The 44,763-nt window shown below is 72.0% G+C and carries 31 protein-coding genes and 1 pseudogene (1 of these 32 running past the window's edge); 21 read left to right on the top strand and 11 right to left on the bottom strand.

What is annotated here, in order from left to right:
* Positions 1–135: 135 nt before the first annotated feature.
* From ABH937_RS03335 to ABH937_RS03325, 3 genes and pseudogenes are all read left to right on the top strand, one after another.
* Positions 136–961: pseudogene (locus ABH937_RS03335) on the top strand (serine/threonine-protein kinase); the annotation flags it as partial.
* A 102-nt stretch (positions 962–1,063) separates the two neighbouring features.
* Positions 1,064–1,579: a hypothetical protein gene (locus tag ABH937_RS03330; protein WP_370217124.1), complete on the top strand. Its 516-nt coding sequence runs from the start codon at positions 1,064–1,066 to the stop codon at positions 1,577–1,579.
* Between the two features lie 187 nt (positions 1,580–1,766).
* The gene (locus ABH937_RS03325) at positions 1,767–2,540 is read left to right on the top strand and encodes a DUF1266 domain-containing protein (RefSeq protein WP_370217123.1); all 774 of its coding nucleotides are present in this window, start codon (positions 1,767–1,769) and stop codon (positions 2,538–2,540) included.
* A gap of 25 nt (positions 2,541–2,565) precedes the next feature.
* Here the strand turns inward: ABH937_RS03325 and ABH937_RS03320 are convergent, their stop codons facing one another.
* The 3 genes from ABH937_RS03320 to ABH937_RS03310 form a co-directional block, all read right to left on the bottom strand.
* Positions 2,566–5,133 carry a LuxR C-terminal-related transcriptional regulator gene (locus tag ABH937_RS03320; protein WP_370217121.1) on the bottom strand — a complete coding sequence of 856 codons (2,568 nt, stop codon included), beginning with the start codon at positions 5,131–5,133 and terminating at the stop codon, positions 2,566–2,568.
* A gap of 670 nt (positions 5,134–5,803) precedes the next feature.
* Complete coding sequence (locus ABH937_RS03315; protein WP_370217120.1) at positions 5,804–6,814, bottom strand: hypothetical protein; 1,011 nt, start codon at positions 6,812–6,814, stop codon at positions 5,804–5,806.
* Complete coding sequence (locus ABH937_RS03310) at positions 6,811–7,167, bottom strand: PadR family transcriptional regulator (RefSeq protein ID WP_370217119.1); 357 nt, start codon at positions 7,165–7,167, stop codon at positions 6,811–6,813. Before ABH937_RS03310 ends, ABH937_RS03315 begins: the two co-directional genes overlap by 4 nt.
* A 620-nt stretch (positions 7,168–7,787) precedes the next feature.
* Between ABH937_RS03310 and ABH937_RS03305 the strand changes: the two genes are divergently transcribed.
* On the top strand, positions 7,788–9,053 hold the full coding sequence (locus ABH937_RS03305) for a family 2 encapsulin nanocompartment cargo protein terpene cyclase (RefSeq protein WP_370217117.1): 1,266 nt from the start codon (positions 7,788–7,790) through the stop codon (positions 9,051–9,053).
* Between the two features lie 18 nt (positions 9,054–9,071).
* Positions 9,072–9,956, top strand: a complete 885-nt coding sequence (locus ABH937_RS03300) for a geranyl diphosphate 2-C-methyltransferase (RefSeq protein ID WP_280689242.1) — start codon at positions 9,072–9,074, stop codon at positions 9,954–9,956.
* A 27-nt stretch (positions 9,957–9,983) separates the two neighbouring features.
* Here the strand turns inward: ABH937_RS03300 and ABH937_RS03295 are convergent, their stop codons facing one another.
* A complete protein-coding gene (locus ABH937_RS03295) occupies positions 9,984–10,487 on the bottom strand; it encodes a hypothetical protein (protein ID WP_280689243.1) in 504 nt (167 codons plus the stop codon).
* Positions 10,488–10,621: 134 nt separating this feature from the next.
* Entirely contained in the window at positions 10,622–12,043 is a 1,422-nt protein-coding gene (locus tag ABH937_RS03290) for a DUF2252 domain-containing protein (protein WP_280689244.1), read from the bottom strand.
* Between the two features lie 235 nt (positions 12,044–12,278).
* On the opposite strand from ABH937_RS03290, the gene ABH937_RS03285 reads away from it, so the two are divergent.
* The gene (locus tag ABH937_RS03285; RefSeq protein WP_280689245.1) at positions 12,279–12,788 is read left to right on the top strand and encodes a universal stress protein; all 510 of its coding nucleotides are present in this window, start codon (positions 12,279–12,281) and stop codon (positions 12,786–12,788) included.
* Positions 12,789–12,811: 23 nt separating this feature from the next.
* Here ABH937_RS03285 and ABH937_RS03280 read toward each other — a convergent pair whose 3' ends face one another.
* A complete protein-coding gene (locus ABH937_RS03280) occupies positions 12,812–14,611 on the bottom strand; it encodes an FAD-dependent oxidoreductase (protein WP_280689246.1) in 1,800 nt (599 codons plus the stop codon).
* 291 nt (positions 14,612–14,902) lie between these two features.
* Here ABH937_RS03280 and ABH937_RS03275 point away from each other — a divergent pair, with 291 nt between their 5' ends.
* A complete protein-coding gene (locus tag ABH937_RS03275; RefSeq protein ID WP_280689247.1) occupies positions 14,903–16,555 on the top strand; it encodes a beta-1,3-glucanase family protein in 1,653 nt (550 codons plus the stop codon).
* Positions 16,556–16,592: 37 nt separating this feature from the next.
* Here ABH937_RS03275 and ABH937_RS03270 read toward each other — a convergent pair whose 3' ends face one another.
* On the bottom strand, positions 16,593–17,456 hold the full coding sequence (locus ABH937_RS03270; protein ID WP_280689248.1) for a GNAT family N-acetyltransferase: 864 nt from the start codon (positions 17,454–17,456) through the stop codon (positions 16,593–16,595).
* Between the two features lie 80 nt (positions 17,457–17,536).
* Positions 17,537–18,184: a response regulator transcription factor gene (locus ABH937_RS03265; RefSeq protein WP_280689249.1), complete on the bottom strand. Its 648-nt coding sequence runs from the start codon at positions 18,182–18,184 to the stop codon at positions 17,537–17,539.
* Between the two features lie 666 nt (positions 18,185–18,850).
* Between ABH937_RS03265 and ABH937_RS03260 the strand changes: the two genes are divergently transcribed.
* The 13 genes from ABH937_RS03260 to ABH937_RS03200 all read left to right on the top strand — a co-directional run bounded on the left by ABH937_RS03260 (position 18,851) and on the right by ABH937_RS03200 (position 37,950).
* On the top strand, positions 18,851–19,171 hold the full coding sequence (locus ABH937_RS03260; RefSeq protein ID WP_280689250.1) for a phosphopantetheine-binding protein: 321 nt from the start codon (positions 18,851–18,853) through the stop codon (positions 19,169–19,171).
* Complete coding sequence (locus tag ABH937_RS03255) at positions 19,161–22,535, top strand: amino acid adenylation domain-containing protein (RefSeq protein ID WP_280689251.1); 3,375 nt, start codon at positions 19,161–19,163, stop codon at positions 22,533–22,535. The genes ABH937_RS03260 and ABH937_RS03255 overlap by 11 nt, the downstream gene beginning before the upstream one ends.
* Entirely contained in the window at positions 22,532–24,679 is a 2,148-nt protein-coding gene (locus ABH937_RS03250; protein ID WP_370217115.1) for a beta-ketoacyl synthase N-terminal-like domain-containing protein, read from the top strand. The genes ABH937_RS03255 and ABH937_RS03250 overlap by 4 nt, the downstream gene beginning before the upstream one ends.
* Entirely contained in the window at positions 24,676–28,017 is a 3,342-nt protein-coding gene (locus ABH937_RS03245) for an amino acid adenylation domain-containing protein (RefSeq protein ID WP_370217113.1), read from the top strand. The genes ABH937_RS03250 and ABH937_RS03245 overlap by 4 nt, the downstream gene beginning before the upstream one ends.
* Positions 28,014–28,769: a thioesterase II family protein gene (locus ABH937_RS03240; protein ID WP_370217111.1), complete on the top strand. Its 756-nt coding sequence runs from the start codon at positions 28,014–28,016 to the stop codon at positions 28,767–28,769. Before ABH937_RS03245 ends, ABH937_RS03240 begins: the two co-directional genes overlap by 4 nt.
* Before the next feature lie 52 nt (positions 28,770–28,821).
* A complete protein-coding gene (locus ABH937_RS03235; RefSeq protein ID WP_370217109.1) occupies positions 28,822–29,010 on the top strand; it encodes an MbtH family protein in 189 nt (62 codons plus the stop codon).
* Between the two features lie 31 nt (positions 29,011–29,041).
* Entirely contained in the window at positions 29,042–30,610 is a 1,569-nt protein-coding gene (locus tag ABH937_RS03230) for an amino acid adenylation domain-containing protein (RefSeq protein ID WP_370217107.1), read from the top strand.
* 22 nt (positions 30,611–30,632) lie between these two features.
* On the top strand, positions 30,633–33,701 hold the full coding sequence (locus tag ABH937_RS03225; protein WP_370217106.1) for a condensation domain-containing protein: 3,069 nt from the start codon (positions 30,633–30,635) through the stop codon (positions 33,699–33,701).
* A 6-nt stretch (positions 33,702–33,707) separates the two neighbouring features.
* Complete coding sequence (locus ABH937_RS03220) at positions 33,708–34,595, top strand: TIGR03621 family F420-dependent LLM class oxidoreductase (protein WP_280689258.1); 888 nt, start codon at positions 33,708–33,710, stop codon at positions 34,593–34,595.
* A gap of 106 nt (positions 34,596–34,701) precedes the next feature.
* Positions 34,702–35,679, top strand: coding sequence for an aldo/keto reductase (locus ABH937_RS03215; RefSeq protein WP_280689259.1), 978 nt, complete (start codon positions 34,702–34,704; stop codon positions 35,677–35,679).
* Between the two features lie 638 nt (positions 35,680–36,317).
* Positions 36,318–37,034, top strand: a complete 717-nt coding sequence (locus tag ABH937_RS03210) for a hypothetical protein (protein WP_370217103.1) — start codon at positions 36,318–36,320, stop codon at positions 37,032–37,034.
* Between the two features lie 71 nt (positions 37,035–37,105).
* Positions 37,106–37,648, top strand: coding sequence for a hypothetical protein (locus tag ABH937_RS03205; protein WP_280689261.1), 543 nt, complete (start codon positions 37,106–37,108; stop codon positions 37,646–37,648).
* Positions 37,540–37,950, top strand: a complete 411-nt coding sequence (locus ABH937_RS03200; RefSeq protein ID WP_370146303.1) for a DUF397 domain-containing protein — start codon at positions 37,540–37,542, stop codon at positions 37,948–37,950. The genes ABH937_RS03205 and ABH937_RS03200 overlap by 109 nt, the downstream gene beginning before the upstream one ends.
* Positions 37,951–38,571: 621 nt before the next feature.
* Here ABH937_RS03200 and ABH937_RS03195 read toward each other — a convergent pair.
* The 3 genes from ABH937_RS03195 to ABH937_RS03185 all read right to left on the bottom strand — a co-directional run bounded on the left by ABH937_RS03195 (position 38,572) and on the right by ABH937_RS03185 (position 44,179).
* The gene (locus ABH937_RS03195; protein ID WP_370217101.1) at positions 38,572–39,729 is read right to left on the bottom strand and encodes an XRE family transcriptional regulator; all 1,158 of its coding nucleotides are present in this window, start codon (positions 39,727–39,729) and stop codon (positions 38,572–38,574) included.
* A 195-nt stretch (positions 39,730–39,924) separates the two neighbouring features.
* Positions 39,925–42,897, bottom strand: coding sequence for a CBM35 domain-containing protein (locus tag ABH937_RS03190; RefSeq protein WP_370217100.1), 2,973 nt, complete (start codon positions 42,895–42,897; stop codon positions 39,925–39,927).
* A 268-nt stretch (positions 42,898–43,165) separates the two neighbouring features.
* Positions 43,166–44,179: a LacI family DNA-binding transcriptional regulator gene (locus tag ABH937_RS03185; RefSeq protein ID WP_280693918.1), complete on the bottom strand. Its 1,014-nt coding sequence runs from the start codon at positions 44,177–44,179 to the stop codon at positions 43,166–43,168.
* A gap of 292 nt (positions 44,180–44,471) precedes the next feature.
* Here ABH937_RS03185 and ABH937_RS03180 point away from each other — a divergent pair, with 292 nt between their 5' ends.
* Positions 44,472–44,763 carry the 5' end (the start) of an extracellular solute-binding protein gene (locus ABH937_RS03180; RefSeq protein WP_280693917.1) on the top strand. Its footprint extends 1,091 nt past the window's final position, so the window shows 292 of its 1,383 coding nt (coding positions 1–292); the start codon lies at positions 44,472–44,474; its stop codon lies off the right edge, out of view.

Here is a 44,763-nt window from a genome sequence, read left to right as displayed (position 1 = left end):
TCGTACTGGACGTACTTGGGCGATTCGGGCGTGCGTCCAGCCGGGATGCCCGGCGTCGCGGGCCCGGAAAGATCCGCCGTACAGGCCCTAGGGCCGCGCCGGACCTGACGGTGCCACAGCCATACGATGACCGCCATGAACACAGGGGGACCGCACACCCGGCTCATCGATGGTCGCTTCGAACTCCGTGAGCGGCTCGGCGGCGGCATGGGGCTGGTCTGGCAGGCTCGCGACACCGTGTTGCACCGCGAAGTCGCCATGAAGGAGGTGCGTCCGCCCGGCCCGGCGCTGCTCGACGACGACCCGAAGGCCGCGCGTGCTGCGCGAGCGGGTGCTGCGCGAGGCCCGTTCGCTGGCTCGGCTCAACAATCCGCACGTGGTGACGATCTATCACATCGTGGATGTGCCCGAATTCCCCCATCCGTGGCTGGTCATGGAGCTGGTGACCGGTGGCTCGCTGCACGACCGGCTGGCGCGGGGCCCGCTGTCGCCGGCCCAAGCGGCCCGGCTCGGCCGAGGGGTACTGTCCGCGCTGAGCACCGCACACGCGGCCGGCATTCAGCATCGCGGCGTGAAGCCCGGCAACGTTCTGCTGCGCGCTGACGGCACACCGGTGCTCACCGACTTCGGCATCGCCTCGCTTCGGGATTCGACCAGTCTGACCACGACCGGGGGGCTGATCGGCTCACCCGAGTACATCGCTCCCGAGCGGATCCGCGGTGAGGAAGGCAACCCGGCCTCCGACCTCTGGTCGTTGGGGATGTTGCTCTACGTCGCCGTCGAGGGCCACCACCCGCTGCGGCGCGCCACCAGCATCGCCACGCTCGCCGCCGTGCTCGACGAGCCGATCCCGCCGCCCGTGCGATCGGGACCGCTGGGCCTCGTACTCTCCGCCCTCCTGGTCCGGGACACCACGGCCCGCCCGAACGCCGAGCAACTCGACCGGCTGCTCGCTGCGGCCTAAGCAGGGGCCAAAGCAGAGGCCGACGCTGCGGCCGAAGCAGGGGCCCGAACAGCGCAGCCGACGGCCGAGACCGTGCGCGCCTCGATAGCCCCCCTGCGGTTGACCACGCGACCGGGCACGTCCTCCCCAACGCGCCTGGAGGACAGCCGCCCTGAGCCGGTCACGACCTCCCGCCCGGCGCGGAGCCGCTCCAGGCGCAGGGCGATCTGGTCCAGCTGGTCCGGCGCCGCGGTGCTGGCCGCCGCCGGGCTCTGGACGGTGAACTACGGCTACGGGCAGGACAACCCGTCGAACGACGGACCGGTCACCGCCTCCCCCGAGCACCCGGGCCTGATCACCCCGCAGGGCGCACGCTCGGTGGTCCAGGCGATGAGCCCGCGGATGGGAGGCAGCCGGGTCGTGGAGTTCTGGCTCTCCGCGGACAGCGCGTACGCTCGTGCGCCCGTCCCGGGGAACCCGGGACTCTACGACAGGTTCGACTACCGAGGCGGCAGGACCACCCGCGATCCGAGCGGTAGCGGCACCATGTCCGGCGAAGGCGTGGTGCTCGACCTCGACGCCGTCGCATGGGACGAGCTGCCCGGGCTCCTGCAGCAGACCAACCCGCGCGGCTGACCCGGTGCGGCCGGGTCCGGGGAAGGTTACGTAGTTCTACCGATGTCCCCGTCCGTGATCTCCGGGAGCATCGACGTGCGGCGTCGAGGCGAGATCCACTCAAGCGCCCCGCCGTGACTGACGTGCCACCAACCGGTGTCCGGCCATCGCCGACCCCTGACAGATTGAACGCGGAGAAACACAACGCATGGGTATTTTCGGCTCGATCAAGGGCCTTTTCACGTTCAGCTACAACATCCTGGCCGATGCACCGGCGCTGACCGGCGAACAGGAACGCGGCCTCGCGCTCGGTGCGGTATACGCGCTCGAGGGCGATCTGCCGATCAACGCCCTGACGATGGAGGCCGACGCCAGGACCGCCGCCAAGGTGCTGCGGGGCCCGTGGGGCGTGGTGGACACCGAGTCGGCCCGGGAGACCTACCGCTACCTGATCAGCAGCGGACACCGGGGCATCTACCAGGTGGTGCGTCCGTACTTCGAGGAGCTCGGGAGCGCGAAGAAGCGCAGCGAGTACGTCGCCATCCAGAAGCGCGGGGCGCAGGAGCTGCCCGAGGTGGCGCGCCGGCACGAGCTCGCACCCGAGGACGTGCTGCGCTACTTCGGCGGCTACGCCAACACCATCCACGAGGTGAAGCGCAACCTTCCCGAGCAGTACCCGAAGTCGATCGCCGGCTGGGACGCGGCCCGCGTGGTCCACATCAGCCGGCTCTTCCTGGACGCCGGTTTCATCCAGCCGGACGAGGCATGGACGGCGATCGCACAGGCGGTGCAGTTCGCGCGCGCCGAGCACACGTCCTGGACCGAGTTCAACGGTGGCTTCATCTTCGGGCGCGCGTTCTGGCAGATGGGCATGGGAGGGGCGGACGCGGAGAAGATCGCGCGGGATGTCTCGATGTTCCAGCTCAACTCCGAACGCCTGCTCACCCGTGAGGACAGCCCCTGGGCCCGGCTCGCCTGGTAGCCGCCGGCCGTGCCGGTGCGCGCCGTCACGGTGGGTCCTGGGTCGCACCGAGCACGGCGTGGGTCAGGCTCGCCCGATTGGGCACGCCGAGCTTGCGATAGATCCGGCCCAGGTGACTGTCGATGGTGCGCACGCTGAGCACCAGGGCGCCGGCGATCTCGCCGCTGGTCATCCCGGTGCTGGCCAGGCCGGCGATCTCCCGTTCCCGCGCGGTGAGCACGGCCAGCGCACCACCGGGCGCCAGGGCCCTGGTCCCGGGGATGTGCGCGGCGAGCCGGCCGCGCTGGTGGGCGACTTCGTCGGCCAGACGCGCCGAGCCGCACTGGTGGGCCAGCAGCGCCGCCCGGTCCAGCCGGTCGGTCACCTGATCGGTGAGTCCCGCGTCCAGGGCCAGCTCGGCTGCCGTGACCAGGGTGCGGCCGACCTCGATGCGCTCACCGCCGGCGGCGAAGTGCGTGATCGCCTCCTGCGCGCTGACCAGGGCCCGCTCGGTCTTCCCGCGCATGGCGTGGGCCCGCATGCGCACGCGCATGGCGAAGCCGAGTCGGCTCGCGGAGGGCAGCTGTTCGACACAACTCGCCGCACGCCGCGCCCAGTGCTCGACCAAGGCCAAGTCGCCCTCGGCCAGGGCTACCTGTGCCAAGGTGTCGCAGAAGCGGGGTTGGCGCCAGCTGGTGAGGCGAGGCAGGTCGGTGCCACCCGCCGCATCCAGCAGCAGCCAGCCGGCGCGCGTCGGGTCGCCGGTGAGCAGGACGAGCCCGGCGACGAGGCAGCGGACGCCGACGGCCCACCCGGGTGTCTCTCCGTCGGCGATCGCGGCGGCCCGGTCGGCCAGCTCGAGGACCTCCCCCAGGTCGTCCGCGCTGCCCCGCCAGAGCAGCGCCTCGGCCCGGAACGTCGCCAGGCCGGCCCGAGTCGCGGGGTTGCCGGCGCGCTCGACGAGAGGGGTGGTCTCGTCGAGGGTCGCCAGTGCGCCGCGCAGGTTCCCCGCACGCAGCTGGGTGTTGGCCAGGCTCATCAGCATCATGGGCCGGGCATACGTCTGCCCGGTGCGCCGGGACAGGGCCGCGCCGCGGTCGAGGTGACGTTCGGAGTCGGCCAGCCGACCCAACATCCCCTCGGCCATGCCCAGTTGGTACGCGGCCTCCAGGTTGGTCAGCAGCGTGGCATCCGAGGTGGCGTCGACGAGCTCGGCCGCCCTGTGCACCGTCGTCAGGGCGGTGGCCAGGTCGGCGGTGAACAGATGGGCGAGGGATGCCTGGGCCAGGGCGTTGGCCTCACCGACTCGGTCATCGTGCCTGCGCGCGATCGCCGCGCCCGTCTCGGCATGCTGGAGGGAGGTCGCGAAGTCCTGGAGGTCGTAGCTGTAGTCGGCGAGTTCGGCGTGCAGGGCGGCGGCCGTCGCGGAGTCCTGGTCGGCCAGTGCCGCGAGCCCGGCGCGGGCGATGGCTCCGGCTTCGGTGAAGCGGCCGAGCCGTCGTTCGACCCGGCTGGCGTCGGCCAGCGCAGTCGGGGCGCTGCTCTGGTGCGGCGGCCGGCCCGGTCCGGCGGTTCGCAGGGCATCGAGGAGCGCGCGGCTTTCCGGCGCGTCTCCGGTCAGCAGCCGGGTCTGGGCGAGCAGGACGCGCGCCTCGTGCCAGTGCGGCTCGCCCTCGTGGAGCAGTGACAACGCGGCCTGCAGATACTCGGTCGCGGCGGCGGGCGAGCTGTGGAGCGAGTCGCGGGCGGCAGCGATCAAGGTCGTCAGGTGCTCCGGTTGGCTCGGGTCGGCGGCCCGCACGATGTGGTGAGCGCGTCGCGCGATCGGCGCGGCCCGCTCCGCAAGCGCGAGTTCGGCGCTGCGGTGCAGGGCGAGCCTGCGGCTGGGCTCGAGCCGCCGGTAGACGACCTCGCCGACCGCGCGGTGACGCAGCATCAGGTATGGCGCGGGGGCGGCCGCCCGGACCAGGTCGAGGCGGGAGAGGGCGTCCAAGGCCCGCATGGCCGCGGCCATCTCCAGGCCGGCGACCGCGGCGAGCAGTTCCGGGCGGCACGGCTCGCCGAGCACCGCCGCGGCCTGGACCACGGCGAGCGCGGGGTGATCCAGGTCGGCCAACTCGCCGAGGATTGCCAGGGCGGCGTCGGCGCCGGCTTCGCCCTCGGCGCCGAAGACCTTGAGGTACTGCGGATTGCCCAGGCACGCGCGGTGGACCTCCTCGGCCTCGGGGTGGTCGCCGAGCAGTGCGAGGGCCTGCTCGCGGGAGAGTGCTCCGAGGTGCCGCACCTCGAGCCGGCCCGTGGACGCGGCGCGGGAGAGCACGGCGGCCAGCGCGGGCGAGAGCTGGCGCTGCCGGTAGGCCAGCAGGCAGAACACCGGACCGGTGGCGGCCGTGTGGAGCAACCGCTCCACACCCGGGATCCGGTCGTTCGCCAGCTGATGCAGGTCGTCCATGGCAACCAGCGCGGGTATGCCCTGCTCCACCAGCTCGTGCAGATCGCAGCAGCCGTCCGCCGGCGGACGGACGTCGCGGGGCGTGGGGGCGAGCGCGGGCTGACCGTGTGCCGCGAGTACCCGGACTCCGGCGGCCAGGGCGTACGCGGTCGCTGCCAGCATCAGCGTGCTCTTGCCGATACCCGGCTCCCCGACCAGCGCGATTGCCCGTCCCCGACCCGATACCAGCTCACCCAGTGCCACCCGCACGTGCTCGACCTCGGCTTCCCTGCCAACCGATCGAGAAGCCGAGGCGACCAACGTATGCGGCAGCGGCGCCACCTCACGGACCGCAGGGAGTACGCAGCGGCCGGGAAGGAGGCCATCCGTCCGACCCGGCCACGCCGGTGAAACCTCGGGCAGTGAGGTGTGGCTCCACAGATCGTCAGACATGAACGGCACAGTAGTCGCCGCGACCGACGCCTGTGCGTGCCGAAAAAGCCGGTCACCTTATGCGACTTGCTCGTATTCATGGATGAGACCGCCAAGGCGGTCGCGGCGGATGACACGCGATTGGTCATCGGCGGCGGACGGTTCAGGTGTGTCGACAGCTGGTCCGGCGCCACCAGGGAGGGCTGGATCGCCTGCCTGGACGAGCTCGGTAGTGGCTCCAGCGGCGCTGAGACGCTCGGCGTACCGGCGGCCTTCATCGCGCAGCGGGTCGACCGCCCGCCGCCGGGCACGACTTCCAGGCCCGATAGGCCGCACCAGCCGAGGAGTTGGTCGGTAGCCCGATCCCGGAAAGGGCAGCGGCTGGGCCCGGTCCCCCGTGCCGGGCCCAGCCGTCGGGGTGTCAGCCGGCCGTGGGTGGCCGGCGGTCGGGGATGGTCGGCCGCCAGCGGCTCAGCGCCGCTGTGAGCAACGTGGCCACGCCGAGCAGTGCCACGGCCGCGTCGGGGCCGGCGGTCTTCCACAGGAAGCAACCGGCTATGAAGAGCATCAGGACGACGACGGGAGACCCGGCCAGCGCTGCGGCGGCCGGACCGTACCGGCCGCGCAGCAGGGCGGGCACGGCCGCCGCGAGCAGCGCGAGTTCCGTCGCACCGAGCACCAGCGCCACCACGCCGCCGGCGCCGTAGCCGAGCCACCTCACCGGCCCCATTCCGAGCGCCGTGTCGAGCAGGACACCGCCGGTCAGCGCTCCCGCCAGGGCGCTCCAGCTGCGCCGACGGGTGGCAGGTCCGAGCAGGTCGCGCGGTGCGGCCAGCGGGATCAGCGCCCACAGTACCTGCGGCCCGAACCAGGCGAACGCCCGGGCGATCAACTGGGCCCAGTGGCCTTCGGCCCAACTCGTGGAATCCGTCAGCTCCATCACGTCACCGCTCAGCGTCGCCAGCAGGCCGACCACGCCGGACGACCGGGCCGTCGTCCACCGACCGCACACGGCCGCGACGGCGGCCAGCAGCAAGAGCAGCAGGCCGGCCTGATCGAGCCAGTAGGAGGCGAGCTGGAGGCCGGTGGCGGACGGCCACAGGTCCAGCATCCCGAACTGCCGCCAGTGCCTCGGCCCCACGAGCATCAGCACCGACACGGGCCCGGGCTGCGACACGAGCCCCCAGGCCACCGCCGCCGTTGCCGCGAACGGTGCGGCCAGCGCGGCCAGTTGCGCGGGCAGCCCGTCGGAGCCCAGCCCGATCCGCAGCCGCAGCCCGTGCCCGGCCAGGTCGACCGCCTCCCGTGCGGTGGTCCAGCGGCCCGTGCCGGCGGTGGTGTCCGCGAACACCGCTGCCAACTCCTCGCCCCACTCCCGCCGGTAGGCGGCCGGGTGGAGCAGCAGCGCCAGCTTCAACCCGAGGCCGCTCATGAGGCGAACCCGGTGCGCAGCTTCGGGGCGCGGGTGGCGGCGGCGAGCCGGCGTTCGGCCTCGGCGGCGACCGCGCGCAGCCGTTCGGCCTCGGCGGTCAGCACCTCGCGCCCGGTGTCGGTGAGCGCGTAGGTGCGGCGGGCTCGCCCGTCCACCACCTCCTCGCTCTCGACGCGCACCAGCCCCTGCCCGAGCAGGCGGTCCAGCGCTCCGTAGAGCGTCCCCGTACGCAGTTTCACCCGGCCTCCGGAGATCACGGCGACCTCCTGGATCAGCGCGTACCCGTGCCGGGGCGCATCGGCCAGTGCGGTGAGGAGGAGCAGCGTGGGCTCCTGCATCGAACGATCCGTCATGGGACTACATATATCGGATACTGGCATATGCAGTCCAGGGGATCGCGTGACCTCGCAACGGCGGGCAGGTGCCCCGCCCGCCGTTGATCTGACGCTCGGTCACCCCACCCGGAGCCGGCGCGAAGGTCTGCCGAGACCGTGTCCACCGCTGGCCCGGACTCGTCGCCGAGCAAGCGAAAGTGCCAGGGGCAACAGCAAGTCGAGTAGCCGCTGATTATCCGCGCCACCTCGGCGAATTGCAGCGCATTGGTTTGAAAATGCTTGACCGTTAAGCATATCAACTACCTCGTTTCCTCTGGATGGCAGCTGGTCAATGAGTGGCACAACTCCTCCACTGACACTGCTAGTTGTCCGATACTCGCCGAAAACGTGGGTGAATTCTCGCACCTGAGCATGCGACAGCAGCCGTCTCCGACGGAGCGCCGGGTGAAGCCCCCGGTGATCGCACGCCGCTGGCGCGCGCGTATGCGCGGGGTGGGCGGGGATTGCGGATATCGCTGCTGGCTAAGTTAGATGAGCGAGACGACAACTCTGTTGTCTGCCAACCGGATCAAAGCCCCGATGCGCGTTCGGACCCTGGCTGTGTCGGGCCGGCCGGTCCGCACCAGTACGCACAAGGAGTGGTCAATGCCCCTGGCCGGGTTCACCGTCTTCACCCCCGACGTGCGGTCGCAAGTCTCCGGCCGGGCCGGGAAACCGTCTGCCGCGCATGCCCCAGCCAAGCCCGCGGCGGTGCGGCCGTGAACACCACAGCGAACGCCACGGCAGACGCCACAGCGAACACCGCATCCATCGCACGGATTCTGCGCGGCCCGAGCGGTCTTGGCACGTCGAGCCTGCACCCGGGCCGGGCCGACGCACCCAGCGAGGCACCTCACAGGGCACCTGACGCGACACCGGCGGAAGCAGGCAGGCCGATTCCGGGCCTCTACTACCACCCGGTGCCCGAACCCGACCCCGGGCGGGTGGCCGAGGTGGGTCGGCGGGTCAAACAGTGGGCGGTGGAGGAGGTCCAGCTCTTTCCGCCGGACTGGGAAGGCCAGTTCGACGGCTTCGACCTCGGCCGCTACATGGTCGCCTGCCACCCCGAGGCCCCCAGCATCGACCACCTGATGATCGCCACCCGGCTCATGGCGGCCGAGAACGCGCTGGACGACGTCTACTGCGAGGACCACGGCGGCTCACCCATCGGCCTCGGTGGCCGGCTCCTGCTGGCGCACACCGCCCTCGACCCCCTGCACACCACGCACGAGTACCACCCGGACTGGGAGGCGTCGCTGCACGCCGACGCCCCGCGCCGCGCCTACCACTCCGCCATGCGGTACCTCACCGAGGCGGCCACGCCCAGCCAGGCGGACCGGTTCCGGCACGACATGGCCCGTCTGCACCTGGGATACCTCGCCGAGGCCGCCTGGGCGGAGACGGACTACCTGCCCGAGGTGTGGGAGTACCTGGCGATGCGCCAGTTCAACAACTTCCGCCCCTGCCCGACCATCACCGACACCATCGACGGCTACGAGCTCCCCGCCGAGCTGCACGCCCTGCCCGCCGTTCAGCGTGCCATCGCGCTCGGCTCCAACGCCACCACCATCGTCAACGACCTGTACTCGTACACCAAGGAGCTCGCCAGCCCGGGCAAGCACCTGAACCTGCCGGTGGTGATCGCGGAGCGCGAACGGTGCAGCGACCGCGAGGCGTACCTGAAGACGGTCGAGGTCCACAACGAGCTCATGCACGACTTCGAGGCCGCCGCGGCCGCTGCCGCCGCCGCCCATCCCGCACCACCAGTGGTCCGGTTCCTGCGCGGCGTGGCCGCCTGGGTCGACGGCAACCACCACTGGCACTGCACCAACACGTACCGCTACAGCCTGCCCGATTTCTGGTAACCAAGGAGCTGACCACCAATGACCACAACGGACCTCATCGCCGACCCGAACACGACCGCCGAGATCCCCGGACCGGCGACGCCCTACCAGGACGACATCGCCCGCTACTGGGACCAGGAGGCGCGACCCGTCAACCTGCGCCTGGGTGATGTGGACGGCCTCTACCACCACCACTACGGCATCGGCGAGATCGACCGCGCCGCGATCGCGGCGTCCGACGAGGGCGATCGCGAGAAGCAGGTGATCGCCGAGCTGCACCGGCTGGAGTCCGCGCAGGCCGACGTCCTCCTGGACCACCTGGGCCAGGTCCCGGGCGACGCCACGCTGGTGGACGCCGGCTGCGGCCGGGGCGGCTCCATGATCATGGCGCACCAGCGGTTCGGCTGCCGGGTCGAAGGCGTCACCCTCTCGGCCAAGCAGGCCGAGTTCGCCAACCAGCGCGCCCAGCAGCTCGGCATCGACCGTTCCGTCCGCTCCCGCGTCTGCAACATGCTGGACATGCCCTTCGAGACCGGGCAGGTGGCGGGCTCCTGGAACAACGAGTCCAGCATGTACGTGGACCTGGACGACCTCTTCGCCGAGCATTCCCGCATCCTCGCCGTCGGCGGCCGCTACGTGACCATCACCGGTTGCTGGAACCCGGTCTACGGGCAGCCGTCGAAGTGGGTGTCGCAGATCAACGCGCACTTCGAGTGCAACATCCACTCCCGCCGGGAGTACCTGCGCGCCATGGCCGACAACCGCCTCGTGCCGCAGGCCGTCATCGACCTCACGCCGGCGACGCTGCCCTACTGGGAGCTGCGGGCCACCTCCTCGCTGGTCACCGGCATTGAAGAAGCGTTTCTCTCCTCCTACAAGGACGGCTCCTTCCAGTACGTGCTGATCGCCGCCGACCGGGTCTGACCAGCCGTCCCGCTCCTGCTCCGCCGGTCAGTCCGCCGCCAACCGCTCACCGCAGCGGCTGCAGTAGGCCGGGGCGACCCCATCGGGCACCGCGCCGCAGGCCGGGCAGATCCGGTGGAGCAGGCAGGCGGCCTCGCCACCCTCGGCCACGGGCCTGGCCGTCCGGACCCCCTGGACGGCCAGGCCCGGACGCCGCCGGTGGACGGTGAGGTAGACCAGCCCCCCGGGTCCGGCACGCAGTCCGCGCCGGGCGGCGCACGGCAACCAGACCAGCCCGCCGACCTCGAGCGGCAGCGCCCGCGCACCGTCCAACAGCGTGCCGCCGCCAGCGACGACGAGCAGCAGCACGTCCAGGTCGTTCTCCTGGTGCTCGTCCACCACGGCATCGGCCGGCAGGCGGATCAGGTTGGCGTCGAGTTGCCGCCCGGGCTCCGCGAGCCGCCACAGCGCGCCCCGCTGCTCCGAACCGGCTCCGGCGACGCGTTCGGCGAGGTCGGCCAGCAGGCGCGCGGTGCCGGGGGTGGATGTCATCTCGGTCCTCTCCACGTACGTGATCTCCTGACGTCAGTGTGACGCGCCCGCTCCCGGGCTGAGATCGGTGCACGGAGGGACGGCCCGGCGCTCGAGCCATCGACGGCCCACCAGGCGTGAGTTCAGCGCCGGCCTCAGGCCGCTTCGGCGGGCACCCGTCCCGAGGCGACCGCGTCGAGCAGTGCCTGGTGGTCGTGCTCGTTCTGGTCGGCGTAGGTCTCCGCGAAGCGCGTCAGCGCCTGGTCGAACACGTCGCTGCGGCCCAGGTAGGCGGCGATGGCGATCCGGTCGCCGGATCTGGCGTGGGCGCGGGCGAGGGTGGCGCCGCACAACTCGCCGAAGGCGCGCATGCCGCGCGGCACCATCTGCGACGGCTCGGCGATGCCCTTCCAGTCGCGCAGCTGGCGTACGTAGAAGTCGCGCTCGACGCCGTCCGGCGCGTGCACGTGCTCCCAGCCGAGGAAGATGTCGCTGGTGGCCTGCATCAGTCGCTGCCCGGCGACCACCCGCTCGCCCTGGGTGGCGTACCGGCTCGCGCCGGCGTGTGCGGCCAGCACCGACGGGTCGGCCTCCTTGGCCTGAAGGAAGAGGGGGTCCTCACCGTCCTTGCCGAGCATCAGCACGATCCAGCAGCGCGTACCGACGCTGCCGACGCCCACCACCTTGCGTGCCATGTCGACCAGGGTGAACTGGCTGAGCAGGTGCCGGCGGTCCGTCTGGAGGCTGCTGCGGTACCGGGCGATCAGCTCCCGGATCATCTCCTCCAGCGCCTCGCCCGCGAGGCCGGGCATCAGGTCGCGGGCCCGGGTGATCACCGGCGGCTGCGAGGCGATCCGCCGCTCGCCGTCGACCACCTCGGTGAGCTTCTCGAACGCTTGCAGGCTGTCGCGGGTGCGCGCCTTGGCCAGCGTCTCGGACAGCATGGCGCGGCCGCGCTTGTGCAACCGCCCGGCCGCGATGGCCTGCAGCTGTTCGGCGTCCTGCCGGGCGTACCAGACGTCGAGATTGTTCATCCCGGCGAAGCGGCGCATCTGTTCACGGTAGGAGCGGACGGTGGCCTGCACGATCGCGGCGCGTTCCGCGTCGGTGAAACCGTTCTCGCGGCCGGCGATGACCATGCTGGCGGCCAGCCGTTTGACGTCCCACTCCCACGGGCCCGGCAGCGTCTCGTCGAAGTCGTTGATGTCGAAGACCAGGTTCCGCTCCGGGGAGGCGAGCAGCCGGAAGTTCAACAGGTGTGCGTCACCGCAGAGTTGCACGCGCAGGCCGGAGAGTGGCGTGGTGGCCAGATCACCGGCCATGATCGCGGCGGCGCCCCGGTAGAAGCGGAACGGCGATTCCGACATCCGCCCGTAGCGGATCGGCACCAGTTCGGTGACCCGGGTGGCGGACTGCTTCTCGATGACGTCCACGGGGTCGGGCCGGTGCGGGCCCGGCTCGAACTCGGCGTGGCTGGAGCGTGGCGCGTGCGCGCGGGCCGCCCTGCCCAGCTCGGCGCGTTCGCGCGGGGAGCGCCAGGACACGTCGCGGGTGGTGATCGTTGGATTCCGAGTCATCACAGTCTCCGTCCGGTTACAGCCGTCCATCCGGCGGCCCTCGCCCGGGCCGTCGGCACGCATCGGCCTCCCCTTCTCCCCATGCTGCGCGCGGCAGCCGCGATCCGCGCGCGCCGGGGCAGCACGCCAGGGCAGCGCGCCGGGGCAGCGTGCGGGGAGGATCCTGGACGGAGACGGGCTCCCCGGGTCGTCGCCGTGCGACAACCCGCTGCCGGCGAGCCCCCTGGAGGCTCTGATGACCGACAGTCCCGCGCCCGATGCGAAGCGCCCGGTCGCCGAAGGCCCGGTCGCCGTGGGAACGGACGGCTCACCGCCCGCCCGCGAAGCGGTGCTCTTCGCGCTCCGTGAGGCCCAGCTACGCGGCGTCGCCCTGCGGGCCGTGTGCGCCTACGACTACGTGCCGGCCCGGCACACCGGCATGGAGCGGATGGCCTGGCCGGGGACCAGCGGCGGCTACCCGCCGCATCAGTACGATCTCGTCACGCAGGCGGTGGCCGACTCGGTCGCGGAGCTCGCGCGGCAGGTCGGCGGGCCGCCCGTCGAGGTCGAGGTGCGGTGCGAGCTGGGGCGTCCGGCGCAGGTCCTGCTGGAGGGCAGCACGGACGCCTGCCTGCTGGTGGTGGGCACCCGGGGTTCGAGCGCCTGGGGACGCCTGACGCTCGGCTCGACCAGCACCGAGGTCGTCCATCACGCGCACCTCCCGGTCGTGGTGGTGCCGGCCGAGCCGCACGAGGCCCCGGCCTGAGACCGGCTCGCCGACGCCGGGCCTCAGCCCAGGTCGAAGGTGTTGGGCAGGCCGAGCTGGTAGCGCAACTCGTCGACCCGCTTGAGCGGTTCGAGCTCCGGCGGCCGGAACAGGGGCCAGATGCGGCAGCGTTCGGCGGTCGAGCCGTCCGCGTCGAGCAGGGCGTTGACGGCTCGCCTGGCCGACTCGTTGGCCCCCTCCATGGTGGCCAGGTCCACGTCGGTGCGCACGTAGTCGCCGGCCAGGAAGAAGTTGGGGATCGCCGTGGCGGCGGAGGGCCGGTGGTAGAGGGTGCCGGCCGGGTGGATCAGGAGCTGCTCGCGGTTGCGCGGGGTGGGCCCACCGAGGCCGGTGACGGCCGGATCCATGAACCACGAGTGCAGATCCGCATCGTCGAGGAGCACCCGGCCCGCACCGTTGAGCGCGTCCTTGCACTGGGCCCAGGCCTCCTGCGCCACCTGCTCGCGGGTGCACTCCATGGCGGTCCTGCCGGAGAGGATGCCGGGCAGGTTCCACTCGGAGACGCAGATCGACAGGCAGTCGACCACGGTGCCGTCCCCGTAGTCGGCGGGGAAGTCCCGGACGTCCCAGAACTGGGCCTGGTTGACGCTGGTGATCGCCCATGGGGAGTCGATGTAGATGGTGTGCCCGTGGACGATCCGCACCGGCCTCTTCAGGTAGAACTGCACACCGACCATCCAGTCGGTGCGCAGCTCGTCGCAGCGCGCCAACTGCGGGTCGGCGGCGCGGAGTTCCGACCCCCAGGTGACCCGGGCGTGCTCCACCGGAAGAGCCGAGACGTAATGATCGGCGGTGACGGTCCGGGCCGCGCCGCCGTCCGGGGCCGCGACGCGTACGCCGGTGACCCGGCCGTCGCCGTACAGCACTTCCTGTACCTCGGTGCCGAGTTCGAAGACCACGCCGAGCGAGCGCAGCTCGGCCGCCCACGGGTCGATCCAGGCCTCGCTGGTCGGCGCGTTGAGCACCCGGTCGGGCTCGCCGTCCACGCCCCGGCCGAGGATGCCGTCGATGACGAAGGCCTCGAGGATGGTGCGCGCGACGGTCCGGGTGCTGGCCTCCTCCGCCTTGGTGGCGGCCAGGTCGCGGGTCAGGCCGATGCCGAGCAGCCGCTGGTAGTCCTGGGACATCTCGGCGGCCCGGATGAAGTCCCACCAGGGCACCTTCTCCCACTGATCCTCCCGGCGCCGGTCGCAGCTGGTGAGGTGGACCAGGACCCGGCCGGCGAAGTAGGCGACCTCGTCGGCGGGCAGGTGCAGGACGGTGTCGAGCAGACCGGTGACGGTCCGCAGCAGGGCCTCCGGGGCGAGTTCGCTCGGGTCCGGTGGTGCGGTGAGGGTGCGCAGGGGCAGCCGAAGGCCGGGGCGGCCGGCGTTGCGGGCGAGCAGCGCCTCGGTGCCGTTGCGCAGGTTGCCGTGGACCCCGTCGGCATTGCCGCCGAACGGGATCCGGCGCATCGTGTCGGGCAGGTTGCGGTAGAAGCCGGGGAAGAACCGGAAGCCGTGCTCGCCCGGCAGCGGCCGGCGGCCGCCCTGGCCGGTGCCCGGCACGTCCATGCTGCGGGCCTTGCCACCGAGCACCGGGTAGTACTCGTAGACCGTCACCGCGTAGCCGCGCAGGGCGAGTTCATGGGCCGCGCTCAGCCCTGACACGCCACCGCCCAGCACCGCGACGCTGGTTCGGCCGCCACCACCGCCGGCAGCATCAGCAGCAGCCGTTGCCGGTGCGGCCGCGCCCAGGGCGACCGCACCGCCGATGCCGCCGACCTCGGAGAGGAACCGACGCCGTGATCGACTCGCCGTCATGACGATTGACCCCCTGTTGAATCCTGCTGACGTGTCGTCATGTCCAGGGCACAGCCTACGAACCATCGCGACGACGGCGCGCCGGACCGCCCCGGACGTACACCACCCTCACTTGGCGTTCGACTCTTCGCACAGTCGTCCGAGCCGCGGCGGCGGCTCGTGGTCCGGCGGCGTGCCTTGACTTGAGGACGTCAACTGGCCAGAGTGTCAGACCAACCGGACTCGCGGCACTCCCCCACACGCCAGCGCCGCAGCGCCGCCCCCCACCGCCGCCTCCTCCAGGAGGACTCCGTGATCGCTCGCAGGACACTGCTCGGCGCCTCGATGGCCGCTCTCGCGGCTCCCTTGGTGCTCACCGGCACGCAGCGGCGCGCCGCGGCCGCCACGCCGGCCACGCTCACCGTGGACCTGGCCAACAACACCTCCTCGAACACCGTCTACGCCTACGTGCTGGGACTGGACATCGCGCAGGGCAACAGCTGGGCCTTCCTCCAGGCCGACGGCCAGACGCTCTACCACCCGCCTTCCCCGGCCGCCCCCGGGGCCCCGCTCGGCGCCGACTGCGCGATCGCCCTGCCGCCTCCCGGAGCGGCGCCCCGGACCATCGCACTGCCCCGACTCGCCAGCGGGCGGATCTACTTCTCGATCGGCAGCAAGCTGGTGTTCCTGGTCAACCCGGGCCCGGGCATCGCGATGCCGTCGGTGAGCAACCCCACCGACCCGAACATCAACACCGCTTACAGCTTCTGCGAGTTCACCTACGACCAGAGCCAGCTGTACGCCAACATCAGCTTCGTGGACTTCGTCTCGGTGCCGATCTCCTTCAACCTGCAGACGCCGCAGGGCCCCCAGACGGTCCAGGGACTGCCGGCCGGCGGGCTCGATACCGTCTGCTCCGCGCTGCGCGCCCAGGCCACCGCGGACGGCGGCGACTGGGCGAAGCTGATCGTCCAGGACGCCGCGGGGAACAACCTGCGCGCGCTCAGCCCCAACCTGGCCATCGGGTCGAACTCCTCGCTCTTCGCCGGGTACCTCGACGCGTACATCGACCAGGTGTGGCAGCAGTACCAGGGCACCGACCTGGTGGTCGACACCCAGTACACCTGGGGCACCGTCACCGGACGGGTGGGCAACGGGGTGCTGACCTTCCCCGGCGTGGGCAGCTTCACGAAACCGTCCACCGCCGCCGTCTTCAACTGCAGCAGCGCCCCGTTCACCACGGGCAACGACGAGATGGGCAACCTGAGCGCGCGCCTGGCCGCGGCGTTCAACCGCACCACGCTGCTGGCCGATCCGAACCAGCCGGACGGCGAGAACCCGGCCGCCTTCTACACCCAGGCCCGGACCAACCACTACGCGCGCATCCTGCACGCGACCACCACCGACCACCTCGGCTACGCGTTCCCCTACGACGACGTCCACCCGGCAGGCGTGGACTTCGAGGGCAAGGTCCAGTCGGCCACCCCGACCCTGCTCACCATCACCGTCGGCGCGGCCCAGGGCTCCTCCGGCAATCCGCCGCCGGGCGGCACCAGCGCGTTCAGCACCATCAAGGCGGCCGCGCACAGCTCCAACTCGGGTACCCAGACCGAGCCCTGCACCGACGTCGGCGGCGGGCAGGACGTCGGCTGGATCTCCAATGGTGCCTGGCTCGGCTACTCCGGCATCGACTTCGGTGCGACCGGCGCCACCCAGTTCCAGGCGCGGGTGGCCTCGGGCGCGGCCGCCGGGGTCAGCGGGCTGGTCGAAGTCCGGCTCGACAGCGTCACCGCCCCGCCGGTCGCCAGCTTCGCCATCGGCAACACCGGCGGCTGGCAGAGCTGGACCACCGTCCCCGCCAACCTCGCCGCGACCACCGGCGTGCACACCGTCTACCTCACCTTCAGCAGCGGCCAGCCCGCCGACTACGTCAACGTCAACTGGTCCACCTTCGCGGCCGGCTGACGGTAGCGCAGCCAGCCAACGAAACGACCGCTTGCGCTCAGCTCTCCGGTCGCTCGACGAGGTACCAGCCGTCCCGGGCGAACCCGGTGACGGCGCACCGCTCGGCCAGCAGACCCGCGAGCACCTCGCGCAGCGCGTGGCGCCAGTCACGCGCTGCGCGGGGGTCGCGCCGGCGCAGCGCCTCGATGTCCGGCGGGACGCGGACCAGCAGGGTGTCGCCGTCCGGTCGCCCGGCGGTCGGGCGGCCGCGCTCGTCCATGTCCAGGGCGACCACCGCACGGGACCGCAGCCCGTCCGGCTCGATGGTGTGCGGCCGTCCCGCGCAGGCCAGTTCGACCCGCTCGGCGGCCAGCTCCCAGCGGACCAGCAGCCGGTCCGAGGCGTCGCCGGCGTTCACCTCGTCCTGCATCGGGCCGTAGAAATCGGCGAGGTACTCGGCCGGGAGCGCGCCGAGCTTGGCCAGGTTGAAGTAGGCGTTGCGGCTGACCAGCGGGTCGTAGGTCCAGGTGATGGTGGCGATCGAGCGCTCCAACGCCCAGGCGCGCTGGTGCAGTTTGACGGCGTAGCCGATGCTGCGGCCGCGGGTGCCGCCCTCGACGGCGGCGACGTGCGAGTGCAGGCCGACCGTGGCGAGCAGGCCCAGGCAGGTGCCGATCAGCCGGTCGTCCTGGTGGACGCCGGCCACGTAGCTGCCCGAGTGGGCCAGGACCAGCAGCAGTTCGGGCGTGATCATGGTGCCCCCGGGCGTGGTGGGCGGCCAGACCTGGTCCAGCAGCGCGCCGGCCTCGGCCAGCGTGTCGAGGTCGTGCAGCTCGCGGATGGTCACCCCGGCCGCACGGGCGGCGCGCTCGGCGGCGGCGCGCGCAGTGGGCAGCGCGGTCGGGTCGGGGCTCGGGTTCATCTCGGCTCCTTGCGCAGTTCGGTGACCAGGGCCGTCGCCCATCCTGTGCCGGTCGGTCTCAGGCTGCCCGCGCACCGCGCTCAGATCACCCCGGCGCGCAGGGCGTAGACCACGGCGTGGGTGCGGTTGCGCAGGCCGAGCCGGGTGACCACGCCGTGCACGATGCTCTTCACCGTGCGCTCGGAGTAACTGAGCTTCGCGGAGATCTGCTTGGTGCTCAAGCCCTCCGCCAGCAGGCGCAGCACCTCGACCTCCCGGTCGGCCAGACCGGCGATGTTCAGGCCGGCCGGCACCAGCGTCCGGTCCCGGATCGCCCTGATGTGGGTGATCAGCGCCTGCTGCACGCCCGCCGAGGACTCCCCGCCCCCGGCGCCGGCCTCCAGGACGGCGCGCTTGATGTCGTCGAAGCCGCTCTCCTGCCGGTTCAGGTAACTCACCAGGCCCAGGTCGATGGCCCGCAGCATCTGGTGCTCCGGAAACTCGTGCGCGACCAGCACCAGCGGCAGGGGCCGGTCCGTCGCCTCGACCTGGACGCGTTCCACCCGCGACAGCGTGTCACTGGTGACCTCGGTCGCCAGTACCAGCAGCACATCGGCGGGATGGCGCCAGGTCCAGTAGCTGGCGGTGATGTCCTTGCACGAGGAGAGCCACCAGACGGCCCCCTCGCCGGTCACCGGATCATTCGCGAGAACCGCCACCGTGACGGATTTCACGGCCTTGTCAGTCATCAGCTGCCCCCCGGCCACGCGCTGGCTCCAATTCCCTGCACGGGAATTCCCCGAGAACCCCGTGCAGTTTGTCGGCATCACTCCGACTCCGCTCCCCCGCACACTGCCATTATGCGCCACTTCGGTCTCATCTCTGACGCCCCGTTACGGATCGTGATTCGCCAAGGACTCCTGCCGCGACGATCTCCGGACACTTCGTCAGGAGACGATAGTCCGGCAACTGATGACACGGACTCAGGTGCGTAGTGCGTTGCACCGATGGCCGGAAAGGGCCGAGAAGGGCCGAGAAAGGCCGGAAAGGGCCGCTGCGGGCGGCGCCCCCGGGCCTGCGGCCGTCGGGCCCCGCCGGGTGGCTGCACCAAGGGGCAGCACCATCAGCCGTGCCCGAACTGCCCGAAGAGGCAGAATCCGGCGCCGCCCGGCCGAGCAGGCAGGACGGCCGAGACCGCATCGTGATCATCCCCCGGGCCCAGCGCGTTTCACGCCGTCGCAGCCCCAAAGTGCGACGCTCCCCGCCCCAAGGGGCGGCACGCCTTGCGTTCCGTCTCCGGTGCCGTTCATCTTGGGATCGGCCCCGAAACCGCGCCGAGAGCGCGAAGGTCCCTGCAGCAGGCCCGAATTGAACCCCTTCCACCAATGCTTCGGACAGAGAGGAAGCCTGCGGCCATGACCCTCCACGGGATATCGACGGACAACGCGGCGCAGCAGCCGCCACAAACACCGATCGCCTGCGATTCGCTGGACGAACTGCGGATCGTCATCACCGGCATCTGGCAGGATGTGCTGCGCCTGGACGGCCTCACCCCCGACGACGACTTCTTCGAGCTGGGCGGCCATTCGCTGACCGCTTCGCAGGTGATCTCCCGAATGCGGCAGACGCTGCGGGTGGAGGTGCCGCTGGCGGCCTTCTTCGACCACCCGACCGTCGCCGAACTGGCGGCCTTCACGGCGGCTCGACGGGCCGAGGCGGACCCCGGTGTCCAGTAGCCCGCAGCCCGAGCGCTCGTCCCGGTCCCACGTCTCGCCCCAGGCCGACCTCACGTCCCAGTCCGACCTCACGTCCCAGCTCTCGCCGCTCTCCGCCGCGCAGCAGCGGCTCTGGTTCTTCTGGCAGCTGCGCCCGCGGAGCAGCGAGTACAACGTGCCCAAGGCCACCCGGCTGCGCGGCCCGCTCGACCTGCCCGCGCTGGCAGCGGCCCTCACCCGGCTGACCGAGCGGCACAGCCTGCTGCGCGCCACCTTCCCCACCGTGGACGGCACGCCGATGCTGCGGATCGCGCCGGCCGTCACCGTGCCGCTGCCCGTCACCGACCTGACCGACCTGCCCGCCCCGGCCCGCGAACGCGCGCTGGGCGAGGCGGTGGACCGGCTGGCGCTGGGGCCGTTCGACCTGCTGCACGGCCCGGTGTTCCGGGCCGGGCTGATCCGGCTGGCGGCCGAGGAGCACGTGCTGGTGCTCGCCTTCCACCACATCGTGGTGGACGGGTGGTCGCTGGGCATCATCGAGCGCGATCTGGCGGGCGAGTACACCGCCGCGCTCGACGGCAACCCTCGACTGCCCACGACGCCCACACCCACGTACGACTACCGGGACTACGCGGCCGACGAGCGGCGGATGCTGGCCGGCCCGCGCCGGGCCGAGGCGATGGCCTACTGGCGGCGGCAGCTGGCCGACGCGCCCGCCCAGCTCCAGCTGCCGACCGACTGGCCCCAGCCACGGGTGCCGAGCAATGCCGGCGATGTCCGCTCCTTCCTGCTGCCGCCCCAACTCGCCCAGCAGGCACAGGCCTTGGGCCGCAAGAAGCGGGTCACCAAGTTCGTCGTGCTGCTCAGCGCCTACGCCGCGCTGCTCGCCCGGCTGACCGCCGCCAAGGAGGTGGTGATCGGCGTGCCGGTCAGCGGCCGCACCTCGCTGGAGGTCGAAGGGGTGGTCGGGCTCTTCGTCAACATGCTGCCGCTGCGGGTGCGGGTGCGCCCCGGCCTGACCTTCGCCGAGCTGCTGCCCCAGGTGCGCGACACCTTCCTGGCCGGTCACGAGTACCAGGACCTGCCCTTCCAGCAGGTGGTCGAGGAACTGGCGCCCGAGCGGCAGACCTCGCGCCACCCGATCTTCCAGAGCGTCTTCACCTACGAGGACCAGAGCGGCGCCGAGTCCGGAATGCCGGGGCTGACCGCGAGCCCGGTGCCGATCCGGATCGAGACCGCGAAGTTCGAGCTGACCCTGCACGTGGCCTTCGACGCCGAGCGGGCCGAAGGCTGGATGGGCTACCAGAGCGACCTGTTCGAGCCGCGCACCGCCGAGTTGCTGGGCGAGCGGTACCTGCGGCTGCTGACGGCGGCGCTGGCCGCACCGGACGCGCCGCTCGACCGGCTGCCGCTGCTGGGCCCGCAGGAGGAGCGGACCGTGCTGGCCGGCGCGCTCCAACCGCCGCCGCCCGCCGCCGAGTGCGTGCACCGGCTGGTGGCGCGCCGGGCGAGCGAGCAGCCGACGGCCGTCGCGGTGCGCACCGCCGAGCGCGCCCTGAGCTACGCCGAACTCGACCGTCAGGCCGACCTGGTGGCGGCGCGCCTGCGGGCCGCCGGGGCCCGGCCCGGTGCCCTGGTGGCAACCTGCCTGCCGCGCGGCCCGGAGCTGGTGATCGCCGAACTCGGCGTCCTGAAGAGCGGCGCCGCCTATCTGCCACTCGATCCGGCCAACCCGCCGGGCCGGTTGGCCGCCGTGCTGGACGAGGCGTGCCCGCTGGCCGTTCTGACGGATCGTCAGCATCCGGAACTGCCGGACACCGTACGGATCCTCACGCTCGACGAGCTGCTCGACGACGCCGACACCGACACCGGCCTCGGGTCCGCCGACGCCCGGCCCGCGCCGCAGGCCGGCGCCGGCGACCTCGCGTACGTCATCTACACCTCGGGCTCGACCGGCCGGCCCAAGGGTGTGATGATCGAGCACCGGGCGCTGGCCAACCTGGTCGCCTGGCACCACCGGGAGTTCGCACCGGCGCCCGGCGACCGCGGCACGCTGATCGCCGCCCCGGGCTTCGACGCCTCGGCCTGGGAGATCTGGCCCACCCTGGCCGCCGGCGCGACACTCGAAGTGCCGGACACCGCAACCGTGTTGTCACCGCGCGAGCTGACCGACTGGCTGGTGGAGCGCGAGGTGAGCAGTTGCTTCCTGCCCACCCCGCTGGTCGAACTGATCACCGCAGTCCCCTGGCCCGCCGAGCGCGCCCCTCGCGTGGTGCTGACCGGCGGCGACCGCCTGCACGGCCTCGGGCAACAGGAGTTGCCGTTCCGACTGGTGAACAACTACGGCCCGACCGAGAGCACGGTGGTCGCCACCTCGGGGACGGTCACCACCGATCCCCTGCAACGCGGCGCACTGCCGGACATCGGCCACCCGATCGCGGGCGTCGAAGCCTACGTGCTGGACGACCGGTTGCACCCGGTGCCGATCGGCCTGCCCGGCGAGCTGTACCTGGGCGGGGTCGCGCTCGCCCGCGGCTACCTGGGCCGGTCCGACCTGACCGCCGACCGCTTCGTCCCGCACCCCTACGGCCACACCCCTGGGGCCAGGCTCTACCGCACCGGCGACCTGGTGCGCCGCCGCACCGACGGCACCCTCGACTTCCTGGGCCGCAACGACCAGCAGTTGAAGCTGCGCGGTTTCCGGATCGAGGCCGGCGAGATCGAGAACGTCCTGCGCGCCCACCCCGGCGTGCGCGACGCCATCGTGGCCCTGGTGCCCGCCGGGCCGGACGGCGCCGAACCGGCGCTGACCGCCTACCTGGTGCTCGCCGACCCCGCCGCCCCGCCCGACCGGGCGGAGCTGCACGAGCGAGTGGGCCGTCAGCTGCCGAGCTACATGCGGCCGCACGACTACCGGGTGCTGCCCGCGCTGCCGTTGACCGGCAACGGCAAGGTCGACCGTGCCGCGCTGGCCGGGCAGGGCCTGCCGCTGCCCGCCGGCGCCGCGCCCGAGCCCGGCATCCGCACGCCGCTGGAGCAGCGGATCGGCGAGGTCTGGGCGCAGGCACTGGGCCACCGGGAGTTCGGCACCCAGGACAACTTCTTCGACATCGGCGGCCACTCCCTGCTGCTGGCCACCGTCCGCGAGGCGCTGGCCCGGGAGTTGGACCGCGAGCTGAGCATCCTCACGCTCTTCGAGCACCCCACCATCGCCGCGCTGGCCCGCCGGCTGGACGCTGCCGCGCCGGTCGCGGCAGGCGCCGCGGTGGCCGCGAGCCCGACGGGTGACGCCGCCCAGCGCGCGCGACGCGGCACCGCCCGGCTGAAGGCGCTGCGGGCCCAGAGCCGGCGCCCCGCACCCACTGTTGAAAGGACGGACTCATGACCGACACGGACCACGACAGTGGCAACGAGAGCGGCAACGACACACACCTGGCCATCATCGGCCTGGCCTGCCGGTTCCCCGGCGCCTCGACGCCCGAGGAGTACTGGGACAACCTGGTGGCCGGCGTGGACTCGGTGCGCCCCTTCACCGCCGAGGAGTTGCGGGTCTGGGGCCACGACCCGGCCGCGCTGGACGACCCGCGCTACGTGCCGATGCACGGAAGCGTCGACGGCGTAGGGGAGTTCGACGCCGACTTCTTCCAGTTCTCCACCCGCGACGCCACCCTGCTCAACCCGCAGCACCAGCTCTTCCTGGAGTGCGCCTGGGAGGCGCTGGAGCGGGCGGGCTACGACCCGCGCAACACTCCCGGCACGGTCGGCGTCTACGCCGGCGCCGGGCGCAACGGCTACGCCGCGCTGGTGCGGGACCAGGCCGACCGCTTCCCCGGGGTGGACGACCTCGCGCTGACCATCGCCAACGAGCCCGAGCACCTGGCCACCCGGGTCTCCTACAAGCTCGGACTGACCGGGCCCAGCATGGCGGTGCTGACGGCCTGTTCGAGCTCGCTGGTCGCCGTCCACGAGGCCGGCCGGGCGCTGCTGGCCGGCGACTGCGACCTGGCGCTCGCGGGCGGGGTGACGCTGCGCCTGCCGCGCTCCGGCTACCGCTACCTGGAGGGTGGCACGATGTCCCCCGACGGCCACTGCCGCACCTTCTCGGCGGACGCCAAGGGCATCGTCGGCGGTGACGGGGCGGGCGTCGTGGTGCTGCGCCGGCTGCAGGACGCGCTGGACGACGGCGATCACGTGCACGCCGTGATCCGGGGCACCGCTGTGAACAACGACGGCCACCAGCGGGCCGGCTTCACCGCGCCCGGAGTGCACGGCCAGCGCGAGGTGATCCGCCTGGCGCACGCGGCGGCCGAGGTGAGCCCCGCCGACATCTCGTACGTCGAGGCGCACGGCACCGGCACCCCGGTCGGCGACCCGATCGAGGTCGCCGCCCTGACCGAGGCGTTCGGCGACGACGGCGGCGATCAACTGCCCGCCGGCTCCGTGCTGCTGGGCTCGGTCAAGACCAACATCGGGCATACCGACACCGCCGCCGGGGTGGCCAGCCTGATCAAGACCGCACTGGCGCTGCAACACCGGACCATCCCGGCGACCCTGCACTTCACGGGCCCGAACCCGGTGATCGACTTCGCCGCCGGCCCGTTCGCCGTGAACACCGAACGCCGTGCCTGGGACACCGGCGCGCTGCCGCGCCGGGCCGGCGTCAGCTCCTTCGGCATCGGCGGCACCAACGCCCACCTGGTACTGGAGGAGGCGCCGCAGGACCCGGCGGCCGGTGCGCCGGACGGGCGCGGCCAGCTGCTGGTGCTCTCCGCCCGGACCCCGACCGCGCTGGCCGCGATGGCCGGCCGACTGGCCGAACACCTGCGCCAGCGGCCCGACTTGCCGCTGGCCGACGTCGCCTGGACGCTGCAGACCGGGCGGCACGCGTTCGCGCACCGGCGGTACGTGGTCTGCGGTGACCACGCGCAGGCCATCGCGGCACTCACTGCGGCGGCGGCGCGGGCCGAATCCGGCGAGGGTGCGGGCGAGATCGGCCAGCTGCTCGACCAGCTCGACCTGGCTGCCGGGGAGGCGGAACGCGCCGTGCTGCTCGACGCGTTGGGGCGGCGCTGGCAGGACGGGGCGGCGATCGACTGGACCCGCCTGCACGACGCCGCGCGCCGGCGCCGGGTGCCACTGCCCAGCTACCCGTTCGAGCGGCGGCACCACCTGGTCCAGCCTGAGCCCTTCGCCGGGCTGCCGAGCACCGGGCTGCCCGAGGAGTCGCCTGAAAGCCTGCCGCAGGCACCGCAGGCCGCCGACTCCGTCACGGACCGGCTCGCGGTGCTCTTCGCCAAGGTCCTGGGCGAGAGCGAGGAGCCCGCCGGGCGTGACTTCTTCGAGCTGGGCGGCGACTCGCTCACCGCCGTGCAGCTGTTCTCGCTGGTCGAGGACGAGTTCGGGGTGGCCCCGCCACTGGAGGCGATCTTCGATCACCCGACCGTCCCCGAATTCGCCACCGTGATCGTCGAGTTGCTCGCCACCCTGCAGGCCACCGAGGCCGGCAGCTCCACCCGGGAGACCGCGTGACGTACACCGGGACCGAGACCGCGGCCAGGGTCGCGCCGACCTCGTTCGCCCAGCGGCGACTGTGGTTCCTGGACCACTTCACCGGCGGCAACAGCGCCTACAACCTGGTCTCCGCGCTGCGCCTGCGCGGCCCGCTCGACACCGGCGCGCTGCACCGCTCGCTTCAGCACCTGGTGGACCGGCACGAGAGCCTACGCACCACCTTCGAGCTGGCGGACGGCGAGCCCCGACAGCGGATCGCCACCGAACTCGAACTCGCCCTGCCGCTCACCGACCTGCGCGGCGCCCCCGCCGACGAGCGGGTCACCCGGGCCACCGCGCTGGTCGAGGCGGACACGCTGCGCGAGTTCGACCTCGCGCGGGGCCCGCTGATCCGAACCGCCCTGCTGCGGCTGGACGATGAGGACCACGTGCTGGCGGTGATCTGCCACCACACCATCAGCGACGGCTGGTCGATGGGACGGTTCCACCTGGAGCTGTCCGCCCTCTACGCCGCCCACCGCAGCGGCGCCGAACCACAACTGCCGCCATTGCCCATGCAGTTCGGTGAGTACGCCGAGCGTGAGCGAGCCGCGCTGCTCGGTGAGGAGGCCGGGCGCGCGCTGGCGCGGCTGCGCGAGCGGCTGGCCGGCGCCCCGACCGCGCTGGAACTGCCGACCAGCTACACCCGCCCCGCCGTCCAGGGTTACGCCGGCGCGACCCACGACCTGCCGCTGGACGCCGAGTTGTGGCAGCGGGTGCGGGCCACCGCCCGCCAACACCGGGTCACCCCGTTCATGACCCTGCTCGCCGCCTACGCCCTGCTGCTCTCCCGGCTCTCCGGCACGCGGGACCTGGTGATCGGCAGCCCCTCGGCCGGCCGCACCAGCTCCGCCGTGGAACCGCTGATCGGCATGTTCGTCAACACCCTGCCGCTGCGCGTCGACCTGTCCGGCGAGCCCACCTTCGCCGAGTTGCTGACCCGCACCCGTCGCACCGCGCTGGCCGCCTTCACCGACCAGGGCGTGCCGTTGGATCAACTGGTGACCGCCCTGCGGCTGGACCGCACGGCCAGCCACGACCCGCTCTTCCAGACCATGTTCGCGCTCCAGCAGCCGCTGACCGTACCGGAGTTGGCGGAGCTGGCGGTCGAGGTGCTGCCGGTCCGGCCGCCGACCACGTTCACCGATCTCTGGCTGGAGATCCGTCCGCTCGGCGGGCCGGCACAGCTCGACGGCGATGCGCAGGACGGCGGTGCGCTGGCCACCTTCCGGTACCGGACCGAGCTGTTCGACGCGGCGAGCGTGGCGCGGATGGCCGAGCAGTACCGGAACCTGCTGGACGCCGCGCTCGCCGCGCCCGAGACCAAGGTGGCCGACCTCTCGCTGTTGAGCGAGCGGCAGGCCGAGCAGATCCTGCACGAGTGGAGCCGCAGCGCCGAACCGCACCCGTGGGACGGGCCGGTGCACGAGCTGATCGATCGTCAGATCGACCGCACGCCCGAGCGCAGCGCCGTGCTCTTCGAGGGCACCGAGCTGAGCTATGCGCAACTGGCCGGCCGGACCGAGCTGATCGGCGCCCACCTGGCCCAACAGGGCGCCCGGGCAGGAGCGGTGGTGGCGCTCTGCCTGCCGCGCGGCCTGGACCTGGTGCCCGCGATCCTGGCCGTGCTGCGCGGCGGCGGCGCCTACCTGCCGCTGTCACCCGAGGATCCGCCGGGCCGGCTGGCCAAGCTGGCCCGCCTGTCGGGCGCCACCCACGTGCTGACCACCACCGAACTCGCCGAGGCCTTCGCCGGATCCGTGGTGCCGGTACTGGCCGTCGACACCCTCACCGCGCCCGCCGAGGCAGCCGAGCCGGCGCCGGTCGGCCCGGACGACCTCGCCTACGTCATCTACACCTCCGGCTCCACCGGAGAGCCCAAGGCGGTGGGCGTGCCGCACGGCGGGCTGGCCAACCGGGTGCACGCCATGCAGGACTCGCAGCGCCTCACCCCCGCCGACCGCGTCCTGCAGAAGACCCCGTACACCTTCGACGTGTCCGTCCAGGAGTTGCTCTGGCCGCTCACCGCCGGCGCCACGCTGGTGATGGCCGCGCCGGGCGGCCACCGCGACCCCGGCTACCTGGTCGACCTGATCGAGCGGGAGGCGGTCACCACCGTGCACTTCGTGCCGCCGATGCTGGAGGCCTTCCTGGACGAGCCCGACCTGCACCGGTGCGCCTCGGTGCGGCGCGTGTTCTGCAGCGGCCAGGCGCTGCCCGCCCAGCTGGTGGACCGCTGCCTGAGCCGGCTTTCGGTGCGGCTGTTCAACTTCTACGGACCCACCGAGGCCTCGATCGAGGTCACCGAGTGGCAGTGCCCGCCGCTGGACGCGACCGGACCCGGCGCCGCTCGTCAGGCCCGGGTACCGATCGGACGCCCGATCGCCGGTGTGGACGTCTACGTGCTGGACGACCAGTTGCGCCCGGTCCCGGTCGGGGTGCCCGGCGAGCTGTACCTGGGCGGGGTCGCGCTGGCCCGCGGCTACCTGGGCCGGCCCGAACTGACCGCCGACCGCTTCGTCCCGCACCCCCACAGCCGCACCCCGGGGGCCCGGCTCTACCGCACCGGCGACCTGGTGCGCTGGCGGGCCGACACCACCATCGAGTACCTGGGCCGCAACGACCACCAGCTCAAGGTCCGCGGGTTCCGGATCGAGCCCGGCGAGATCGAGAACGTGCTGCGCGCCCAGCCCGAGGTGCAGGAGGCGCTGGTCACCACCACGCCGGCCGGCACCCCCGGCGCCGAACCGGTGCTGACCGCCTACCTGGTGCTCACCCCGCCCGGGGCGGCCGCGGTCGGGGCGGCCACGGTCGGGACGGCCACGGTCGAGACGGCCACGGTCGAGACGGCCGCGGTCGGGACGGCCGCAGTCGGGACGGCCGCAGTCGGGACGGCCGCAGTCGAGCAGCGGGAGTTGACCACCGTCCTGCGCGAGCGGCTGCGCGACCAGCTGCCCAGGCACCTGGTCCCCGGCCACCTGGTCCTGCTGCCCCGGTTCCCGCTCAACTCCAGCGGCAAGGTCGACCGGGCCGCGCTGCCGCTGCCCCAGCAGGAGAACGGCCACGACCACGAGCGACTGGTCGAGCCGCGCGACGCGCTGGAGCGCACACTGGCCGGGATCTGGAGCCAGGTGCTGGGCCGGCCGCTGATCGGCGTGGACGAGGACTTCTTCGAGATCGGCGGCGACTCGCTGAAGAGCATCCAGGTGGTCCACCGCGCCCGCGAGGCCGGGCTGACCCTCGGTGTCAGCGCGATCTTCCAGCACCCCACCATCGAGGAGCTGGCCCAGCGGCTGCGGCAGGAGAGCGCCCGGTGAAGAGCCGCTGGCTGCTGCGCTTCCCGCCGCGCCCCGAAGCGCGGGTGCGCCTGCTCTGCCTGCCGGGCGCCGGCGCGGCCGCCGCGATGTACCGCTCCTGGAGCGAGCTGCTGCCGGCCGACCTGGAGGTCTGCGCGGTCCAGTTGCCCGGTCGCGGGGCTCGGCTGCGCGAGGCGCTGTACACCGCGATGGACCCGCTGGTCGACGCGCTGACCGAGGCCGTGCTGGCCGAACCCGCGCTGCCCACCGTGGTCTTCGGCCACAGCCTCGGCTCGCTGGTCGGGTTCGAGCTGGCGAGCCGGCTCACGGACTCGGCGACCCACGCGCCCAGCGCGCTGGTGGTGGCCGCGCACCGGGCCCCGCGGCTGGGCAGCGCGGGCCTGCCGTACCACCGGCTGGCGGACGCGGACCTGGCGAAGGTGATGGTCGGCCTCGGCGGGACACCCGAAGAGGTGCTGGCGCGGCCCGAGTTGCTGCGGCTGGCGCTGCCCTCGATCCGTGCCGACTTCGAACTCGACTACACCTACCGCTACCGGGAGCGCCCGGCGCTGCCGATCCCGATCAGCGTCTTCGGCGGCCTGGGCGACACCACCGTCGCCGAACCCGAACTCGCCGCCTGGCGCGAGCACACCAGTGCCGGGTTCAGCCTGCGGATGCTGCCCGGCGACCACTTCTTCCCCACCGGCGCCAGCGGCGTCGACCTGCTCGCCCAACTCGGCGAGCTGGCCTCGGACCTGCTCCAGCACGCCTGACCGGACCTCCAGACCGGACCTCCAAAAAACTCAGCACGAGAAGGATCACGACATGTTCGAGGATGGCGACGACCGCCAGTACCTCGTGGTGCGCAACCACGAGGAGCAGTACTCCATCTGGCCCGAGGGCCGGGAGCTGCCGGCCGGCTGGACGGGCGTCGGCGTGACGGGCGACAAGGCGGCCTGCCTGGCCCACATCAGGGAGACCTGGACCGACCAGCGCCCGCTCAGCCTTCGCTAGCCGACCCCGACGAGGAGTGGAGAACAGCACCGTGCAGTCAGAACTCTGCCTTCACCAGATATTCGCGCAGCAGGTCGAGCTCCGGCCCGACGCCCCGGCCGTCTGCGACGCCGACGATGAACTGACGTACCGTCAACTCGACGAACGAGCCGCCCGGCTGGCGGCGGCGATCCTGCGCGAGACCTCGGGGCCCGGCGCCCGGGTCGGCCTGCACCTGCGGCGCGGCAACGCGGTGGTGGTCGCGATCCTGGCCACGCTGAAGGCGGGCTGCGCCTATGTCCCGCTCGACCCGTCCTACCCGGCCGAGCGCGTGCAGTACATGGCCGACGATGCGTCAGTCGAGCTGATCCTGACGGACTCCGGCAGCGAAGCCACCGCCCCGGCGGCGCGGCGGGTACTCGGCATCGGCCCGAGCAGCTGGGCGGCCGAGCTGCCGCGCGCGGCCGAGGCGGCGGTGACCCCGCAGGTGCCGGCCTACGTGATCTACACCTCCGGGTCCAGCGGCACCCCCAAGGGCGTCGAGGTCTCGCACCGCAACGTCACGGCGCTGCTGGCGGCCTGCGACCAGCTGGTGACGGTCGACGACAGCGATGTGTGGACGCTCTTCCACTCGTACTGCTTCGACTTCTCCGTCTGGGAGTTGTGGGGTGCCCTCGCGCACGGCGGGAAGCTCGTGGTGGTCTCCGCCGAGGCCGCCCGGTCCCCCGAGGCGATGCTGGAGCTGCTCCGCGCCGAGCGGGTGACGGTGCTCAACCAGGTCCCCTCGGTGTTCCGCTATCTCTCCCGGGCCGGCACCGCCCCGGGCGTCCAAGGAGTGCCCTCGCTGCGCTACGTGATCTTCGGCGGCGAGGTGGTGGACGTCGACGCGGTCCGCGAATGGCGCCAAGTGCACGGCACGGCCACCGAGTTCGTCAACATGTACGGCATCACCGAGACCACCGTCTTCTCCACCGGCCGCACGCTGCTGCCCGCCGAGATCGACGTGCCGGTCGGCTCGCCGGCGCCGGCCGGGGCCGCCGACCCCGCGCTCAACATCGGCCTGCCGCTGGACGGCTTCGAGCTGGCCGTGCTCACCCCGGAGGGCCGCCCCGTCGCACCCGGCGAGATCGGCGAGATCCACCTGGCCGGTGAGCAGTTGGCGATCGGCTACCTGGACCGCCCGAAGCTGACCGCCGAGCGCTACCCGGTGCTGGCACTGCCGGGCCGCCAGCCCCGCCGGTACTACCGCAGCGGCGACCTCGCGGTGCTGCGGGCCGACGGCGCCCTCGAGTACGCCGGACGGGCGGACGACCAGGTGAAGATCAACGGCTACCGGATCGAGATCGGCGAGGTCGAGTCGGCGCTGCGCGGGGCACCCGGGGTCGGCGACCTGGTGGTGGTGCCCGCCACCAGTCGCGTCGGCGAGCGGATGCTGGTGGCCTTCTACACCGCCCCGGACGGCGGGCTGGCAGCCGACGGCCTGGCGGAGCGGCTGACCAGCCACGCCCGGGCCGCGCTGCCCGCCTTCATGGTGCCCGGACGGTTCGTCAACGTGCCCTCGCTGCCGCTGAGTCCCTCCGGGAAGACCGACAAGCGCGCGCTCGCCGAGCAGCTGCGCTAGCCCACCGCCAGAGGAGGACCTGATGGACCAGTCCGTGTCGACCCCGCAACTTCCCCCGACCCAGTTGCCCCCGACCCAGCTCCCCCTGTCGGTCACCCAGGAGGCGATGTGGGTGACCTGGCAGCTCGACCCCGCCAAGTGGGAGCACGTCATCCCGCTCGCCCTGGTGGTCGACGGCACGTTGGAGCTGCCGCGCCTGCGCGGCGCCGTCGCCCAACTGATGCGCCGCCACCCCGCGTTGCGGGCTCGGGTGGCGCGCGGCGCCGACGGGATGTGCCTGGACTGGTCCGGCACCACCGAGGAGACCGTGCCGGTCACCGTGCGCGAGGCGGACGGCTCCCGCACGGCGGCCCTGGCGGCGGCTCGGGTCCCGTTCGACCTGGACGCGGGCCCGCTGAGCCGGGTCGAGCTGCTGACCGGCCGCGACTGGACCGTGCTGGTGATCACGGTGCACCACATCACGCTGGACGGCGCCTCGATCCCCGTCCTGCTGGACGACCTGCGCCGGGCCTACGGGGGCGAGGAGTTGGCGCCACCGGATGACCTCACACCGCTGATCGAGTACGCCCGGCGCTCGCGGGAGGCGGCCGAAGGGGAGAGCGGCGAGCCGCTGCGGGCGTACTGGCGCGAGGCGCTGGCCGAGCTGCCGCCGGCCCGGCCGCTGCCCGCCGCCGACGGGACCGCCGACGACAGGACCGGCGCCGACGACGCGGGTGCCGACGACTCAGCTGCCGACGACGCGCGGCCCTTCACGGTGGACCCGGAGTTGGCCCGACGGGTGCGCGACCGGGCCAAGGAGTTGGGGCACTCCTACTTCACCGTGATGCTCGGCGCGCTCTTCGTCACGCTGCACCACCACACTGGCAGCGCCGACCTGATCATCTCCGCTCCCTACCACGGCCGTTCGGACAAGGCGCTGGACGGACGGGTCGGCTTCTTCGTCAACGTGCTGCCGTTCCGCCAGCGCATCCGCCCGTCGGACAGCTTCGCGGACCTGCTGCGCGAGCTGCACTCGACGGTCCGCGCCGGCCTGCGCCACGGCGGCCTGCCGCTCCCCAGCATCCTGCGCGCCGCGAACCTGCTGGGCCCCGGCGGCCGCCGCCAGACCCACCAGGTGGTCCTGGAGTACTGGAACACCAGCGCCGAAGTCGGCCTCGACGTCTACCACTTCGAACTCGTCGGCGAGCACTCGCGCTGCTCGCTGCACTACCTCGACTCGACGGACATCGCCGACTACCGGTTCATGGTGCAGCTGAACGAGGGCAGCAACGGCAGCCGGATGCTCTGGAAGGACGCGACCGGCTCGGTCGGGCGCGCCACCACCAACGCGCTGGCGCGCGACTTCCTGGCCGTGCTCGCCGACTTCGCGGCCGACCCGCACCGCACCCTGGCCGAGGCCACCGCCTTGCTGCCCGCCGTCACCCACCGCTCGAACCCGGAGACGGAGGCGGCGGCGCCCGAGCCCGCGGTGGACCAGGCATCCGTCTCGGCGAAGACGATCGCGGAGGTCGGGGCGATCTGGACCGAGGTACTGCGGGTCCCGGACCTGCTGCCCGAGGACTCGTTCTTCGAGCTGGGCGGCCACTCGCTGATCGCCGCCACGCTGCTGGCCCGGATCAACGAGCGGCTGGGCGTGGCGCTCACGGTCCGCGAGCTGTTCGGCCACCCCAGGCTCGTCGACATCGCCGAACTCGTGGACCGGCAGCGCACCGCCCCGGCGGCGGTGCCGGCGACCCCGTCCCAGGTCCAGGACGCCGAGTGGGGCGAGGTCTTCCCGGCCGCCGGCTTCCAGGAGGGCATCTGGCTGGCCGAACGCCTGGACCCGAGCCACGCGAGGTACCACATCCCGCTCTCCTGGCGCGTGCACGGGGAGTTGGACCCGGCCCGGCTGCGCGCCGCGCTCGCCCTGCTGGTCGCCCGGCACGAGATCCTGCGCACCCGCTTCGTCGACCACGACGGCCGGCTCTTCCAGGAGGTCGGCCCGGCCTGGGAGCCCGAGTTGGCGCAGGCGGCGCTGACCGCCGCGGCCGCCGCCGACCCGCACCGGTGGCTGCGCGGCTGGTCCGACACCGCCGCCGAGGGCTTCGCGCCCGCCGACGGACGGCTGCTGGCGGCGGGCCTGTTCACGCTGCCCTCCGGCGAGCAACTGCTCGCCCTGTGCGTCCACCACCTGGTGCTCGACGGCGAGTCGGTGCCGCTCCTGCTGAGCGAGCTGGCCCGCTGCCACCAGCAGGCGGGCGGCGACCCGGCCGAACTCCCGCAGCTGCCGCAGCCGCGCCAGTACCGGGAGTTGGTGCACGCCCAGCAGGTCGGCGCGGGCCAGGTGCGGGCCACCGCGGACCTCGGGTACTGGTCCGCCCGGCTGGCCGGCGCCCCCAGCACCCTCGGGCCGGCCACCATCGCCGGCCTCGCCCCCGGCAGCACCGCCCTGCCGCTCGCGGCCGACCTGACCCGGCGGCTGCGCCCGGTCCAGCAGCGCTGGCAGGCCTCGCAGTTCATGGTCACCGCGGCGGCCCTGGCCGCGGCCCTGCACCGCTGGTCGGGCGAAGCCGACCTCACCTTCGGTGTGCCGGTGGCGAACCGGGCGGGCGGCGCTTTCGACGAGGTCCTCGGTCCGTCCCTCAACACCGTGGTACTGCGCTCGCGTTGCACCCCCGGGACGACTCTCGCCGACCTGCTGCGCGCGACTCGCGAGAGCGTGATCGAGGCCTTCGAGCACCAGAGCGCGCCCTTCGACGAGGTGGTCCGCACGCTGCGCCCCCCGCGTACCTCCGGCCGTACCCCCTACGTCGACTGCATGCTCAACAGCGTCAGCACCACCCGCTGGGCCGGCACCCTCGGGGCGGCCCGGCTGGCCTCACTCGATCACGACCTGCCGGACGAGGCGACCAACAAGTTCGGGCTCACCGTGACCTTCACGGCGCGCGAGGACGCGCTGCACGGCACCCTCGCCTACCGGGGCGGCTTCCTCGACGCCGGCGCGGCAGGGAAGTTGGCCGGTGACCTGGCCGACCTGCTGAACCGCTTCCAGGAGCTGAGCGACCTACCAGTCCTCGCCCTCGACCCGACCCAGACCACCGAAACGAGCTGAACTCCCATGCGAAACTTCCGCTTCGGCGTCAACCTGGTCCCCACCGGGGGGCGCCGGCAGTGGTCGGAGAGCTGCCGCAGCGCCGAACGCCTCGGCTACCAGGTGATCGCGGTCCCCGACCACCTCGGCGTGCAGTCCCCGTTCCTCGCCGTGGTCGCCGCGGCCGCCGCCACCGAGCGGATCCGGCTGACCACCTTCGTCCTCAACAGCGGCTTCTGGAACCCGGTCCTGCTGGCCCGCGACCTGCTGACCGCGCACGAGCTGACCGACGGCCGGGTGGAGGCCGGGCTCGGCACCGGCTACGTCCGAGCCGAGTTCGAGACCGCCGGCCTGGACTGGGGCACCGCCGGCAGTCGGGTCGGCCGGCTCTCCGATGCCGCCGCCGCCCTGCGCGGCCTGCTGACCGACCCGCGCGCCCTCGGCTTCGCCCGGCCGACCCAGGCACCACCGCTGCTGATCGGCGGCAACGGCGACCGGGTCCTGCGGCTGGCCGCCCGGCAGGCGGACATCGTCTCCTTCGCCGGCGCCGTCCTCGCGCCCGGCTCGGCCCGCGGCACCCTGCAACTCATCGACGCCGAGGCGATGGACGAGCGGGTGTCGTTCTTCACCGCCGAGGCCGGCCCGCGCGCGGCGGCGGTGGAGCGCAACATCATGGTCCAGACGGTGCTGATCACCGAGGACCGCCGCGCCGCCGCCCAGGCCATGCGGCGCCGCCTCCCCTATCTCACGGCGGAGCAGCTCCTGGAGGTCCCCACCCTGCTGGTCGGCACACCCGCCGAGATCGCCGACACCCTGCTGACCCGCCGGGAGCGCTACGGCATCTCCTACGTGTGCATCCAGGAACGGGACATGACGGCGTTCGCTCCGGTCGTCGAGCTGCTGGCTGGCCGCTGAGCTCGCACCATCGTCACCGTGAGTTTCGGCTTATACTCATGATGTGACGACGACTCAGGTTCGGTCGGCGGCCGCCCGAAGCACCAACCTCCGGAGGGAAGAGCACATGCGCACCACCACACTGGGTACCAAGGGCCCGCAGGTCGGCGTCCTCGGCCTGGGCTGCATGGGCATGAGCTTCGCCTACGACATGGCGGCCCCGCGCGACGACGACACGGCCATCGCGGTGCTCCGCCAGGCCCTGGACCTCGGCATGACGCTGATCGACACCGCCGACGTCTACGGGCCCTTCGCCAACGAGGAGTTGGTCGGCCGCGCGCTGGCCGGCGGCCACCGGGAGCGCGCGGTGCTGGCCACCAAGGTCGGCCTGGTCGTCACCGACCCGACCGGCGGCCCCGACAACTCCCCGCTCTTCGGCAACAACGGGCGCCCCGAGCACATCCGCACCTCGATCGACGCGAGCCTGCGCCGGCTGGGCACCGACCACGTGGACCTCTACCAGTTGCACCGGGTGGACCCGCAGGTTCCGGTCGAGGAGACCTTCGGCGCAATGGCCGAGGCCGTGGCAGCCGGCAAGGCCCGGCATCTCGGCCTGTCCGAGGCGACGGTGGATGAGATCCGGCGGGCCCAGTCGGTGCACCCGGTGGCCTCGGTGCAGTCCGAGTTCTCGCTCTGGACCCGCGACGTGCAGGCCGAGGTGCTGCCGTACTGCCAGGACCAGGGCATCGCCCTACTGCCCTGGTCCCCACTGGGCCAGGGCATCCTGACCGGCCGCTTCGCCTCCTTCGACGAGCTGCCCGAGGACGACTTCCGCCGCCGCCTGCCGCGGTTCCAGCAGGACGTCCTGCGGGACAACCTGGCCATCGTCGCCCAGGTCCGGACGCTCGCCGAGCGCCTGGGCGCCACCCCGGCGCAGGTCGCACTCGCCTGGCTGATGGCACAAGGCCCGCAGGTGATCCCGATCCCCGGGACCAAGACCCCGAAGTACCTGACCGACAACGCCGGCGCGGGCGACCTGGAGCTGAGCGCGACCGACCTCGCCGAGCTCGACGCCCTGCCCACGCCGCACGGCGGGCGGTTCTGACCTGACGCCACGGCAGTTGAGGACGCAGCCGGCACGACGGGCCCGTAGCAAGCACTCACGACTGCTACGGGCCCGGCTGGCTTCTGAATGGTCGTCAACAACCTCGGCTACTCCAGCGGGAGTTCTCCTTCTGCCCTGGTCGGCGGGCTGGGAGTGGGGAGCGTAGCGGGGACGCTGCAGGGGCGGGGTGACGTTCGCGTGGAGGTCGCACGAACAAGTGGCCCCACGTATCCGTCGGCAGATCGTCGAGCACAGCGGTGGGCTCTCCACGGCGCTGTCTCTACATGCGCTGCGGTGAGTCGTGGGTGGGACGTCCTCCTCAAAGCCGTCCCAGCCATGCGCCGGCCTCGTTTCACTCCCCGCCATCAGGCCACATGGAGCAGTCCCACTGGAGCAGTAACTTGGGAACTGCTGGCGACAACCCAACTATCCGTGCCAGTAATCAGGTTGCTAGCTCCCAGGTCGTTCCCCTGCTCAGTCGGGGGCTACCGGAATCGGCCCCTCCTCGGGCGTGTTCACGCCATCCGCAGCGTACGCCTGGTGAGCGACTGTCGAGCAGACGTAGCGTCAATCCCCTGCCGTCACACCAGGCGCACACTGCGCTGGGGGGATGTCGCGGCACACACAGGGGGGCACAGGTGCTCAAGCAGACAGCGATTGCCGTCACGATGTTCACGCTCACAGTTGCGGGGCCGACCGTCGCGAATGCCGCACCGCAACAGACCAACACCACCGCGCAGGCCGTCCACGGGACCGGCGTGCCGTCGGGCGACACGATCAAGGAGGCACTCGCGTCCGGTAAGAAGGTCCGCATCGACGCCGGGATGAAGTACAGCAAGTTCGACTCGGCCGTGGCCGACAGGAACGGCTACAGGATCCTGACCGCGCCGAACGGCGTTCAGTACTCGGTGAAGAAGGACGCCACCGCCACGCAGCTCGACGCCGCGCTGAAGAAGGCCGAGGCGGTCAAGCCGACACCTGCTGCCGAGGGTTCCGTAGTACCGAACGTCTCCACCGAGTTGTGGGGAGACTGCGGCGGGGCCTTCCTGGAGTTCGACCCGTGGGGCGGCGGCACCGTTGCCGGCGACCTGTACACCGGCTTCACAATGACCGAAAGCGCCACCAACTACTTCAGCTGGGACGTCACCCTCGTGGACCCAGGCGGCGTGAGCAACCAGGAGTGGCCCCCGGAGAGGATCGGGACCACCAACGGCTGGAGTGACCACCGCGCATTGCGGCACCTGTCCGCGGGAGCTGCCTACTCGGAGATCAACCCCACCTACTCCTGGGCTCTACTGGTAGACGGCGGCACCTGCACGGCGGGTCCCGCCACCGTGCACTACACAATCAGCTAGCAGGACAGACAGACTGGCAGGGCCGGGAGTTCGTGACTCCCGGCCCTGTCCCAGCTCTACCGGAGGCACCTATGTACCGAAGCACCGGCCGACCGCTGCCCTCACCCGACGAGGGAGGCGACGAGGGTCAACTGCGGCGCTTCGGAAAGCCCGTGGCGTTCCTGCCCGACCCGCCGGCCGCCTGGACGCGCACCCTGGGGCAGGGCGGCGCCGACGGGTACCCGTGGTCGCTGGACGTGAAGTACCAGGCACGCCGCGTTCCACAGGTCATCGTGCGCACGATCCGGGAACTGCCCGAGACGGTGCGGGTACGGCCCCTGGATGACCTCGCCTCCCCCCTCGCGGTGTTCCTCAACGAGCGGGCAGTCCAGGACGGCGAGGCGCCACTCGCCCGCCACCAGCGGCTGCCCGACCTGGTGCGGGAGTGCCGGGCCGTCGAGGAGAGTCCGGCGGTGCTGTCGGTGGACGGGCACGAGGCGGAGGCCATCGAGATCAGGCTGAGCGGGTGCTTCGCCGTCCGGGCTCGCCTGGCGGAGGTGACCGTCATCGTGTGCGGCGAGGACAACTACCGCAGCAGCGAAGTCGTCCTACGGGTCGCGCAACGGGAAGTCTGACGTTCCGCTCTGCGGTTGGACGATCTCCGTCTACGCCGCGAGGGCGTAACCTTGCAGCTGCCAGCAGTGGAAAGTGCGTTGAGGCGGCACCCAACTTTCCCGGCGCGGTCCCGGTCCGTGACTCCAAGGACCCCAGCGGCGGCGCCCTGCTCCGTGTACGTCACGTGCTGCTCTCCTCCGTTGCGGTAGTTGCGGCATCGGTTCGGCGCGCCGATCGGATGGTGAGGTGGCGCCGGCCGCTGCCGGGGCACGCGATGGTGTGGACGTTGGGCGTGGTGCTGCGGCACTCACACGGGCCGTGAGCGCCGTGCCGGCGCCAGCGGGCCGCCCGGTGTAGCCGGGAAGGGCGATCGTCGCGCTGACGACCTTGCCGGCGCCGTCCGGGCGCCAGCTCCACGCGATCGTCTCGGCGTCGACCACCGCGAGTCCTCGGCCGGCAGTGCCGTCCGCGTAGGGGTCGCGCGGCCTGGGAGGCTTCGGCGAGCCGTCGGCGACCAGGACGGCGAGGTCCGGCATCACCTGCGTGCCGCAGGGCGTTCGTGACCAGTTCGGCGATGACACAGCGGATCGCGGCGGCGGTCTCCTCCGGCAGCTCCTCGGGGCACCAGGCGCGGGCGGCAGCGACTGCGCGCCGGCGGGATGCGGCGACGGCCGCCATGTCGCCGGGCTGAACGGTCCAGGATTCCTCGCGGACCGGCCACGGGGAGGCGTCAGTCGGGGTGGTCATCTGCGGCCCCCGGTGGGGTGCCTTTGGTCCTTCATGAGGCGTGCGAGGAACGCGACGCGGGTCGCGGCGGCGCGTTGATGACTGGTCATCAGCATGCGCCTACTGTTGCCCGCCCGCCACGATCGGTGAACGGATGGGGCGTATCACTTCCGGAAGTCGTACCGCAGCCGAGTGATACGCCCCATATCACTCTCCGTCAGCTGATGATCACAGAAGTCCCGAGGATGCTCGACAGCTTCCGCAGCTTGGCCGTGGTCGCGCTGCCCGCGCTCGCCTTCTGCGCGACCACCCCGGGCAGTGCCTGGTGCCGGGCCCAACCGGGCGCACCCGAACACACGTCAAGGAGTGTGTCCAAGGCGGTGTCGCCCTGCCGGGTGTCGGCCTGCGCGAGGGCGACGTCCAGCATCATCCGGTTGCGGGCCGACGGAGTGAGGCCGGACAGGTCACCCATCGAGTCGAACAGCCCGAGCGCCTTGGCGGGACGCCCGGTGGAAACGGTGATGCCGATGGCCTGCGCGGTGACCGTGGTCGGCCCGAACGCCGTGCCGTTCACGGTCACGTCCCGGCCCATCCGGGCCGCGACCGCATGCCCTTGTGACAACAGGTCGTCGGCGCCGTCCACGTTCCCCTGACGGGCTGCGACGACGGCCGCGAAGGTGACGTGCCACCCGTAGGTGGCCAACAACCCCAGGTCACGATCCCCGTAGCGGGGTTCGATGTTCTCGTACGATGCCCGCGCGGTCTGTTCGGCCTGGTCGAGCCGGGCATCGCGCAGATAGATCCACGACCGCCCCGAGGCGACCATGGCGGCGCGGATCGTGTCGCCGGCGCTTTCGGCCTGGTGCTGTGCATGCCCGATACCCGCGTACGCGAGATCGCGGGCACCGAACTGGTTGGCCACGTAGGCGGCGAGGCGGTAGGCGTCCGCCAGGATGCCGGCCGCCGCGCCCCGCTGGTCGGGCGGTGCGGACCGCAGTGCGGCGGCAGCTTCACGCAGCGCCGGGGCGATACGGACACCGGAGCCCACGAAGTCGCCGGCGCGGTACGTCTCCCAAGCGGCCGTGAGGACGCCGGCGAGTTCGCTCGGGGTGGGTGGCACGGTGTCGACGCCGACCCCGGCGGCGGTGTCGTGGACGGCCCGGGAAAGCTCACGCATCATCGCCCGGTCCGCTCCGCGCATCGCCCGGCGCGGCGCCTGCTGCCCGAGGATCACCGACACGTCGGTGTTCAGCGCGGCCGAGACCTTGAGCAGGGTCTGAAGGCTTCCGCCGAGGTCGCGTTCGGCCTTGCGGATCGTCGGCACGGAAAGAAGTTTGATCCGCTCGCCTGTTGTGTAGTCACTCCACTGCGTCATGCTGGTCCCTTTCCGGGCGCGTGGCCGTACTCGGAAGGTACCCCGCCTCCGTGGGCGGGTGGACACGATCCGGCTCACCTCGGTCCAGGTCGCGCTCAAGCAGCGTCAATCCAAGGGAAGCGACGGGGCCCGTAGCAGCGCGCACGGCAGCTACGGGCCCTGACTCATGACTGACGGATCGTCAACATCCCGTGCCTAGAACCCGCTGTCCCCCGGTCCGCGGTTGATGGTGTAGTTGCCCGCATTGTTGAGGCCACCCGAGCCGGTGCCGGAGACCGTGACGTCGGTGGCGGTCATGCTGCCGGTCACGTCGGAGATGTCGATGCCGTAGGTGCCGGCTCCGTTGATCGCCAGCTGATCGAGCGTCAGATTGCTGATCTGCTTGGCGTAGCTGAGCAGCACACCCTGGTAACTGGCCTTGCTGATGGTGTTGTTCAGCACGGTGACCGGCTGCGTGATGTCGTCCTGGTTGGCGTAGATCCACAGCGCGCCGAGCGAGGAGCCCCAGTTGGTGTTGTAGGAGCCCGCGCGGATCATGGCGTTGCCGCTGACGGTGGTGGGCCCGGAGAAGCCGGCGCCGAAGGCGGTGCTGATGGTGATGCCGGAGCCGAAGGCGACCGTGTCGGAGACCCGGTTGTTCTCGACCGTGGTGTTCGCGCCGCCGTAGACGCCGATGCCGTTGGCCTGGATCGGGCTGCTCACCGTGTTGTTGGCGAGCACGCAGCCGGTGACGTTGCCGTTCTGGGTGGTCAGCGCCAGCTCGTCGTCCCCGGTGTTGCGCACCACCGACTGGTCGGCGCGGGAGTTGAAGGTGCCGCCGTTGAAATGCAGGCCGTCGGCGAAGACGTCGCGGATCCGGGCCCCGACCACGTACAGGCCGTTTCCGGAGTCGGTCCAGACGCCGACCTTGGTGTGCTCGATCCACACGTCGTAGATCAGTGATCCGGCGCCGAAGTTGCCCTCGATGCCGGCCGCGCCCGCGTCGTTGTTGCGGAAGGTCTGGTCGCCGGCCATGGTCAGGTCGGCGACCTGGTTGGTGCCGCCGGTGGCCATCAGTCCGCCTGAGCCGTTGGGCGCGGTGGACTGGATCGTGGTGTACCACTCCCCCGCGCCGCGCATCGAGACGTTGTTCAGGCTCAGCTGACCGGAGATCAGGTAGGTGCCCGACGGGAACCAGAGGCCCTGGCCGGTGCCGGAGACGGCGGCGAGCGCGCTGTTGATCGCCGAGGTCTGGTCGGCGCCGCTGTTCGGGGTGACGCCGTAGTTGGTGACCGGGACGTAGCCGCTGGGCATGCCGAACGCCGGGTCGACCTGCTCGGTGTCGACCACGTCGATCGTGTAGGAGGCGGCGGTGTCGGCCGCGTCCTTCTGCAGCTTCAGCACGGTGCCGGCCGGCCAGTTGCCGATCAGCGCCCGGGTCTCGTCGAAGAAGTGGTGGGCCGGGCCGCTGCTGGGCGTGTGGGTGTCGTAGTAGCCGCCGCCGTAGAGCCAGGAGTACTGGGTGGTCAGGCTCAGGTCCTGGATCTTGCTGCCACCCGCGTAGAGCGCCAGCGGGGCGGTGGCGGTGGACCCGTCGGAGTTGTCCGGGATCGAGTAGCGCAACACGATCGAGTTGGTCGGCTGGGTGAGGGTGAACTGCACGTACTGGCCGGTGGCGGTGAGTTGGACGGCCTGCCGGCCGGTCGACTCGGCCTGCAGGCTCGGGTAGCTGATGCTGTAGGGCAGCACGGTCCCGTTGGTCTGCGCGGACGCGGCCGCGTACTCGGTGTACGGCACGGTCGCGCCCTGCGCGGCGAGCGCGCTGCCGCCGTTGACGGCGACGTTGTCGATGGCGAGGTTGCCGCTGTCCCCGGGGTCGGTCCGGTAGCCGATCAGGTTGACCCCCGAGCGCAACGTGAGGTTCTGCACGGCGGTCAGCCAGCCGCTGCCGGCCGGCAGGCTGAGCTGCCCGTTCCGGACGCCGTTCAGGTGGAGCGAGATGGTCTGGGTGGTGCCGGTGGTGTTGGCGTAGGCCAGGGTGACGGGGTAGCTGCCTGCTGACGGCACGTCGACGGTGAGGTCGACCAGCGCGCCCTGGGTGGTGAAGCCGGTCAGGTAGCCGCTGCCGGTGTAGCCGGGGATCGAGGTGGCCACGGACGGGCCGCCGGTGTAGAAGGCGGTGGCCGCCTGGTACTGCTGGCCTCCGGAGCCGCCGCCCCCGGAGGAGGAGCTGCCCGAGGAGGTGACGGTGATGTTGTCGAGGTTGACGTTGCCGCTGTCGGTGCTGTCGAACTTGTAGCCGATGGTGTTGCCGCCGGCGTTCAGGGTGAGGTTGTCGGTGACGGTGGTCCAGGTGTTCCAGTCGGCGGTGGCCGGGAGTTGGTCCTGCTGGATCTTCGCGCCGTTGACGTAGACGGAGAGCGTCATGGTCGCGGTGGTGCCGTTCGCGTAGCGCAGCGCCACCGGGGTCGGGCCGGCGTTCGCGACGGTGACGGTGAAGACGGTGTCGGCGGCACCCTTGTTCGCGTCGGTGTACCCGCCGACGAAACCGCTTCCGGTGTAGCCGGTGTGGTCGCTCGCGACCACCGCGCCGCCGGACAGCGCGGCGTTCTCGGCCTCGTACTGGCCCGGCGGGGGCGGCGGGACCGGGGCCAGGGTGAGGTTGTCGAGGTTGACGTTGCCGCTGTCGGTGGTGTCGAACTTGTAGCCGATGGTGTTGCCGCCGGCGTTCAGCTGGACGGTGGCGGGCAGCGTGGTCCAGGTGTTCCAGTCGGCCGTGGCGGGCAGCGAGAGCTGGGTGGTCTTGTTGCCGTTGACGTAGAGCGAGAGCGTCATGGTGGCGGTGGTGCCGTTGGCGTAGCGCAGCGAGGCGGTGTAGGCCCCGGCGCCGGCGGCGCTGACGGTGAAGACCGTGTCGGCGGTGCCCTTGTTCGCGTCGGTGTACCCGCCGACGAAACCGCTTCCGGTGTAGCCGGTGTGGTCGCTCGCGACCACCGCGCCGCCGGACAGCGCGGCGTTCTCGGCCTCGTAGACGGTACTGGAGGCCGAGGCCGAGGTGACCGACCAGGTGGCGAGCGCGAGCAGCAGGGCGAGCAGGGTGAGCAGGACTGCGGGGACCGGCGTGAGGCGCGATCGGCCGGCCCTCGCGGCGGGCGTGGGGGTGGCGGGGGAGGAGGGGGAGGCGGACATGACGCTCCTGGGGGTGGGAGAAGCGCAGCGAAGTCACCGGAACAGTAGACCTGCCGATTAATGTCCGCAATATTCCGCGTAAAAGAAGAAAAGAAAGAACTGGCCTAGCGCCTGACGGTCCATCAGCTTTCGCCGACCGCGATCGCATGCGCTGCGGTCGCGACTTTCGTCCCGCCGACACGCCGCCGGCCTGGGCACCTGCGGTCCGCAGGCGCCCAGCGCGCGGCCCCGGCTGCCCGCCCGTCGGTTTCCCGAGCGAAAAGAGCCGCTATTCGCGGTTCGGTTCTTGCGCGATCTGAACACGCGCCGGGGCGGTGGACCCCCGGACCACGAGCTCTGGCGCGTGCAGCAGTTCCTTGGGGGTCGGAGCACCGCCCTGGACCTGGTTGACGAGCAGCGCGACGGCGGCCCTGGCCATCGCGTCGATCGGCTGGCGCAGGGTGGTCAGCGGCGGGTCGGTGTAGTTCATGAAGGCCGAGTCGTCGTAGCCGACCACCGAGATGTCACCGGGGACGTCGAGTCCGGCCCGCCGGGCCGCGCGGATCGCGCCGAGCGCCAGGATGTCGCTGCCGCAGATCAGCGCGCCGGCGCCGGCCCGGATCAACTCCCCCGCGGTGGCCTGGCCGCCCTCGAAGGAGAAGAGCGCGTGACCGATGCGTCCGGTGATGTCCAGTCCCGCACGGGCGGCCAGCGCGGTGAACGCGGCGATCTTGCGCTGTGAGGGGATGTGCTCCTCGGAGCCGACCATCAGGGCGATCCTGCGGTGGCCGAGCGCGCGCAGATGCCCGAAGGCCTGCTCGACGGCCGAGCCGTCGTCGGTGGAGACCTGCGGGAACCCCAGGTGGTCGACGGCCGCGTTGAGCAGCACCACCGGCACGCCCCGGTCCAGCAGTTGCCGGTGCTCGTCGACGCTCAGCCCACCGCAGAACACCACGCCGGAGACCTGCTGGTCCAGCAGCATGGTCACGTACTCGGCCTCGGTCAGCCCGCCGGCCGAGCGGGTGCAGAGCACCGGGGTGTAGCCGAGCTGGACCAGGGCCCCGCCGACCACCTCAGCCAGCGCCGGGAAGATCGGGTTCTGCAGCTCGGGCAGCACCAGGCCGACCAACCGCGCCCGCACGCCGCGCAGTTGGCTGGGCCGCTCGTACCCGAGCACGTCCAGCGCGGTCAGCACGGCCTGCCGGGTCGCGTCCGAGACACCCGGCCTGCCGTTCAGCACACGGCTCACCGTGGCCTCGCTCACTCCGACCCTGCTGGCGACTTCCGCGAGTCTACGAGTCACAGACATGACTATGTCACGAATCTGCACTGGTTTGCGTAGGTGCGTGCAGCAAGATCGCTGAACTGTCTCGTTCTTGCGTCAATGCGTCGGCCTATTGCAGCCATGTTTCCGAGGCCGTACCTTGGCAGCACGCCGGACCGACCCGCCGCCCGTACCACGGCTGCGAGGGAGCCCGGGGGTCGAAGCCGCCGGCCCCGAGGCGTCGCCGTGCGATCCGTCCTGTCGTCAGCTGACGGGCACCGCACGGCAGTTGGCGGCCACCGCAGCGAACCTCAGCACCAGGGGACCTCAGATGACCGGTAAGTCGACGGGCGGCAGAGCCCGGATCACCCTCGCCATCGCCTTCGCAGCGGGCCTTGCGCTGACCACCGGCGCGTGCAGCAGCTCGGGCAGCAGCTCCGCCGCCGGCAACGACAGCGGCAAGGTCACCATCAGCGTCGGCTGCGAGCCGCCCACCTCGCAGGCCCAGCCGCGGGCCAACTGGCTGGCCGACGTCACCGCCTTCGAGAAGCTCAACCCGAACATCACGGTCAACGGCGACGACACCAACCCGTGCGACGACCCGGCGACCTTCAACGCCAAGC

The sequence above is a fragment of the Kitasatospora sp. GAS1066B genome (assembly GCF_041262605.1).
Classification (GTDB): Bacteria; Actinomycetota; Actinomycetes; order Streptomycetales; family Streptomycetaceae; genus Kitasatospora.
This window is presented reverse-complemented; position numbering and strand designations above follow the sequence as displayed.

Bases quoted from the DNA above. Each gene is read 5' to 3' on its own strand.
- ABH937_RS03250 (WP_370217115.1), top strand. From the start codon at position 22,532: ATGACCGACACGGACCACGACAGTGGCAACGAGAGCGGCAACGACACA.
- ABH937_RS03290 (WP_280689244.1), bottom strand. From the start codon at position 12,043: ATGACTCGGAATCCAACGATCACCACCCGCGACGTGTCCTGGCGCTCC.
- ABH937_RS03260 (WP_280689250.1), top strand. From the start codon at position 18,851: ATGACCCTCCACGGGATATCGACGGACAACGCGGCGCAGCAGCCGCCA.
- ABH937_RS03320 (WP_370217121.1), bottom strand. From the start codon at position 5,133: ATGCTGGCAGCGACCGCGTACGCCCTGGCCGCCGGAGTCCGGGTACTC.
- ABH937_RS03310 (WP_370217119.1), bottom strand. From the start codon at position 7,167: ATGACGGATCGTTCGATGCAGGAGCCCACGCTGCTCCTCCTCACCGCA.
- ABH937_RS03190 (WP_370217100.1), bottom strand. From the start codon at position 42,897: ATGTCCGCCTCCCCCTCCTCCCCCGCCACCCCCACGCCCGCCGCGAGG.
- ABH937_RS03220 (WP_280689258.1), top strand. From the start codon at position 33,708: ATGCGAAACTTCCGCTTCGGCGTCAACCTGGTCCCCACCGGGGGGCGC.
- ABH937_RS03215 (WP_280689259.1), top strand. From the start codon at position 34,702: ATGCGCACCACCACACTGGGTACCAAGGGCCCGCAGGTCGGCGTCCTC.
- ABH937_RS03280 (WP_280689246.1), bottom strand. From the start codon at position 14,611: ATGACGGCGAGTCGATCACGGCGTCGGTTCCTCTCCGAGGTCGGCGGC.
- ABH937_RS03295 (WP_280689243.1), bottom strand. From the start codon at position 10,487: ATGACATCCACCCCCGGCACCGCGCGCCTGCTGGCCGACCTCGCCGAA.
- ABH937_RS03285 (WP_280689245.1), top strand. From the start codon at position 12,279: ATGACCGACAGTCCCGCGCCCGATGCGAAGCGCCCGGTCGCCGAAGGC.
- ABH937_RS03225 (WP_370217106.1), top strand. From the start codon at position 30,633: ATGGACCAGTCCGTGTCGACCCCGCAACTTCCCCCGACCCAGTTGCCC.
- ABH937_RS03315 (WP_370217120.1), bottom strand. From the start codon at position 6,814: ATGAGCGGCCTCGGGTTGAAGCTGGCGCTGCTGCTCCACCCGGCCGCC.
- ABH937_RS03325 (WP_370217123.1), top strand. From the start codon at position 1,767: ATGGGTATTTTCGGCTCGATCAAGGGCCTTTTCACGTTCAGCTACAAC.
- ABH937_RS03270 (WP_280689248.1), bottom strand. From the start codon at position 17,456: ATGAACCCGAGCCCCGACCCGACCGCGCTGCCCACTGCGCGCGCCGCC.
- ABH937_RS03300 (WP_280689242.1), top strand. From the start codon at position 9,072: ATGACCACAACGGACCTCATCGCCGACCCGAACACGACCGCCGAGATC.
- ABH937_RS03195 (WP_370217101.1), bottom strand. From the start codon at position 39,729: ATGACGCAGTGGAGTGACTACACAACAGGCGAGCGGATCAAACTTCTT.
- ABH937_RS03235 (WP_370217109.1), top strand. From the start codon at position 28,822: ATGTTCGAGGATGGCGACGACCGCCAGTACCTCGTGGTGCGCAACCAC.
- ABH937_RS03205 (WP_280689261.1), top strand. From the start codon at position 37,106: ATGTACCGAAGCACCGGCCGACCGCTGCCCTCACCCGACGAGGGAGGC.
- ABH937_RS03265 (WP_280689249.1), bottom strand. From the start codon at position 18,184: ATGACTGACAAGGCCGTGAAATCCGTCACGGTGGCGGTTCTCGCGAAT.